This is a genomic window from Mycolicibacterium arabiense (assembly GCF_010731815.2).
GTDB classification, from domain to species: domain Bacteria; phylum Actinomycetota; class Actinomycetes; order Mycobacteriales; family Mycobacteriaceae; genus Mycobacterium; species Mycobacterium arabiense.
In genome coordinates this window covers 5212040-5269393 of the sequence record NZ_AP022593.1, presented here as the reverse complement: position 1 = coordinate 5269393, position 57354 = coordinate 5212040, and the positions used below count along the sequence as shown (strand labels likewise).

Genomic DNA, 57354 nt, shown 5'->3' with positions numbered 1-57354 from the left:
GCGGCCGGTCGACCAGTGACACCGTCGACGTGCGAGAGCCGAAGTCGTCCCCGTCGGCGAAGAACTGGGTGAGTCCCACGCCCGAGTCGGGGATGCCGCACTTGGTCAGCAGCGTGGCGATCACCTGCCGGCTCATCGCGGCCAGCTCGGTCAACGGCCGGTTGCGGTGGGTACGCACGCCGAGGTTCACCTGCGCGATGGCGTCGAGTCCCAGCCGGTCGTAGGCGTCGACGAGCAGGCCGATCTCCACGCCGTAGCCAGGCGCGAACGGCAGCGCCGTCAGCAGCTCACGCGTGCCTGCGTACTCACCGCCGAGGGGCTGCAGCAGGCAGGTGAGTTCGGGGCGCAGGGCAGCCAGCAGCGGACGGGCGACGAGTTCGGTGACGCGTCCGCCGCCGTTGGCGTCCTCGCTGCCGCTCACCTTCAGCGGCCTGCGGTAGAAGCCCTTGACCAGGTGCACGCCGTCGGTGGTCAGCAGCGGGCCGAGCAGCTTGGGCACGAACATGGGGTCGGGGTCGATCAGGTCGGAGTCGACGAACGCCACGATGTCACCGGTCGTCGCGGCCAGTGAGCGCCACAGCACCTCGCCCTTGCCCGGCTGCGGCGCGACCTCGGGAAGCGCCGTCTCGCGGCTGATCACGCGAGCACCGGCGGCGATCGCACGGATCTCGGTCTCGTCGGTGGACCCGGAGTCCAGCACGATCAGCTCGTCGACGAGGCCGCCCAGCAGGGGGCTGATGGTGTCGATCACCGAAGCGACCGTCTCCTCCTCGTTGAGCGCAGGAAGGACGACCGAAATCGTGCGACCGCGTTTGGCGGCCTCCAGCTCGCTCACCGTCCACGTAGGTCGGATGAAACTGTGATCGGACAGCCAGCGGTGACCCGCGACGGCATCGGTGAGTTCAGGTGTCAAGCTCATGCCAGTCCCCTTACGGTCCGCGCCGGTGTACGCACGCCTCGAATCGACGCCACCATCTCCAGTACGCGTCGAGTGGAACCGACCTCGTGAACCCGGAACATCGCGGCGCCCGCGTTCGCAGCGAGCGCAGTTGCCGCGAGGGTGCCCTCCAGGCGTTCGGTCAATCCCACGCCCAGAGTCTCCCCGACGAAATCCTTGTTGCTCAGCGCCATCAGGACAGGCCATCCAGTTTTTACAAGGTCTTCCACGTGCCGCAACAAAGTAAGACCGTGATGAGTGTTCTTGCCGAAATCATGGGTCGGATCGATGAGCACCGCGTCCCGCGCGACACCCGCTGCGACGGCCCGTTCGGCGGCCGCGGTCACCTCGGCGATGACGTCGTCGACCACCCCACGTTCGGTGATCCCGTACTCGACCCGGAACGGCCTGGTGCGCGGAACGGCTCCCCCGGTGTGAGAGCAGACCAGGCCTGCGCCGAACTCGGCGGCCACCTCGGCCAGGCCCGGGTCGACGCCGCCCCAGGTGTCGTTGATGATGTCGGCGCCCGCCGCGCAGGCCTGCTTGGCCACCGCAGCGCGCCAGGTGTCGACGCTGATCAGCTGATCGGGGTAGGCGCTACGCAGCCACTCGATGAACGGGACGACGCGGGCGACCTCGGCCTCGACGTCGACGGTCTCGCCCGGCCCGGCCTTGACGCCCCCGACGTCGATGACGTCGGCACCCTCGGCGATGACGCGGTGGACGGCGGCCATCGCTGCCTCGTCGGTGAAGTTGGCGCCGCGGTCGTAGAAGGAGTCGGGCGTCCGATTGACGATCGCCATGATCATCGCCCGGTCGCCCGCGACGGGGCGTCCCAGGAACGTGCCCGTCGAGGTGTACTGCACGCTCCCAGGCTAGCCACTGGCTGGTTGGGCAGGCCCTCGCTCGCCGTGGGGGGCTCCGCCTGGGGCCTCTGCGCCGAACTGGAGAGTCACGTCGCTGGCGTGGGCGATTCACGACGTGACTGTCCAGTTCGGCGCAAGAGACGACTAGTTCTTCGGGCGCTTCCCGTCGACGACTTCCTGGACGAAGTCGTCGTAGTACTCGACGTAGCCCTCCTCGCGGCCGGCCAGCACGTAGATCGGATCCTCGATCTCGCCGGCGTCCTCGTCGCCCTCACCGGAGTTGCCGCCGTAGCCCTCCTTGCGCAGGTCGACCTTCTGGCTCTTGAACGTCGAGGTGTGCGCGAGTTCGGAGACGACGCGGACGAACAGCGGGATGGCGTACCCGGGCAGGTGCTCGTAGGCGGCCTTGGCCAGGGCCTTGCCGTCGAAGTCCTCGCCGTCCTTCAGCTGGATCGCGACCATGCCCGCGCGGCCACCCGCACCGGGCACCTCGACGCCGAACACCGTGGCCTCCTCGATCTGCGGGTCGAGGGAGACGGCGGCCTCCACCTCGGTGGTCGCGACGTTCTCGCCCTTCCACCGGAAGGTGTCGCCGAGCCGGTCGGTGAACGCCGCGTGCCCGAAGCCTTGGGACCGCATGAGGTCGCCGGTGTTGAACCAGACGTCGCCGTCCTTGAACGCGTCGCGAATCAGCTTCTTCTCGGTCGCGTCCTTGTCGGTGTACCCGTCGAACGGCTGGAAGTTGCTGACCTTGGAGAGCAGCAGACCGGGCTGGCCGGACTTGACCTTCTTCACCCGCCCGTTGTCGTCGCGCAGCGGTTCGCCGGACTCGCCGTCGTACTCCACGAACGCGATCGGCGACGGGCAGATGCCGGTCGTCTTGTCGATGTTGAAGACGTTCAGGAATGCGGTGTTGCCCTCGCTGGCCGCATAGAACTCGCACACCCGCTTGATGCCGAAGCGCTTGGTGAAGTCGTCCCAGATGGCGGGGCGCAGACCGTTGCCCGCGATCACCCGGACGCGATGCTTGCGGTCGGTGGGCTTTGGCGGCTGGTTGAGCAGGTACGTGCAGATCTCGCCAATGTACACGAAAGCCGTTGCGTCGTAATGGATTACTTCGTCCCAGAACTTCGACGCAGAGAACGACTTGCCGAGCGCGAGCGTCGCACCGGCGTTCAGCACCGACGACGTCGCCACCGTCAGCGCGTTGTTGTGATAGAGCGGCAGGCAGCAGTAGAGCGTGTCGTCACTGGTGAGCCGCATGCCCAGGCCGCCGAAGCCGGCGAGCGCGCGCAGCCAGCGGTAGTGGGTCATCACGCTGGCCTTCGGCATGCCCGTGGTGCCGGAGGTGAAGATGTAGAACGCCTTGTCCTTGGCCTGCACGGCGGCCGTTGCGGCCGGGTTGGTCGTCGGCGCGGTGGAGGCGAGCTGCAACAGGTCGTCGACGGTCATCAGCCCGTTGGGCTCGGCGCCACACTCGGTGATGGGCTCGATGAGATCCGTCTCGGCGATGACGGCGCGGGCGTCGAGCAGTCCGAAGCTGTGCGCGAGGACCTTGCCGCGCTGGTGGTAGTTGAGCATCCCGGCGACGGCACCACACTTCACGGCGGCCAGCATGATCAGCACCGATTGCGGTGAGTTGCGCAGCATCACGCCGACGACGTCGCCGTGCCCGACGCCCCGGGACGCCAGCACCGCGGCGTAGCGGTTCACCGTCTCGTTGGCCTGGCGGTAGGTGATCGCCTCGTCGCCGAAGCGGATGAACACGTTGTCGCCGTACTTGGCGGCACGGTCCTGGAACACCTTGCCGATGGACGTCTTCGCCGACGGCCGTGCGAGGAAGCCGGTGACAGCGCCACGCACGATGGCCGGCGTATCCATCAGGAGCCCCGGGAGGCGGGGGGCGATGTCGAGCAGGCCGACGTTGCTGCGAGTCTTCGAGTTCTGGTCGCTCATGTGATCACCCTAGCGATCGGGGTGACGGTGATCACGCGGCCGGTGCGCACGCGGCCAGCGCTTCCTCGACGTCGTCGACCACGATGAGCCGATCCAGCGCGCGCGGACCCACGTAACCGGTGTCGGCGAGGCCCCGTAGCCACGCCAGCAGACCGTCGTAATGACCGAACGGATCGAGCATCACCAGCGGCTTGTCGTGCATGCCGAGATAGCCGGCCGTCCACGCCTCGAAGAACTCCTCGAGCGTGCCGATCCCGCCGGGCAGCACGATGAAGGCGTCGGCGCGGTCCTCCATCACCTGCTTGCGTTCCCGCATCGTGTCGGTGACGACGAGTTCGTCGGCGTTGACGTCGGCCACCTCGCGGTGGACGAGCGCCTTGGGGATGACGCCGATGGTGTGCCCGCCGTTGGCCCGCGCCGAGTCGGCCACCGCGCCCATCGCCGAGACGTTGCCGCCGCCGGACACCAGAGACCATCCTCGGGTCGCGATGCCGGTGCCGACACTGGTGGCGAGCGCCAGCAGTTCGGGATGTCGGGGTCCGGACGCGCAGTAGACGCAGACGGCCCAGGTCTTCGAGTGGTCGGCCACAAGAGCAACCTACCGGCCGCGCACACGGCCGGGGCAAGGGCGGTGAACGGCCACGGCGGGAAGCCGGGCGGTCCTACACTTCGGCCGTGGTCGATCGAATCGCCGCGGCATCCGACGCGTTGGACCGTGGCGATCTGGAGTCGGCCGAAGAACTCGGCCGCGCCGCCCTCACCGACGGAAACCCACTGTCCGCGCGGCTCGTTCTGGCTCAGGCGCTGGCATGGCAGGGCCGCGGACGCGACGCCGACGCCGTGCTCGCCGAGGTGGATCCGTCGACGCTGAACGAGACCGATCTGCTGTCGTGGGCCTTGCCGCGCGCGGCCAACCAGTTCTGGATGCTCGACGAGCCGGAGCGGGCAACGGCGTTCCTGCGCGCCACCCGCGCCCGTGTCGCGACGGCACCCGCCGGTGCGACGATCGACGCCCTGCTGGGCACGTTCGCGATGAACGCCGGCAGCCCAGCGCGGGCGATGGAGATCTCGGGTCGGGTGCTCGCCTCCCCCGACGCCGACGATCAGGCCGTCGGCTGGGCGGCCGCGGCGGCAGCCCTGTGCCACGCGCGGATGGGTTCGTTTGGCGACGTCGACGACCTGGCGATGCGCGCCGTCGCCGCCGGCCACCCCGGACTGCTGCGGTTCACGGGTGCGTTCGGGCAGACGACGGCGGCGGTCCTTGGCGGCGATCTGGGCAGGGCGCAGGAGTTGGCCGACGGACTGGTCCGCGCGGCCGATCCCGGGCCGAGTCGTGCGATCGGCGAAGTCCTGGTAGCCGACGTGTTGCTGTGGCGCGGCGATGCCGACGGTGCCGTGGGTCTGCTGGAGGGCGCTGCCGCGACGCTGGCCCCGACGGGCTACTCGTGGGGGCCGTTGGCCTGGATGTCGTTGGCGTACGGCCTCGGTCAGCTCGGCCGGACCGCCGACGCCGGCCGGATGCTCGCACGGGCCGAGGCGCGCCACGGCCTCAAGTCGATGCTCTTCGCGCCCGAACTGTCACTGGCGAAGGCCTGGACCGCCGCCGCGCGCCGGGACGTGCACGGCGCGATCGATGCCGCGCGCGAGGCAGCCCGTGCCGCCGAGCGGGGCGGACAGTCGGCCGTCGCGCTGCGGGCGCTGCTGGATGCGGTACGGCTGGGCGACGTTCGAGCCGGCGACGGCATCGCCCGCCTGGGTGTCGACTGCGTGGTGGGCCGGCTGGCGCTCGACTACGGCCGGGCGCTGACCGCCCGCGACGCGTCCGGGTTGTCGGCGGCCTCGGCGGCGTTCGCGGGTATCGGCATGCACGGCGTTGCGGCCGATGCGGCGAGGCAGGCGGAGGCGGCGGGTCAGCGGTAGTCGGTGTTCGGCCGGTCCGGCTCGACGTCGTCAGCCCACTCGGGTCTCGGCATCGGCGGCATTGCGCCCCTGGCTTGGTCGTAATGACTCGACCACTCGATCGTCGGGAAGCCCTTCGCGCGCGAGTTGCGGATGAACACGGTCGAGATGGCCACGACGGCTAAGACGATGAAGGCGATTAGCGCGATCCCAGCGACGGTCGACCACATGGATTGGAGACTAGTAGCGCGCAGAGTATTGGTGCATCGCTCGGCCGATTAGCGGCCTTAGGATTGCTTGCTGAGGAGTTCTCTGGGCCCCGGGGGGTGTGTGCGGTGGGTGTGCTCGACGGGTTTGATGCGACGTGGTCGAAGGCCCGTGAGACGTTCGGCGAGGGTGCCCCCGAGACGGGCGAGCGATTCGACCAAAGCAGTCAATTGCGAGCAATGCAGACGACGGTCGAGTCGGCAGCCCCAGGTTCCAAGTGGACCGGCAGCGCCGCGAGCGCTTACGACGCCAAGAACACCAAGCACGGGCAACGGTTCGGCGAGATGGCCGTGCTCGACCAGCGACTGAACGCCAAGATCACCGAATCGGCACAGATCGTCCAGACCGGTCGGCAGAACCTCGACACCGTCCGGCAATGGGTGTACGACGCCGCGGCGACCGTCCCGCAGGGCAAGACGCGCGAACAGATGCTGGTGCCCATCGTGAAGAACGGGCTCGGACAGGTGACGGAAATAGTGGCCAAGTCGAATGCAGATCTCGCGCGCATCGGTGGCGAGATCGGCGACATCAACAAGGGATGGCAAGCGCTCAAGGAGGGCCAGGAGCCGGGCGAGAAGGACGGCGAGGGAGACCCCCAGAAGGTTGACGGTGAAGGCAGCGAGGAACTCCAGCCGGAGGACATGGAGGAGCTAGCACGCAAGACACTCGAAGGAGACCAACAGGCAGCGGCCAAGGTCGATGAAATCCTGCAGGGCATCGATGATCAGCAACTGGGTCCCAACGCCAAGGATCACCCCCTCGATCCCGTGCAGGCGGAACTCGTCGGACAGATGCAGGCGCAGATGTCAGACATGTCTATGGCCGATGTGAATGCGGCGCGCGACCGGCTCGGTGATGAACGGGGCGTGCTCACCAATGCGATGCAGGTGATGAGCAATCCGAATGTCGAGTACCCAAGGCACGACAAGGGCGGCACCCAGGTCGTGCCGTCGACTCCCGGTGGCCCTCTTCCGAACGACGGGGTGCTGCCGGGCGACACCGGGGCGCTGCCTGATGGGGTGCAGCAAGTTCTCAATGAACGAGGTGACTTCAACGGGCCACCGAATCCTTCCGCCGGGTACCCGGGCACGCAGACGGACTACGAGGGAGCAGAACGTCAGCGCGCGGCCGACAACATGAAGAACCTTGCAGACATCGTCGGCGACGGCGACCAACGCTTCCAGCAGGGCACGGCGCTAGACCGCGAAATGATGTCGAACGCGAAGGAATGGCTCGCCGCGCAGGAGTCGCCAGACGGCACGAAGCAGGAGCACTGGGGTGACGAGGTCGTCGAGCGGGTCTTCGACACTGCGGGACGTGACACCGTGGTCAACCACGACATGCTTACGTCCGACAAGGGCTTCCTGCAGGACGTGATGACCCATGAGTGGCAGGACAACGGTGATTCTGCAAGCACGCTGACGGATTGGATCTCGCGCGACGCCTATTCGACGGATGCAGCCGTGAACGAGCGCGCCGGCCAAACCGCAAGCGCGATTGCGGATTACCTCGGCGACCCCGCCAACAAGGACACTTTCATGAATAACACCACCGGGTCACAGCCGAACATGTCTCTCGGACAGATGAATCCGGAGCTAACGCAGAGCCTCGCCAATGCCATGAGTCCGTATGTCGACGAGATGGCGGGTAGGCCGCTCGACACCAGCACAGGATGGACGGCCAAGGACGGCGAAGCCAACCTTGCCTACCCCCATGCTGCCCAGGTCTTGGGCGTATTGGGCACGGACTCCGCAGCCGCAGCGGTTTTGGATGCGCGGGCCGCGTCCGTGCAGGGGGCCTACATCAACGAGTTCGCCGGCTCGGTGGTCGACAGCAACGGACAGTCGTCGAATTCGTCTGCAATGGAGGCAGCTGGCCGATTAAAGGGTATCTGGGACGAAGGTGCCTACATGTCGGTTCGGGACACGGAGTCCGACGCCGCGACGGCGCGCCAAGAAGCCTACGAACGGATGAAGACCAATTACGACGCAGCATTTGGTTTGGCGGGTGGGATCCCGTACGCCGGGCCTGCGCTCGAACTGCAGTCGAAGTTGATGCAAGACGCCATCCTGGGCCCACAGCCCCAAGGCGTTGAGCCCACAAAGACTCCCATCGAGAGTTCACTTGGAATGCGCAGCGTCCTAGCCCAAACCTTCATTGACAACAACATCGGCGATCCCGCGAACATCGCCGCCTTGAGAGCGGAGTTCGACACGGATAAGGACGGGATACTCGATGTACCGTCCGACGACCTGTACGACCCGCAGCGCGATTTGTTCAGCAACTACGTGCAGAATTACTTCAACAACATGGGCGAAACCGTCACAGAACCACTCAACGAGTACGAACGGTCCTACCGTGATGTTCTCTCATAACCGCGGGGTGAGAACCGCAATCATCCTTCTGGCGCTTGCGCAGTTTGTGACTGTCGCATGCGGTGGAACCAAGGACAACGCGCCGCCACCCGAGTCGACTCCCGCATTGCCGCCCGCGGATTTTACGAACTACCCGCCGCAGGCCAACGACTTCCGGTACCACTGGTCTGCGGCTCCCGGCATCGCGCTCGAGACCGGCCCCGCCGTGGTCGTCAGGGCGTACCTCGAATCGATGCGTCTCGCCGCGTTCGCGGGCGGGGACTCTTCTGTCACCTACCCGGGTTTCATGCGTGCGACGCCGGAGAACATAGAACCGGGGACAAGCGAGGACGCCCCCTTTCAAGTCCGGTCCATCCGACCGAAGACACGCGCTCAATACGAAGCCAACGGGCTGAGGTACATCGACCGTCAAGTATTCGGCTACCAGCCGACGCACATCCTGGACCTCGCACCTCTTGGCAATGGCTATCGAGCCACGATTTGCCTAGGGGCCTACTCCGTGTACCGCAGTGACGACGCAGACCACAGCAAGTACTTCTCGACTGCTGCGGACGAGACAACCGGTCAAATGCTTCGCGACGACAGTGACATCCAGTTCTGGCGGGTCGAACTAAGCGAGGAGGATCCTCGTGTCGTCAACCCGCTCGCACCACAGGGCACCCCCCAGGCCGGGCCATTGCCTGCACCTCTGAACGATGTCTTCGGCAGGTGGTTTATCACCGGAAGTTCGCAGGGCTTATGGGGTCGGCCCGGCCGAGGGGAGAACATCGACACCCCAGAACTCCGCCAGCAATGCGAGGCCGCCATGCCCGACGACGCTGCGAACCGGCGCGCCATGGCTACGGGCTTCCACGACGCACCGCCACCACACGGGGATCCGATACCCGGATGGCCCGCAGCATCCGGCTAGGCGGAATTCGCGACCCACACTCCCACTGAACGCCCATAGAATCAGTAGCCAGCGACCACGACAGCACGGGGAGGATCACATGTCGGGCCAGTTCTACCTCGACGACACCGGTCTCTCGCCGCTCTCGGAGATCCACGCTCAGGTGGCCGGCGGGCTGTCGCAGCTGACGGGTGCGGGCGCGCCGCAGGCCGCCGAGGTCGCGCAGTCCTTCGGCAACATCGCGTTCAGCGTCAACAACGCCCTCGACGGAGTGTTGCAGAGCCGCACCGGAACGATCGGCGCGACCAAGAGTTCCAGCGAGACGATCGCCGACCTGCTCAAGCAGGCGCAGGCCTTGTACGTCAAGGGAGACATGGCCAGTGCCGACAAGCTCAAGGCCGCAGCCGAGACCATGGCAAGCCAGGGTGGCGGCGCGCCAGGTGGCGCTCCCGGCGGTGCGGCGGCCGGTGGTGCAGGTGGAGGTGCCGCGCGTGGCGCCGCTGCGGTCCCGGCTCCCGCTGGCGGCGGCGACATGGCCGGTCAGATGGTGAGCCAGATCGGTCAGCAGGTGGGCCAAGCCGCGTCGTCCGTCGGACAGGCCGTCACGGGTCTCGCCCAAGGCCTTTCCCAACTCCCTCAGCAGGTGATGCAGGGCGTGCAGGGCATCGTGCAATCGGCCACCGGCGCCGCTGGCGGCGTGGCCGGCGGTGTGGGTGGCGCCGCGGCCGGCGGTGCCGGACGGTCTGGCGACAAGCCGCCGACCGGCATCGTGCCCGAGAAGGACACGGACGACGACCGCGACGAACGGCGCGAGGACCGCGAAAAGGAGGGCGCCGCAGCGGGAAAGCCGCCCACCGGCGCGGTTCCGGATGCCAAGACGATCGGCGAGGGGGCAGGCCCGGGCCGCCCGCCCGTCGGTGCCGTCCCCGACCAGAAGGCGGAACCGGCTCAGACCCGGCCGCAGTAGTCACCGTCGCGGCGTGAGCCGTCCGTCGGCCAGTTCCAGGCGGCGGTCGATGCCGATTGCGTCGAGGAAGCGTTCGTCGTGGCTGACGACGATCATCGCGCCGCGGTAGGCGTTCAGCGCCGACTCGAGCTGCGCGACGCTGACGAGGTCCAGGTTGTTCGTCGGCTCGTCCAGCAGCAGCAGTTGCGGAGCGGGTTCGGCGTACAGCACGCAAAGCAGCGTGGCCCTCAGCCGCTCACCGCCCGAGAGCGCCGACACCGGCCGGTGGATGCGTCCGCCCCGGAACAAGAACTGCGCCAGCAGGTGCATGCGCCGGGTGTGCCCCAACGTGGGCGCGAACGCGGCCAGACTCTCGGCGACGGTCTGTTCCGGCTGCAACACGTCCAGTCGCTGCGATAGGTAGGCGACTCGACCGTCGGCCCGGTGCACCGCACCCCGCTCGGGTTCGAGATCGCCGTTGATGACGCGCATTAGCGTCGACTTGCCCGCACCGTTCGGTCCGGTCAGCGCGATGCGCTCCGGCCCACGCACGTCGAGGTCGACACCATTGTCGCCGAACACCTTTCGCCCGGACCTGGCGACGTCAACCCCGCGCACGGTGAGCAAGGTTCGGCCCGCTGGGACTTCGGTCTCCGGGAGGTCCAGAGCGAGGGCATCGTCGTCGCGGATCGCCCGCTCGGCGTCGTCGAGGCGCTGCCGGGCGTCGTCGACGCGCTTGGCGTGCACGTCGTCCGCGCGGGCTGCTGACTCCTGTGCGTCCCGCTTGAGCTTGCCCGCAACGATCTTCGGCAGGCCTGCGTCCTTGAGGTTGCGCGCCGCGGTGCCCGAACGGCGCGCTGCGCGTTCGCGGGCCTGTTGCATCTGCCGCTTCTCGCGTTTGAGTAGCTGTTCGGCATTGCGCACGTCCGCCTCTGCCGAGGACTGGGCGGCTTCGATCGCCTCGGCGTAGGCGGTGAAGTTCCCTCCATGGAAATGGATTTCGTTATCGCGGAGTTCGGCGATGCGGTCCATCCGGTCGAGCAGCACCCGGTCATGGCTCACGATGAGCAGGGTGCCACCGAATGCGTCGAGCGCGTCGTACAGTCGCTGCCGCGCCGCGTGATCGAGGTTGTTGGTCGGCTCGTCGAGCAGCAGCACGTCGGGGCGCGCCAACAGCCGGGCGGCCAGCCCCACCGAGATGACCTCGCCGCCACTGAGCGTCGACAGTCCGCGGTCCAGCGCGACGTGCCCGAGTCCGAGACGGGCGAGCTGCGCGCGTGAGCGCTCCTCGACGTCCCAGTCGTCGCCGATCGCGGTGAACACCGACTCCGAGGAGTCTCCGGCGGCCAGCGCGTCGAGCGCGTCGATGGCGGCCTGCACGCCGAGCACCTCCGCGACGGTGAGACGACCCTCGAACGGCAGGGTCTGCGGCAGATAGCCGAGCGTGCCATCGACGGTGATGGTGCCGCCGAGAGGGCGGTGCTCGCCGGCGATGAGGCGTAGCAGCGTGCTCTTGCCTGCGCCGTTGGGCGCGACGAGCCCGGTGCGGCCCTCGGGCACGGTGAACGACAGGCCGGAGAACACCACGGTGTCGTCGGGCCAGGAAAAGGACAGGTTGGATACGACGATGGGAGACAAGTCGGGGGTCTTTCGTGCGGCCCTTGGACAGGGCAGGGATCAGCGACGCATGACGTACTCCGGGATCACCCGGAGATGTCGTCTCCCAGCACGATTGCGGCCCACCTCTGACTCGACGGCGCTTACCCATACAGGGTAGCGATGTCACGCAAGCAAATATTTCCTCAGCATGTCGGTGGCCGCGGTGATCTGCGCGGTGTCGACGTTCTCGTCAGAGCGGTGCGCGAGGTTGGGGTCACCGGGCCCGTAGTTGACGGCCGGGATCCCGAGTGCGGCAAAGCGCGCCACGTCGGTCCATCCGTACTTGGCGCGCACCTGGCCACCGGCGGCCGCCACCAGGGCTGCGGCGGCCGGTTTGGTCAGCCCGGGGAGCGCACCCGCGGCCGAGTCGGTGAGTTCGAGTTCGACGTCGAGTCCGGCGAATACGTCGCGCACGTGACCGACCGCGTCGTCGACGGTGCGGTCGGGAGCGAAGCGGAAGTTGACGGTCAACGACGCTGCATCGGGGATGACGTTGCCTGCGATGCCACCATCGACGCGCACGGCGGACAGTCCCTCGCGGTAGGTGCAGCCGTCGATGTCGACGTTGCGGGCCTCATACGACGACAGCCTAACCATGACGTCGCCGAGTTTGTGAATCGCGTTGTCGCCCAACCACGATCGCGCGGAATGCGCCCGAGTACCCGACGCGCGGACGACGACGCGGATCGTCCCCTGGCAGCCTGCCTCGATGAAGCCGCCAGACGGCTCGCCGAGGATCGCCACGTCGGCCTGCAACCAGTCGGGCAGCTCGCGCTCGATGCGGCCCAGCCCGTTGGCCGAGGACTCGATCTCCTCGCAGTCGTACATGACCAGCGTGATGTCATGAGCGGGCTCGGCGATGGTCGCGGCGAGGTGCAGGAAGACGGCGTCGCCCGACTTCATGTCCGACGTGCCGCACCCGTACAGCAGATCGCCGTCGAGGCGGCTCGGCACGTTGTCGGCGGCAGGGACGGTGTCGGTGTGTCCCGCCAGCAGCACCCGCGAGGGCCGGCCGAGGTTGGTGCGGGCGAGCACGGCGTCGCCGTTGCGGATCACTTCGTAGCCCGGTGCCTGGTCGCGCAGCGCAGCCTCGATCTCGTCGGCGATGCGCTGCTCGTGCCGCGACTCGCTGGGGATGTCCACCAGCGCGGCGGTCAGTGCGATGGGATCGGCACGGAGTTCCAGGGCCACGGGATCCAAAGGTAGTCCGGCGGGCAGAAGCGAAGCGACTGGGGAATGTTTCCCGCGGGCAGGAGCGAAGCGACCGGGGAGTGTCTCACTCCAGTAGCCTCTGACAGCGTGACTAGCGCATCAGGCGTCGGCGTGGCGACCATCGCGGCCGACGGAACGGTTCTCGACACGTGGTTCCCCGCCCCGGAACTGTCCGACGACGAGGTGACGGGCACGTCGGGCCTGTCCGTGGCCGAGGTGCCCGAGGACCTGGCCGCGCTGGCCGGTCGCGACGAGGATCGTGACGTCGACGTCGTGCTCGTGCGCACCGCGATCGCGTCGCTCGACGACAAGCCGGTCGACGCCTACGACGCGTACCTGCGGCTGCACCTGCTCTCGCACCGGCTCGTCGCGCCGCACGGCGCCAACCTCGACGGCATCTTCGGCCTGCTCGCCAACGTCGTGTGGACCAGCCAGGGCCCCTGCTCGGTGGACGGGTTCGAGCTGACCCGCGCCCGGCTGCGCAAGCGCGGCACCGTCGCGGTGTACGGGGTCGACAAGTTCCCGCGCATGGTCGATTACGTGTTGCCCAAGGGCGTTCGGATCGCCGACGCCGATCGCGTCCGGCTCGGCGCACACCTCGCCGAGGGCACGACCGTCATGCACGAGGGCTTCGTGAACTACAACGCAGGAACGCTGGGCACGTCGATGGTGGAGGGTCGCATCTCCGCGGGCGTCGTAGTCGGCAACGGCTCCGACGTCGGCGGCGGCGCGTCGATCATGGGCACGCTGTCGGGCGGCGGCAAGGAAGTCATCAAGGTCGGCCAGCGTTGCCTGCTGGGCGCGAACTCCGGCCTCGGCATCTCGCTCGGCGACGACTGCGTCGTGGAGGCCGGCCTGTACGTGACCGGCGGCACCAAGGTGACGACCGCCGACGGCGAGACGGTCAAGGCCAACGAGCTGTCCGGCGCCAACAACCTGCTGTTCCGGCGCAACTCGTTGTCCGGGGCGGTCGAGGTCGTCAAGCGCGATGGCACCGGCATCACGCTCAACGAGGCCCTGCACGCCAACTGAGTCCGCGCGGGGCCCCTCCTATCGCGTCGAACGTGACGCTGGAGTCGCAGTGGCGTGCCGGGGTGACTCCAGCGTCACGGTCGACGACGCAATCGCCCGCAACGGCTTTACGTTCCATCCCACCAGGCTCCGACGTGCCACATACCGTGCGTTTGCCTAGCCTGGCAAACGGTTTGCCATGCCTGCACAATGTCTCAGTGCGACAAGCTGGGCGGTTGCTTCAATATTCGTACCATTGGCCTCATTTACCTGTTGAGACAGCATGAGGTCGACTCGGCCTTGCCGCCGATGACACGGCAGCCAACGCAAATATGTTGTCGAAGGAAACTTTCTGCGTTTGCCGAGCACACCAATTGTCCTTGCCGTAAGTTCTGCCTCACGCGGGCCACCTGCTCAGACCCGCCCGAGAGGCGGAACCGTCGTGCACGCTGCAGCCAAGAATCGAGCGGTCTCGACGAAGGCCCGCCACCGGGCCTCCGGCGGCCGCCATCGCGCCGACCGTCTGACGGTCGCCTACCCAGCTACCACGCCGGACCCGATGGCCGGCACGTACGCGCGGTACGTGGGCCGAATCGGCGCGCTCGCGGTCGCGCTTGGCATCGGTGCGGCCGTTGCGACGACGAGTGGCGCGGGTCTCGCACGCGCCGACGACGGGACATCCGACTCATCGGAGTCGGCGTCGCAGCCGTCGGCGTCGGACGCGTCGAGTGACGGTGCCCCGACGTCCACCGACCCGACCACCGCCGGTGACGCGCCGTCGTCGACTCCGTCAGAGTCGACGACCACCGACTCCGGGCAGCCCAACGTGCCGGACATGAACTTCAGCAACTCGGGCGGCGCGCACACCGCCGGTGCCGAGCCGGAATCCGACACCGAGGGCGACGAAGTCCTTGAGACCGAGCCGGCCACCGACGCCACCGAGCACTCGGAGCCAGACCCCGACGAGCGTCCGAAGAGCGATTCGAACCACTCCGCACCGACACCGACGACGCCCCACCAGGCCACGGCGCACGAGGCCGCACCCGTCGTCGATCACGACCCGGTACCCGCCATTGCGGAGCCAGCTGACGATACCCATGTCGCACAGCCGGTTTCGGCAACCATCAGCACGCCCGAGCCGGTCGCGGCGACCCAGCCCACTCCCCCCGTTGCCGATAAGCCCCCAGCGGTGGCGACGCTGCTCGCGGCGGCGATCGCCCCCTTCGTGCTACCGGGTCCGGCGACACCCGCCGCGTCGCCGTTGCTGTGGGCAGTGCTGGCGTGGACCCGCAGGGAAGCCGACGAGGCAACCAGCGCGGCGTCGCCCGGGGTGGTCAACGGAGCATGGAACGACCTCTACTCGACACTCGTCGACACCCCGGTCACGGGCAACATTCTCGCGAATGACACTGTGGTGGACGGCGATTCGCTCGTCATCGTGTCACATACCGAACCCACGCACGGTACGGTCCGACTCGACGACAACGGCGACTTCACCTATGCGCCGACCAGTGGATACGTCGGTTCCGACGAGTTCTCCTACACCGTTCGCGACCAGAGCGGGACCACCTATGAGACCTCGGTGAGCATCGCCGTGCTCGCGCCCAATCTGCCGCCGGTTGCCCTCGACGATGCCTACGTCGTGCCATCGAACGGGACCTTGCAGGAGTACGTCACCGCCAACGACGGCGACCCGGAAGACGAGGGGATTACCGTCGTCGACCACACACAGCCAGCGCACGGCACGCTGACCATGAACTCCTCGGGCGTCTTCTCGTACACACCGGCAGCCGGTTTTTCGGGAACGGACTCCTTCGACTACACCATCGTCGATCATCGCCAGCAGAGCGCGACGGCCACCGTCACGATCACGGTCACCAAGGCACCCCCCGTCGCGATCGACGACGTGAGGCAAACTCGACCCAACGTGCCAATCGCGATAGACGTGCTCGCCAACGATTCGGGCGCCGTCACCGACACACTGTCCGCGACCCTGGTCGCCGCTCCCAGTTCGGGCACCGTCGAATTGCTCAACGGCCGCACGTTCGTCTACACACCTGCGACGAACTTCGTTGGCAGCGTGACGTTTACCTACTCCATCACCGCCGCCGACGGCCAGACGGCCGTCGGCACCGTGACGGTGAACGTCGTCAACCAAGCCCCATACGCGATCGACGACGACTACGTCGTTCCGCAAGACTCGACACTGACGGTGACGCCCGACCGCGGACTGCTGGCGAACGACGGCGACCTCGACGGCGACGACATCGGCGTCGTGTCAGTCGGCCCCCCGCAGCACGGGACGGTCACGTTCACCGCGGACGGCGCCTTCGTCTACACCCCCGACGAGGGATACGTCGGGATCGACGAGTTCACGTACACCATCGCCGACGGACCACAGACCCAAGCCACCGGCACCATCACCGTCCAGGTGACCGCGGTAGCACCCTTGGTAGCCACGGACGACGTCTTCACCGGCGATCGCGATCAACCACTTCAGTTCGATCCGACGCTGAACGACTTCAACCCCGAGAACACCATCGCGGTCGTCGGGATCGTCACCAAGCCGGCGTCCGGCTCCGTCGTGGTCGGCGCGGACGGCGTCTTCACCTACACACCGTCCACGGGCTTCGTCGGGACCGACCAGTTCGTCTATCAGATAACGGACGGCACTCGCACCGCCAACGCCACCGTCACCATCACCATCGTCGTCGGCAACCAGGCACCGATTGCGCAGAACGACACCATCACGGTGCCGTGGGGCCAACAGGTCCTCATCGACGTACTCGCCAACGACGTCGATCCCGACGGCGACTACGTGTACGTCTCGGACTACGGCACACCGCGGAACGGAGACACCGGCGGAGCCCGCGGCGGCGCCATCGAATACACGCCCGACGCCGACTTCGTCGGCACCGACTCGTTCACGTACACCATCACCGACAGCGCGGGCAACGTCAGCACCGCGACCGTCACCGTGACGATCCTGCCGCCGAACCAGGCGCCGGTGGCAACCGACGACGCCGAAAGGACTCAGATCAACACACCAGTCACCATCGACGTTCTCGCCAACGACCGAGATCCCGACGGAGACCCACTGACGTTGGAGACATACGGCAGCCCCGACTACGGCACCGTGCGAGTCGAGAACGGCAAGCTCGTCTACACCCCCGCGCCCGGCTGGGTCGGCACGGATTACCTGAACTACGTCATCAGCGATCCGAGCGGCAGGCAAGCCTACGCAAGCGTCGCCATTACCGTGACGGCGCTGCCCGACGACGGCGGCACACCAAGCGAACTCGACAAGCAGTACACCGTCGGGAAGAACAAGACGATCACGGTGTCGGCCTCACTCGGCTTGCTCTCCAACACGCAGTACGCGGAGTACGGGAAGGCACGGCTGTACGTGAAGCCGAGCCACGGCACGGTTCGCATCAACCTGGACGGGTCGTTCACCTACACGCCCAAGCAAGGCTTCGTCGGCGAAGACAGCTTCGAGTTCTCCCTCGACGGCGGGGAATTCGGCGATGGCGCGACAGCCAGGATCGTCGTCACCCCGGACGGCCCGGGAACGGAGGCGAACTACGCGACCACGGTGGCCATGGACTCCGACAGCGCCTACGGAAGCTGCGGCAGCAGTTGGCTTCTCGGCCAGAGCGGGCCGGGCGACCTCTGGCCCACCTGCCTGTTCGTCGAGGGCGGACGTCGCTCGGACCTCTAGTCCTGCGCAGAGAGGATGCAGAACTCGTTGCCCTCGGGATCGGCCAGGACGACCCATGACTCGTCGCCCTGGCCGACGTCCACGTGACGGGCGCCGAGTCCGAGTACCCGGTCCACCTCCGCCTGCTGGTCGTCGGGCGTGAGGTCGAAGTGGATGCGGTTCTTGCCCGTCTTGTCCTCGGGCACCTCGAGGAACAGCCAGTCCGGCGCGCCCTCCGGGGACCGGAGCACGACGTCCCCGTCATCGGTGTCCTCGGCGGGCCAGCCCAGCACCGCCGCCCACCACGACGCGAGCGCTCGCACGTCGCGGGCGTCGATGCACACGTCGCTGAATCGAAGCGTCACGACAACTCCTTCTTGAGCACCTTGCCCATCGCGTTGCGCGGCAGACGATCGACGATGCGCACCTCGCGCGGCCGCTTGTGCACCGACAGTTCTGCCGCGACGAAGTCGATGAGCGCCTGCGGCTCGGCGGCACCGACCACGAACGCCACGATCCGCTGACCGAGGTCGTCGTCGGGCAGCCCCACCACGGCCGCCTCGGTCACGTCGGGATGGCCGAGCAGTACCGTCTCGATCTCGCCGGCACCGATGCGGTACCCGCCGGACTTGATCAGGTCGACCGATTCCCTGCCGACGATGCGGTGCATGCCACCGGCGTCGATCACGGCGACGTCACCGGTGCGGTACCAGCCGTCCGGGGTGAGCACCTCGGCGGTCGCGTCGGGACGGTTCAGGTAGCCGTCGAACAGTGTCGGGCCGGTGAGTTCGAGTCGCCCGATGCTCTCCCCGTCGTGTGGCACCTCGGCACCGTCGTCGTCGACCAGCCGGGTGGACACGCCGGCCAGCGGGGTACCGACCCAGCCCGGGCGGCGCTCGCCGTCGGCGCGCGTGCTCAACGTGATGAGGGCTTCGGTGGCGCCGTACCGCTCGACCGGCGCGTGACCGGTGAGGGCGACCAGGCCGTCGTACACCGGCACGGGGAGTGCGGCGCTACCCGAGACCAGCAGCCGCGCCGACGACAGGGCGCGGGCGGCATCGGGGTCGCCGACGATCCGCGACCACACCGTCGGAACCCCGAAGTACAACGTGCCGTTGGCCTCGGCGTACGCGGCGGGCGTCGGCTTCCCGGTGTGCACGAAGCGGTTGCCGACGCGCAACGAGCCGAGCAGGCCGAGGACGAGGCCGTGGACGTGGAACAGCGGCAGGCCGTGCACCAGGGTGTCGTCGGGCGTCCACTGCCAGGCCTCGGCCAGCGCGTCGACGTCCGCGGCGATGGCCCGTCTGCTGATCACCACGCCCTTGGGCAGACCCGTCGTGCCCGAGGTGTACATCACCATTGCGGGCGCCTCCGGTGGCGGTTCGGCGTACCGGTGCCACGACCGGGCGTGCAACCGGACCGGGATGTGCGGCAATCCCTCCGACTCCGCGGGCAGCTCGCCGAGCCATGCCTGGGCGCCGGAGTCGGCGAGGATGTGGCGGCGCTCGGCGGCCCCGACGTCGGCGGGCACTGGCACGAAGGGGACGCCGGCGATCAGGCATCCCGTGACGGCCAGCACCGTGGTCGCGGTGGGCGTGGCGAGGATGGCGACGCGCTGTGCGGCACCGACCTGGCTGGCGACGCGCTCGGCCACCGAGGTGGCGCCGCCGACGAGGTCGCTGCGGCTCAGCGTGGCGCCTCCGATGCGCACGGCGTCGTCGACGTCGGCCCCTCCGGCGACGGCCGCGGGGTTCAGCGAAGTGAGCAGCACGTGTGCAGGCTACGCCGGATCCGATGCCGGACGAGATACTGATCGGGTGGATCCCATCGAGTGCCTCGCCACGCGCGAGGTCTACCGCAATCCCTGGATGGTCGTGCGCGAGGACGACGTCCGCCGCCCCGACGGCTCCCCCGGCATCTACGGCGTGGTCGACAAGCCGACCTACGCCCTCGTCGTCGCCCGGGACGGAGACCGATTTCGCCTGGTCGAACAGTTTCGCTATCCGATCGGGTTGCGCCGGTGGGAGTTTCCGCAGGGCACCGCGCCGGGTTCGCTCGACGGGAACGAACCGGCCGCCGCGGACCTGGCCGCCGCGGAACTGCGGGAGGAGACCGGCTTGCGGGCCGACTCGATGGTCGTGCTCGGCCAGCTCGACGTCGCTCCGGGGATGAGCAGCCAGCGGGGCTGGGTGTGGCTCGCCACGGGCCTCACCGAAGGCGAGCACGAACGCGAACACGAGGAGCAGGACATGCGCAGCGCCTGGTTCACGACGGCGCAGATCGAGGCGATGATGCTGTCCGGGGAGATCACCGACGCTCAAACCCTCGCCGCGTGGACGCTGCTGCGGCTCGCGGAGCGAGACCGGGCGTGAACCGGCTCTGGCCCGCTGTGGCCGCGATCGCGGTGCTGGCGGGCTGCGCCAGCGCGACGGCCGATGCCGTGCGGCTGCCGCCGGAGACCGGGGCGTTCGACTACCAGCTCGGTGGCGCGTCCGACGTGCCGGGCTTGGCGGTGGTCGCGCGCGACGCCTCGCAGCGCCCCCAGCCGGATGCCTACGGCATCTGCTACGTCAACGGGTTTCAGACCCAGCCCGGCGACGGTGACGAGTGGCTGGCGCGACATGGCGACGCGGTGCTGCGGGACGCCTCCGGGTCACCGGTCGTCGACCCCGACTGGCCCGACGAGTACGTCCTGGACCCGTCGACACCGCAGCAGCGTGCGGCGATCCTCGACGTGCTGGGCCCGGTGGTGGAGGGTTGCGCCGCTTCGGGTTTCGACGCGGTCGAGATCGACAACCTGGACACGTTCACCCGGTTCGGTGGGGTCGACCGGTCCGGCGCGTTCGACCTCGCTCGCGCGTACGTCGCGCTGGCCCATCGGAACGGCCTGGCGATCGGCCAGAAGAACGCCGCCGAGTGGGCAGGCGCCGGGCGCCGGGAACTCGGCTTCGACTTCGCCGTCGTCGAGGAGTGCGCGGCGTACGACGAATGCGCCGCCTATGCCGACGCCTACGGCCCGCACGTCCTGCAGATCGAGTACGCCGACAACCTGCCCGAGTCGTTCGACGCCGTGTGCGATGCGCCGGACCGCGCCCCGCTGACCATCCTGCGGGACCGCGATCTGGTGCCTGCGGGCGCCGCGGGACACGTGTACGCGCAGTGCTCCTAGCGATGACTTCGGGCGGCCGCGGTGGTCTGCATGGGAGACGAGAGGAGCAGACATGAGCGCCGAGGCCGAAGTTCGCGCCGTGGTCACCGGCTGGGTCGACGCCGTCGCCCGGCGCGACCTCGACGGTGTCGTCGCGCACCACACCGAGGACGTCGTGATGTTCGACGTGCCGCCGCCGTATGGCGGCATCCGGGGCATCGCCGACTACCGCGACTGCTGGGGACCGTTCTTCGAGTGGCAGGCCACCGGGAACGGCACGTTCGAGTTGGTCGAACTCACGGTGACGGCGGGCTCCGACGTCGCCTTCGCCTACGGCCTGCTGCGGTGCGGTACTCCCGAGGACTTCGAGAGGAATCCCGACAACCGGTTACGGGTGACCATGGGGTTGCGACGGGTGGATGGCGAGTGGCTGATCGCGCACGAACACCACTCGTTCCCGATGCTGAGTTGACCTCGGTGGTCTGACAGCCGCGTCAGTCGACCAGTGCCCGTAGGAAGAACGTCAGGTTGGCGGGCCGCTCGGCCAGGCGGCGCACCAGGTAGCCGTACCACTCGCTGCCGAACGGCACGTACACCCGGACGTGGTTGCCTTCCTCGGCTAGCCTGCGCTGTTCGGAATCCCGGATGCCATAGAGCATCTGGTACTCGAAGTCGTCGACGCCGCGGCCGAACTCAGTGGTCATCGCCGGTACCGCCGCGACGATCTCCGGGTCGTGCGACGCGATCATCGGGTAGCCGTTGCCGGCCATCAGAACGCGCAGGCACCGCAGGTAGGAGTCGGTGACCTCGGCGCGGTCCCGGAACGCGACCGTCGCCGGTTCGTCGTATGCGCCCTTGCACAGCCGGATTCGCGCACCCGAGGCGGCGAACTCGCGGCAGTCGGCCTCGGTGCGCTTGAGGTAGGCCTGCAGGACGGTGCCGAGCCACTCGAAGTCCGTACGGAGGTCGCGGACGATCGACAGGGTCGAGTCGGTGGTGGTGTGGTCCTCGGCGTCGACGGTGACCCACGCCCCGACCTCGCGGGCCTTGGCGCAGACGACGTGGGCGTTCTCGTAGGCGATCTTCTCGCCGTCGCGCGGCAGCGCCTGACCCAGGGCCGACAGCTTCAGCGACACCTCCAGCGGCCGCGGACCGGTCCCCGCCTCGTCCCGCTTGCCGAACGCGTCGAGCAGCTCGAGGTAGGCCCGCACGGTGGCGTCGGCCGCCTCGGCATCGGTGACGTCCTCGCCCAGGTAGTCGACGCTGACCAGACGTCGTGAAGCACGCAGCGTCGCAACCGATTCGAGCACGTCCCCCGTCGACTCCCCGGGGACGAAGCGGTGCACGACGTCGCGCGTGACCGGCAGGCGCTCGGCCACTCGACGCAGCCCCGTTGAACGACTGGCCGCCAGAATCGCGGGCCTGGCCACCTTGCCGAATACGCCCGACATCACTTCACCGCCATGTGGGGGTAGACGTGGTCGGTGGCCGGGACGAACGTCTCCTTGATCGACCGCGCCGACGTCCAGCGCAGCAGGTTCTGCGGCGACCCGGCCTTGTCGTTGGTTCCCGACGACCGCGATCCGCCGAACGGCTGCTGCCCGACGACGGCACCGGTGGGCTTGTCGTTGACGTAGAAGTTGCCTGCCGCATAACGCAATCGGCTCTGCGCGTCGAGCACCGCAGCGCGGTCGTCGGCGATGACCGCACCCGTGAGCCCGTACGTCGACCCGCCGTCGACGAGGTCGAGCACGTCGTCCCATGCGTCGTCGTCGTACACGTGCACGGCCAGGATCGGCCCGAAGTACTCGCGGCTGAACGCGTCGTCGGTCGGGTCGTCGGACAGCAGGACGGTCGGCCGGACGAAGAAGCCCTCCGAGTCGTCGTAACCGCCGCCCGCGGCGATGGTGACGTGCGCGGTCTTCGCGCGCTCGATGGCTTCGACGTTCTTGTCGTAGGCCCGCCGGTCGATCAGCGCACCGCCGTAGTGGGAGAGATCGGTGACGTCGCCGTAGCTGAGTTGTTCGGTGGCGCCGAGGAAGTCGTCACCCATGCGTGCCCACACCGACCGTGGCACGAACGCCCGGGACGCGGCCGAGCACTTCTGCCCCTGGTAGTCGAACGCGCCGCGGATGAGGGCGGTGCGCAGGACGTCGGGCTGCGCGCTCGCGTGGGCCACGACGAAGTCCTTGCCGCCGGTCTCCCCGACCAGGCGGGGGTAGGTGCGGTAGCGGTCGACGTGGGTCCCCACCTCGCGCCACAGGTGCTGGAACGTCGCGGTCGAGCCGGTGAAGTGAATGCCCGCCAGCCGAGGGTCGGTGAGCACGACGTCGGACACCGCGTACCCGTCACCTGCGACGAGGTTGATCACACCAGGCGGCAGGCCCGCGGCCTCGAGCAGCTGCATGGTCTGGTAGGCCGAGAACGTCTGCGTGACAGACGGTTTCCACACCACGGTGTTGCCCATCAGGGCCGGTGCGGTCGGCAGGTTGCCTGCGATGGCCGTGAAGTTGAACGGGGTGATCGCGTAGACGAACCCCTCGAGCGGTCGGTAGTCGGTGCGGTTCCACACGCCGCTCGCGCTGATGGGCTGCTGCGCCAGGATCTGCCGGGCGAACCCCACGTTGAACCGCCAGAAGTCGACCAGCTCGCAGGAGGCGTCGATCTCCGCCTGGTAGGCCGACTTCGACTGGCCGAGCATGGTGGCGGCGGCGAGCTTCTCGCGCCAGGGCCCCGCCAGCAGGTCGGCGGCGCGCAGGAAGACAGCAGCGCGTTCGTCGAACGGCGTGGCCGCCCACGAGTCCTTCGCGGCGATGGCGGCGTCGACGGCGGCGGTGGCCTCCGCGTGGCCGGCGTTGGTCAGGGTGCCGAGGACCTTCGAGTGGCGGTGCGGCTGCACCACGTCGAAGCGTTCGCCATTGCTCATGACGTGGCGGCCGCCGATGACGTGGGGCAGGTCGATGGGGGCGGTGGCGAGGTCGGCGAGTGCTGCGGTGAGACGGTCCCGTTCGGGACTGCCGGGGGCGTAGTCGCGCACGGGCTCGTTGACCGGCATCGGGACGTCGGTGATGGCGGTGAATGTGGTCATGCTCACACCATCGCGCATCGTCGCCTTCGGATGATTGGCCGATCGGACAATGGTTGGCCGCTTCGCCGGTAGCATCGGACAACATGGTGAAGACCGGGGTCAGCCTGGGCCAGCTGGTGCTCGCGCTCGACGCCACGATGGTGACGCTGGTGGAGGCGCCGCGCGGTCTGGACCTGCCGGTGGCCTCCGCGGCGCTGATCGACTCCGACGACGTGCGCCTCGGTGTGGCCGCGGCGTCGGTGTCGGCCGACGTGTTCCTGCTGCTCGGCGTCGGGGACGACGAGGTGCTGGCCTGGTTGGTGCGGCAGGCCGCGCCCCGGGTGCCCGCCGCGATCTTCGTCAAGCAACCGTCGGACGCCGTGACCGCCCGCGCCATCGCCGCGGGGACGGCGGTGGTGGCCGTCGAGCCGCGAGCCCGCTGGGAACGGCTGTACCGGCTCGTCGACCACGTCTTCGAACACCACGGTGACCGCGCAGACCCGTTGCACGACAGCGGAACCGACCTGTTCGGCCTGGCGCAGTCGATCGCCGACCGCACCCACGGCATGGTGAGCATCGAGGACGAGGGCTCGCACGTGCTGGCGTACTCGGCGTCCAACGACGAGGCCGACGAACTACGCAGGCTGTCGATCCTCGGGCGGGCTGGACCACCGGATCACCTCGCCTGGCTGAGCCAGTGGGGCGTGTTCGACGCGGTGCGCGCCGGCGACGTGGTCCGTGTCGAGGCGCGCCCCGAGCTGGGGCTGCGGCCGCGCCGGGCGGTCGGCATCCACCGTCGAACCACCGACGACCGCGCGCCGAGGTTCGCGGGCACCATCTGGCTCCAGGAGGGCTCGCGGCCGCTCGCCGAGGACGTCGACGAGGTGCTGCGGGGTGCGGCCGTGCTGGCCGGGCGCATCGTGGCCCGGCTGGCCGCCGCGCCGTCGACCCATGCCGCGCTGGTGCAGGAGCTCCTCGGTCTGCGCAACGCGAACGGCGGCGTCGGCGACCTGGCGCGGAATCTCGGCATCGCCACCGACGGTCGGCCCGCGGTGATCGGCTTCGACGGCGCGCAACCCCAGGCGGCTCGTCTGGCGAACGCGTTGTCGCTGAGCGCCAGTGCATTTCGCCCCGACGCGCAGGTCGCGTCGGGCGGGTCGCGGGTGTACGTCCTGTTCCCGGACACCGGCCGGGCGTCGGTGCCTTCGTGGATCCGCGGCACGATCGGTGCGCTGCACGCAGAGCTGGGCATCGAACTGCGCGCCGTAATCGCCTCGCCGAGTGCTGGGCTGGCCGGAGTAGCGGCGGCCCGCGGCGAGGTCGACCGCGTGCTCGACAGCGCCGTCCGCCACCCCGGCACCCTCGGCCAGGTGACGACGCTCGACGAGGCGCGCACCACCGTCGTCCTCGACGAGATCGTCACGATGGTCGCAGCCGACGAGCGCCTGATCGATCCGCGCATCCGCGCGCTGCGCGACGACGACCCAGCGCTGGCGGAGACGCTGCGCGCCTATCTCGACGCCTTCGGCGACGTGGCGGCGGCCGCGCACTGGCTGCACGTTCACCCCAACACCGTGCGCTACCGCATCCGGCGCGTCGAGGAGAAGCTGGGCACGTCGCTCGCCGACCCCGATGTGCGCCTGGTGCTTTCGCTCAGCCTGCGGGCGACGGCTCGCTGAGGGTCTTCCGCCGAACTGGAGCGTCACGTCGTTCGCACGGCGAAATCGCGACGTGACTGTCCGGTTCGGCGCAGTCAGGCGGCGAGGCGAGCGACGGCAGCGTCGATGCGTTCGTCGGTCGCCGTGAGCGCGATGCGCACGTGGCGGCCGCCCCTCGGGCCGTAGAACTCGCCGGGCGCCACCAGGATGCCGCGGTCTGCGAACCAGGCCAGGGTCTCCCGGCATGGCTCGTCGCGTGTCGCCCACAGGTAGAGCCCGGCCTCGGAGTGGTCGACGGTGAAGCCCGCGTCGCGCACCGCGCGCAGCAGGCCGGTCCGACGGTGGGCGTAGCGCTTGCGCTGCTCGGCTTCGTGGTCGTCGTCGTCGAGCGCGGCGACCATCGCGGCCTGCACGGGGGTGGGCACCATCATCCCGGCGTGCTTGCGTACGGCCAGCAGTTCGGCGACGACGGCCGGGTCGCCCGCGACGAAGCCGGCGCGGTAGCCCGCCAGCGAGGACGTCTTGGACAGCGAGTGCACCGCCAGCAGACCCGTGTGGTCGCCGTCGCTCACCGACGGGTGCAATATCGACACCGGTTCGGCTTCCCAGCCCAGGCCGAGGTAGCACTCGTCGGAGGCCACCAGCACTCCGCGTTCGCGGGCCCAGCCGACCACCTTGCGGAGATGGTCGACGCCGAGCACGGCACCCGTCGGGTTGCTCGGCGAGTTGAGGAAGACCAGCGCGGGCGTCCGGGGGCCGATCTGGGTCAGCGAGTCCGCGCGCACGACCTGGGCGTTGGTCAACCGCGCGCCGACGTCGTAGGTCGGGTAGGCCAGCTCCGGCACCACGACCGTGTCATCGGGGCCCAGCCCGATCAGCGTGGGAAGCCACGCGATGAGTTCCTTGGTGCCGATCACCGGCAGCACGGCATCGTCGGCGAGATCCGTGATGCCGTACCGACGCTCGAGCGCCCTGGCCATCGCCGTCCGCAGCGCGGCCGTGCCGGCCGTCGTCGGGTAGCCGGGCGCCGAACTCGCCGCAGCCAGGGCATCCCGAATCACCGGGGCGACCGGGTCCACGGGGGTACCCACCGACAGATCGACGATGCCGTCGGGGTGTGCGCGTGCCACCGCCGTCACGTCGGCGAGCGTGTCCCACGGGAAGACCGGTAGGGACGCCGAGACGCGGCGGGGCATCGAGAACGCGGGCGTCAGCCCTCGCCCTGAGGAGCCAGTTCCTTCACGGCCGCCGGATCGTTGTCCGTCTGGCCGACCTTGGACGCACCACCCGGCGAGCCGAGTTCGCTGAAGAAGTCGGCGTTGTGCTGGGTGTAGGCACTCCACTGGTCGGGGACGTCGTCCTCGTAGTAGATCGCCTCGACCGGGCAGACCGGCTCGCAAGCGCCGCAGTCCACGCACTCGTCGGGGTGGATGTACAGCATCCGAGCACCCTCATAGATGCAGTCGACGGGGCACTCTTCGATACATGCCTTGTCTTTCACGTCGACACAGGGTTCGGCAATGGTGTACGTCACGGGTGTCTCTCCTGTCCAGTGGGCCGCTGGTCGGGGTTGTTCTCAGGGCTCCTGAGGAAGCCGGAGCAAGTATGCGTTGCCGATACTTGGACGCCTGTCTCAGTGTGCCCTAACTTCGCGCGCCGCCCCGAGGGGTGGCGCGCGGTTACTGATACTAGACGTTGCAGATAAAACCCGCCAAGTACTTCGCGGGGTGTCGCGGCGGCATTGCACAGCCCTCACGCGAGCCATCCCGCGAGCGTGCGTGTCTGCGGGCGACACGCCGCGCAAGAACCCGAGTTCACGCACGCTCGCGCAGCGGAGGTCAGGCCTGCTTGAGTGCCTCGATCTCGAGGGTGATGGTGATCTTGTCGCCCACCACCGCGCCGCCGGTCTCCAACGGCATGTCGATGTCGATGCCGAAGTCCTTGCGGTTGATCACGACTGACGCCTCGAAGCCGGCGACCTGACCGTGGCCCATGCCCGGGTTGACGCCGTTGTACTCGAGCTTCAGCTGGATCGGCTTGGTGACGCCCTTGAGCGTGAAGTCGCCGTCGAGCACGTAGTCGCTGCCGTCCTGGCGCACGCCCGTCGAGACGAACGTGGCGGTCGGGTGGTTCTCGACGTCGAAGAAGTCTGCGGCCTTGAGGTGCGCGTCGCGCTGCTCGTTGCCGGTGTTCACGGAGTCGACGGCGATCTCGGCCGTGACCGAGGGGGTGCCGTCCTCGGCGACCGTGATCGCGCCGGAGAAGTTCCCGAACGTGCCGCGCACCTTGCTCACGACGAGGTGGCGTACGGAGAAGCCGATGGACGAGTGGACGGGGTCGATGGCCCAGGTTCCGGCGGTCAGGTCGGCGGCAACTGCTGCGGTCATGTCAATCTCCTTGGACTGGGGCGCCGGACTCTCCGACACCGTCGTCGATTCAAACGGACCGCAGTCCGATTTCATTCCGCCGGCGCGTAACGATCTTGTCGACGGTTCCGATCTGTTCCCGGTGGCTCGTTCGGCCACCGTGTCAAACAAGGTCCTGGGGGGCTCGAATGAAGAAGACCGTCGTGTACGCCGCGTGCAGCGCACTGGCGATTCCACTCACCGCGCTGATCACGTCGCCAGTCGCAGGTGCGTACGGCAGCTGCGCCGAGGCGAGGGCGGCGGGGGCTGCGCCTTTGTACGCCGGACAGCCGGGCTACAGCCGCAAGCTCGACCGCGACGGCGACGGTGTGGCCTGCGAGAGCGGCGGCAGCGGCGGCGCGCCCGTCTACGCGCCGGCACCGTTCGTGCCTGCCGCGCCGTCCACCTCGACGACCGCCGCTCCCGTTGCGCCCACTCCCCTTGCGGGCGCCGGCAGCCTCGTCACGGTGGTCGACTGGACCGGTGCCGACTGCATCGACATCACGGTTCCGGTCGACTCCGATCCGACCACCACGCAGGTCACCAACCGCTGCGGCGGTCACGCCGAGTTTCCGCAGTCTGCCGGGGATCCCACGTGGTGGGTCGGGGCCGACCCGGCGATCGGCGCCGCCGCGACGTTGTCGTGCGAGATCCAGGCCGACGTGCTCGTCGACTCGGGCGTCGCCAATGACGGTCAGGACGTCAACTGCCTCGTCAAGGCCGAACAGCTGAGCTGACCGACCCCGCGCGAGCGTGCGTGAACTCGGGTTCGAACCCGGCGTGTCGCCCGCAGACACGCACGCTCGCCGAAAAAGTTGACCCACTTCAAGGGGCACCTCGAGAAGGCGGGGTGGGTCAGGCGGCGAGGGGGGTGTAGGTCGTCGTGCGCTGGCGGGCCGGACGGCCGATGCCCTCGGCGATCGCCGTGAGTTCGGCGACCGACTTGGCGGACCCGTTCTCCGAGCCGGCCATCCGCGAGATGGTCTCCTCCATCAGCGTGCCGCCGAGGTCGTTGGCACCACCGTTGAGCATCACCTGGGTGCGCTCGACGCCCAGCTTCACCCAGCTGGTCTGGATGTTGTCGATCCTGCCGTGCAGCATGATCCGGCCCAGTGCGTGCACGGCCCGGTTGTCGCGGTGCGTCGGCCCGGGGCGCGCTCCGCCTGCCAGGTACAGCGGCGAGGACTGGTGCACGAACGGCAGCGGCACGAACTCGGTGAATCCACCTGTGCGGTCCTGGATGTCGCGCAGCACGTTGAGGTGCCCGACCCAGTGCCGCGGCTGATCGACGTGGCCGTACATCATCGTCGACGACGACTTCAGCCCGACCTCGTGCGCCGTGGTGACGACCTCGATCCACATCGACGTCGGCAGCTTGCCCTTGGTGAGCACCCACCGCACCTCGTCGTCGAGGATCTCCGCGGCCGTACCCGGAATCGAGTCCAGACCGGCCTCGCGCAAGCTCGTCAACCACTCCCGGATCGACGTGCCGCCGCGGGTCACGCCGTTGGCGATCTCCATGGGCGAGAACGCATGTACGTGCATCGACGGCACCCGCGCCTTGACCGCGCGGACGATGTCGGCGTAGCCGGTGACGGGCAGCTCGGGGTCGATGCCCCCCTGCATGCAGACCTCCGTGGCGCCCGCGACGTGCGCCTCCCACGCGCGGTTGGCGACCTCGTCGGTCGACAGCGAGAACGCGTCCGCGTCACCCTTGCGTTGGGCGAACGCGCAGAACCGGCAGCCCGTGTAGCAGATGTTGGTGAAGTTGATGTTCCGGTTCACGACGTAGGTCACGTCGTCACCCACCACGTCGCGGCGCAACGAATCCGCAAGCGCGGCAACGGCGTCCATCGCCGGGCCCTCCGCGGTCGCCAGCGCCAGGTACTCGTCGTCGCTGCACCCGGCCGGGTTACGCTCGGCCGACCGCAACGCGGCCAGCACGTCGGTGTCGATGCGTTCCGGCGCGCGGGCGGCGAGTTCTTCGACCTTGGCCCTGATCGACTCCCAGTCGCCGAACGCGCTGCCCAGGTCGCTGCGGGTCTCGGTGCGGCGGCCCTCGGAGTCGATCGCGGTGTTCAGGTCGGTGCGGCCGAGCGACTCGGCGGCCTCGTCCGGTTCCTGCCACGGCCTGCCCACCGGGTTGACGTCGCGCGCGAGCCCGGTCTCGGGGTCGGCCAGCGCAGCGACGTGACCCTGCACGCGCGGGTCGATCCAGGCGGCGCCGGCCTGCACGTACTGCGGCTGGGCGGTGAGGCGCTGCACCAGGTCGTAACCGGCTTCGGCGGTCACCGCGGCCAGCTCGTCGAGTGCGGGCCACGGCCGCTCCGGGTTGACATGATCCGGGGTCAGCGGCGACACGCCACCCCAGTCGTCGACGCCGGCACCGATCAGCGCGAGGCACTCCTCGCGCGACACCAGGTTGGGCGGCGCCTGAATGCGCATCTTCGGCCCCATCACCAGACGGGTGACGGCCACCGTCGCGATGAAGTCGTCGATCCCGGTGTCCGGAACCCCCGCCATCACGGTGTGCTCCTTGGCGCGGAAGTTCTGCACGATCACTTCCTGCACGTGACCGAACTCCTTGTGCGAGCGACGAATCGCGTGCACGGTCTCGGCCCGCTCGGTCAGCGTCTCCCCGATGCCCACCAGCAGACCGGTGGTGAACGGAACCGACAGCCGACCCGCGTCGTCGAGGGTGCGCAGCCGCACCGTGGGGTCCTTGTCGGGGCTGCCGTAGTGCGCGAGCCCCTTCGTCTCGAACAGCCGCCGCGACGTGGTCTCGAGCATCATGCCCATCGACGGCGCGACCGGCTTGAGCCGCGACAGCTCCGACCAGCTCATCACACCCGGGTTGAGGTGCGGCAGCAGCCCGGTCTCCTCGAGCACCCTGATGGCCATGGCGCGCACGTAGTCGAGCGTCGAGTCGTAACCGCGCTCGTCGAGCCACTGGCGGGCTTCGTCCCAGCGGGTCTCGGGCCGATCGCCCAGGGTGAACAGCGCTTCCTTGCAGCCCAATTCCGCGCCGCGACGCGCGACGTCGAGGATCTCGTCGGGCTCCATGAACATGCCCTTGCCCTCGGCGCGCAGCTTGCCGGGCACCGTCACGAACGTGCAGTAGTGGCACTTGTCGCGGCACAGATGCGTCACCGGGATGAACACCTTGCGCGAATAGCTCACCGGCAGCTTGCCCGTCGCTCCGCGCAGGCCTGCCGCCTCGAGTCCGGCGTCCCTGACCCGGGCGGCACTGGCGCACAGATCGGCAAGGTCGTCGCCGCGGGCGGTCATCGCGATCGCGGCTTCGTCGACGTTCAGCGCGACGCCGTCACGGGCTCGGCGCAGGACGCGTCTCATGGCGGCGGCACTCGGCTGAAGAGTCGAATCGCCCTGCTCCGGCCCCGCGAGGGGCTTCGGCGGGACCACCGGGCTGGGCAGGGATGTGCCATGCTGGGGGTTCAGAGCCACTCCCGTGTAACCCCGCAGTCGGCGAGTTTCATCCACGGCGTCTCACCATACGAAAACACTGGCCCCGGCATACCGGCCACAGTAGCCGCAGCGGCGCGAGACGGTGGCGGGCCATCTGGTCGAGAACCGCCTGCACAGGGCCGACGACCGCGTAAGTTCTGCATCGTCGCACCACTTGGCGAGAGGCCTTGTTCATGATCGGTGATCTGCGTTCTCAACTGGCGGCGGGCATGGCCGCTCTCGCGGTGTCGGCGGTGGCCCTGTCGACAGTGGCCGTACCGGTCCGAGACACGGGCCCGGACGCGGTGACGCGCAGCGTCGACCTGGCCTCGTCGGTCCGGCCGATCGTCCTCGAGCCGCTGCGCCCCGATCGGGTCGCGGTCGCACGCGACGCCATCGAACGGCTGGACCCCGAGGCCGCCGCGCTGATACCCGCGCCACCGGCCGATCCGGTGCCGCTCAATGCGGCGTCCGACGGCATCAATGCGGCCTACCAGTGGCTGCAGGGCTGGGTGAACTACGGCGTCGAACTCACGCAGTACGTGCTGCAGTTCATCCCGTACGGCTACCTCATCGGCGATCAGGTGGGGATCGTCTACTACGACCTCGTCGTTCCGATCGCCGACAGCGTGGTCTACGACCTCATCGACCCGGTGGTCAACGATCCGTTGAACATCTGGTCGTACGTCAACGGCATCGGGGCCGTGGCCGCGACGACCGTGGCGTCGTTCATCAATCTCGGCATCGCGGAGTTGAACTACTTCCTCGGCTGGCTGATCCCGCCGATACCGCCCATCCCGTTCGCGACGACGGAGACGACCGAGGTGGCCGAGATGTCGCTGACCACCGCGGCCGAGGAGCCCGCCGAGTCGCTGGAACCGGTCGACGCGCCCGCCGAGGAGCCCGCCGCCCCGGCCGTCAGCCCGGCCGCCGAGACGGAGCCCGAAACCACCACGGAGCCCGAGACCAACACCGACTCCACCACCGGGACCGACATCGAGCCCGCCGTCGAGGACGCACCCACGACGACGACGTCCGGCACGGTGCAGGCCCAGGGCGAGGTCCGCGGCAGCGTCACGGACCCAACGGACCCGAAGGATCCGACGTCCTCGACGGATACCGACGCCACCACCACCGGCGACGAGAACACCGGCGATGAGACCACCGATCCCGGTGACGAGCAGGCGGGGCAACCCGCCGCGCCCGATGCCGCAGCACCGGACGCGCCTGACGCGAAGGACGCGCCTGACGCCGCGAACGACGCCGACGACTAGCCGCGCTCGCCAGCGAGCGCGCTCGCGAGGAATTCGAGCAGACCGGCCGGGGCGCGGTCGTCGAAGAAGAAGCCGTGGTTGCGGTGCGACTCGGCGGCAGCCTGCTCGGCGCGCGTGAACATCGGTTCCTCGTAGGCGACCAGCGCCGCCTCGACGTCTCCGGGTCGAGCGGCGATCGCGAGTCCCAGCTCGGACCCGTCGAACATCGCCAGGTTCGCGCCCTCACCGGCGAACGGTGACATCAGGTGCGCGGCGTCGCCGACCAGCGTCACGCCCCGCACGCGGTCCCAGCGCAGCCCCACCGGCAGCTTGAAGACCGTCCGGGGCGTCGGGGGTGTGTCGCCGTCGGTGATCAACGCGGTCAGTTCGGGTGCCCACTCCTCGAATTCGGCCGCCACCCGCGCGGTCGCGGCGGCGGGGTCGTCGAAGTCGATGTCGGCGATCCACTCCACGGGACGGTTCAGCGCGACGTAGCCGTGCAGGACACCGTTCGGTTCGCGGTGCGCGAGGATGCCCCTGCCCGGTGCGAGCGCGTGCATCGCCCCGTCCCCGACCGCCGCGGCCGCGGCGGGATGCCGCCGATCGGCGTCGAACAGGTACGTCTCGACGAACGACGTGCCGACGTACTCGGGCCGTGCATCGGAGAGCAGCGGCCGGACCCTTGACCAGGCGCCGTCCGCGCCGACGAGGAGGTCGGTCGGAACGACCGACCCGTCGGCGAACGTCAACTCGTGCCGACCCGCGCCGAGTGCCGACACCCCGGTCAGCTTGCGGCCCCACTGGACGGTTCCCGCCGGCAGCGAGTCGAGCAGGAGTCGGCGCAGGTCGCCGCGGAGCACCTCCGGCCGGCCGCCGGTGCCATCGTCGGGTTCGTCGAGGAGCACGGTCGCGTGCCGGTCGAGCACGCGCGCCGCCTGCCCGCCGTGGTGGATGAGGCCGAGGAACTCGTCGAACAGTCCAGCGGCGCGCAGCGCGAGCTGACCGTTGTACTCGTGGATGTCGAGCTGACCGCCCTGCGTGCGGGCGTCCGCCGAGGCCTCGGCCTCGTAGATGGTCGACTCGATTCCGTGGACGTGCAGTACCCGTGCGAGCGTCAGGCCGCCCAGCCCCGCACCGATGATCGTGATCGTCAGACCGCTCCGTCCATGAAAATGGAACACCGTTCCAGTGGTGTGTCCATCGTGGAACGCCGTTCCAGTCGTGTCAAGATGTCCCCGTGCCCCCGAAACCCCGACGGACCGAGCGACGGTCGGACGCCCTCTCGAAGGAGCGGATCATCGCCGCGGCGATCGACGTCCTCGACACCGACGGCGAGGGCGCCCTCACCTTCCGCGCGTTGGCGACGCGGCTCACGACCGGCAGCGGAGCGATCTACTGGCACGTCGCGAACAAGGACGACCTCCTCGCGGCGACCACCGACCACGTCATCGCCCAGGCGATGACCGGCGCGCGCGTCGATGCGGCACCGGACGACGCGATCCGTGCGATAGCCCTCGCCGTGTTCGACGCGATCCACGCCCGACCCTGGGTGGGCACCCAGATCTCGCGCGAGCCTTGGCAATCGGGAACGAGGCGCATCTTCGAGGGACTCGGCCAACAGTTGCAGGCACTCGGCGTGCCAGAGCGAGCGCAGTTCGATTCCGCGTCGGCATTGGTGAGCTACATGCTGGGACTCGCGGCGCAATACGCCGCAGGCGCCCGCCTCGTCGCACGGAAGACGAGCCGGACGGGCTTCCTCACCGACGTCGTCGCGCGCTGGACCCAGGACGAACCCGATCAGTACCCGTTCGTCCAGCAGATCGCCGACGAACTGCGAGAGCACGACGACAGGGAGCAGTTCCGCGCAGGCATCGACCTGATCCTGGCCGGCATCGCGGCCATCCGGTGACCAGCCGAACTAGACGGGTAGCTGCGTTCGGCGGAACACGAACCAGACCGGCGGTGCAGCGCCGAGGACCAGCAGGACGATCGGGCCCAGCTGCATGATGCCGGTGCCGCCGAACACGATGTCCTTCCCCGGACCGGCGAAGGCCAGCACGAGTACCGTCGCGAGCCACGTCCACACCGGGAGCGCCGCCAACCGGGGCGTCGTCGTCCACTGCGATGCCGCCCACACCAGGGCGAGATTCACCAGACCGCTGAGCAGCCCGCTGATCGGGAACGGCACGCTCCCGAGGTAGATCGGAAGGAAGAACGCACCGACGAGAGCCGAGAGGACACCGTCGAACGCGAGCACACCGAGCAGGACTGGCCGCTGCCAGTCGGGGGCGTCGGCAGTCAGGTCGGGATGCTGTCGAGCAACGCGATCAGCGAACCCTCCACCCATTGAAGACTGTCCAGGCGGTCCTGCCAGTGCTGCAGGTTGGGATCCAGATCCGGGTCCATCGCCATCCCTCCATCGGGCCGGTGGTTCGATCGGAGCTTACCCCCTCGCGCCCCGGCTATCCCAGGTTCAGCCCGGACAGCAAATCCGTTTCCCAGCCGCGGTCGTCGCGCTCGCCCGACGCGCCGGCGACCAGCACGAAGTGCTCGGTGTGCAGCAGTGGCAGCACGATGTCGTTGGACAGCGCGAACGCCTCGCCTCCTGGCGTGACGCTCACCTGCGTGGCGTGGGCCCGCATCGCCGCGACCTTCGCTTGCCGGCTCTCGGGCGCGTCGACCACGGCATCGATCTGGTCGTCGTCGTAGCAGAACGGCAAGTCCGACAACGGGATCGACGTCCAGTGCGGCGGCAACTCCACGCCGGCCAGCCCGCCCAAGGCCGCGTCGACGGCCGAGCGCGCCAACACCGTCCAGTAGACCTTCGGCACCTGCCACGTCGGTGCGGCGGCGGCCACGGCGGCCATCGTCACCTCGTGGGCCCGGATGTGGTCGGGATGGCCGTATCCGCCGTTCGGGTCGTAGGTGACCACGACGTGCGGCCGCACCTCGTGGATCACGTCGACGAGCGCGGCGACCGGTTCGTCGAGTCCGGCGTCGGTGAAGCGGTGCCGGTCCAGCCCCGGCGTCTCCGCCATCCCCGAGTCGCGCCACCTCCCCGCACCGCCGAGGAACCACGGTTGCGCCACGCCGAGATGGTGCAGCGCGCGAGTGAGTTCGCCGATCCGGTAGCCGCCGAGCTGGTCGGCGTGGTCGACCGCAAGCCGGGCCCACCGGTCGCCGATCACCTCGCCCTCCTCACCGAGCGTGCAGGTCACCACGTGCACCTGGGCGCCCTGGCTCGCGTAGTGCGCAATCGTGGCGCCGGTGGTCAGCGTCTCGTCGTCGGGATGTGCGTGCACGAACAGAAACCGTGGAACGTCCATCCCGACAAGATAGATTCAGCCGGTGTCTCGGCGCACCGCGGAGTATTCGTGCGCCATCGTGATCGTCGGCCTCCTCGCCGGTGCTGCGGGCGCGGCCACCACTCTGCTGCTGCACGCCGTCGAGCACCTGACCTACCACTACTCGTTCGGCAGCCTGCTGACCGGCGTCGGCGACAGCAGCCCGGTCCGCCGCGCAGTCGGGCCCATGGTCGGTGGCGCGCTGGCGGGCCTCGGCTGGTGGGCGCTGCGGCGCGGCGGCGACGTGCCCAGCCTGTCGGCGACGATCAGCGACCATCGCCCGATCTCGCGGTGGCGGATGTCGATCGACGCGGTACTGCAGGTGCTGTTGGTCGGCTCGGGCGCCTCACTCGGGCGCGAGGGCGCGCCTCGTCAGATCTCCGCGGCGTTCGGCGATCTCGGCATGTCGCGGCTGTCCCTGACGCCGAGGGATCGGGAGATCCTGCTGGCGTGCGCCGCGGGCGCGGGTCTCGGCGCCGTGTACGGCGTCCCGCTCGGCGGCGCACTGTTCGCCACCCGAATCATGTTGCGCACTTGGCATCCTCGGGCACTCGGTACCGCACTCATCACCTCGAGCCTGGCCGTGGCCGTCGCCGCGCCCGTGACCCACCTCGAGCACTCGCTGGTGTGGCCCGACGTGCAGTCGTCCTACCTGCTGCTGTTTCTGGGGCTGGCGATCGCCCCGTTGTCGGTGGCCGTGGGCCTGGCGTTCGACCGGGTGATGACGGCTGCGCGACCGCGGCCTCAGATGCGTTCGTGGACATTGATTCCCGCGATCGCCGCTGCCGGTCTCGTGATGGGCGTCTGTTCCATCTGGTGGCCGGAACTGCCCGGCAACGGACGCAGCATCCTCACCGTCAGCGTGGACGCGGGCCTGACCATCGGCGGCGCCGCGGTGCTCCTCATCCTCAAACCCGCATCGACGGCGCTGTTCCTGCGGGCGGGGGCGGTCGGCGGAATGATCACACCTGCGCTGGCGACCGGCGCGGCGGCGGGCTCGCTGGTGACGTTGGCGCTCAACCAGTGGGCAGGCACCGATCTGCACGTCGCGGCGGTCTCGTTGACGTGCGCGGCAGGCGTGCTGGCGATCACGCAGCGCGCCCCGCTGTGGGCTGCGCTGTTCGTGTGGGAACTCGCGCGGCCGCCGCTGTGGCTGTTCGCCGTGTTCGCGGTCGCCGCCTACACCGCCCATCTGATCGAGAATGCCAGACTGCGCAACCAGATTCGCGCTACTGCGGCGTCTTGATCCAGCGTCCGGCGTCACCGACGATGCCCACCGGCACCGCGCCCGTCAGGCTCACGTTCCGCACGCTGGGGCCGGCGGCGACGATCGTGGTGTCCTGCAGGATCGGCATCACCGTCGACATGTTCCACAACCGCGGTTCGACGGCGGTGAGGACCTCGGCGATGTTCTCGCTGCCGTCGAGTGCGGCCTCAATCCTGGGCTGGATGCTGCGATCGCAGATCCCGGTCAGGTTGCTCGGCGCCTGGATCAGTTGATCGCCACCGGGAGCGGGTGCCGAGTTCGTGCCCGTCGTGGTCGCGGTCGGCGTGGTGGTCGTCATCGTGGTGGTGGGCGGCTTGCTCGAAGGCGGGGCATCGCGCGCCGGTGACGTGGTGGTCACTGGTGTCGATGGCAGGCCGCTCGGCGGAGCCGTCGGCACCGCGGTCGCCTCCAGCGCCGGACAGCCGTAGCGCGACGCGAGCGCGGTCGCGAGATCGCCACCCGCCTGATGCCACCCGATGATCGCGTCGACGCGGTCGTCGGCGAGCGCGTCGCCGTAGAGGACGGGCGGGTCGAGCGCGATCACCGACGCCGCGATGCCCACGCTGCGCAGTTGATCGGCCGCGGTGTTGGCGACCGCGACCGACGTCGGGTCGTTGGACGCCACGCCGAGGGCCAACGCCAGCGGCTGACCGTCCTTGGTGATCCTGCCGCGGTCGTCGGCGGGCGCGGGCGTCCCCGGCGTCGACGGCGGCGCGGGCTGGATCGGCTGCACCTGGTAACCCGCCCCGCCCAGCAGCGCGAGCGCGGCCTCCCGCGTCATCGCCGGCGGCGCCGTCGGCACGTAGCCCGGATCCGACGGCGACCGCACCTGCGCCTGGGCGAGGGTGACGGTGTTGTCGCTGCCCGCGCCGACGGCGGCGAGCAGGTCGACGTCGATCAACCCGAGTATCGCCTTGCGCACCTGGGGATCGGTCAGCATCGGCTGCTGCGCCCGCAGCGTCAGCTGCATGACCCGCGGGGTGACGATGCGGGCCGTCCGGACGTCGGGGATGGCGCTGAGTTGTGCGAACGCCGCCTGTCCCCCGTGCACCTGCGCGACCTGAGTGTCGCCGTTGCGGATCGAGTCGGCCAGCGCGGCAGGCGCACCGCCGCGGCGGAACAGGACGAGGTCCGGCTTGGCGGGCTCGGCCCAGTACCGGTCGTTGCGCGCCAGCAGGATCTCGTCGCGCTGCGGGTCGATGCTCTCGACGCGGAACTGCCCGCCGGTCACCGGCATCGCACGGGCGAGGCCGGCCGAGAACCCGCCGGGCACGTCCTTGACGATGTGCGCGGGCAGGATGTCGTTGAACAGCTCGCGCCACGCCGGATACGGCTGGGAGAACGTGACGACCGCGGTCTTGCCGCCCTCCACCGACTGCACGCCGGTGATCAGGTCGTAGCCGGCGGGGTCGACGACGCCGGGCTCGCCCACCATCTGCCGCCACAGGTACCAGTAGTCGTCGGCCGCGATCGGGGCGTTGTCCGTCCACGACGCCTCCGGGCGGATCCGGTAGGTGACGGTGAACGGGTTCTCGCCGGTGACCTCAGCCGATTCCAGCAGGGAGGTGTCGAGTTCCCACCGCGACCCGGTCGGCGTCGCCGGGTCCGCGATGGGCCGGAACGAGCTGGGCAGCACCAGTGACGAGATCGCGGCGTTGACCGGCGACTGGTCCGACATCAGGTGCGGATTGAACCCCGCGCCGATCGAGTCGATCGCCACGATGATCTGCGACGCCTTCATCGGCGGCGGTGGCGTCGACTGCGAGGTGTCGGTGCTCTGCGGCGCCGGGGGCGGGCTGACCGTGCAGCCCGCGACCACCAGTGCGCACACGATGGCGGTGAACGATGAGCCGACGACGCGACGGAATCGTGGCAGGGGCGTCGGCACGTTGTTCAGGTTAACGAAGTGCAACCCGTGCGCTCAGCCGCGTCAGCCGCGCGCCTTCGCACGGGACTTGGCGCGCGCACGCAGCGACGCGTTGAGCTCCACCTTGCGCACGCGCACCACCTCGGGGGTCACCTCGACGCACTCGTCCTCGGCGCAGAACTCCATGGCCTGCTCCAGACCCAGCTCCATCGGACGGGCAAGCGTCTCGAAGACGTCGGCGGTCGAGGAGCGCATGTTGGTGAGCTTCTTCTCGCGCGTGACGTTGACGTCGAGGTCCTCGGCGCGCGGGTTGATGCCCACGACCTGGCCTTCATAGGTGTCGTCGCCCGGCTCGACGAAGAACTGCCCGCGGTCGGACAGCTGCGTCATCGCGAACGGCGTGATCTTGCCGGTGCGGTCGGACACCAGCGACCCGGTGTGGCGGGCGCGGATCTCGCCGGCCCACGGGCGGTACCCCTCGAACACCGCGTTGGCGATGCCGGTGCCACGGGTCAGGGTCAGGAAGTCGGTGCGGAAGCCGATGAGCCCGCGCGAGGGCACGATGAAGTCCATCCGCACCCAGCCCGCGGCGTGGTTGGCCATCTCCTCCATGCGGCCCTTGCGGCCGGCCATCAGCTGCGTGACCGCGCCGACGAACTCCTCGGGACAGTCGATGGTCATCGCCTCGTAGGGCTCGTGCAGCTTGCCGTCGACGGTCCGAGTGACCACCTGCGGCTTGCCCACGGTGAGTTCGAACCCTTCGCGGCGCATCTGCTCGACGAGGATGGCCAGCGCCAACTCGCCTCGGCCCTGCACCTCCCATGCATCCGGGCGGTCGATGTCGACGACCTTGATGGACACGTTGCCGACGAGTTCGGAATCCAGGCGCGCCTTCACCATGCGGGCGGTCAGCTTGTGTCCGGAGACCTTGCCCGCCAGCGGCGAGGTGTTGGTGCCGATGGTGACCGAGATGGCGGGCTCGTCGACCGTGATGCGCGGCAGCGCATGGGCGTGTTCGGTGTCGGCGAGGGTGTCGCCGATCATGATCTCCGGCATGCCTGCGACGGCGACGATGTCACCGGCGACGGCCTCGTCGGTGCTGGTCCGCTCGACGCCCTCGGTGGCGAGGAGTTCGGTGATCTTCGCGTTGGTGATGACGGGGTGTCCGTCGACCTCGCGCATCCAGGCGACCTGCTGGCCCTTGCGCAGCTTGCCCTTGTAGATGCGGACCAGCGCGAGCCTGCCGAGGAACGCCGACGCGTCGAGGTTCGTCACCAGCGCCTGCAGCGGGGCCTCGGGGTCACCCTGCGGCGGCGGGATGTGCTCCATCAGGACGTCGAACAGCGGATCGAGGTTCTCGCCGTCGGGGTTCTCGCCGTTGGCGGGTTCGGTCGTGCTGGCGATGCCCGCGCGGCCCGAGGCGTACAGCGTCGGCAGGCCGAGCGCGAACTCCGCCGCCTTCTGCGCTTCCTCGTCGAGGTCGGAGGCGACGTCGAGCAGCAGGTCGTGGCTCTCGGAGACCACCTCTGCGATGCGGGCATCGGGGCGGTCGGTCTTGTTGACGCACACGATCACCGGCAGGTGCGCAGTCAGCGCCTTGCGCAGCACGAAGCGAGTCTGGGGCAGGGGGCCCTCCGACGCATCGACCAGCAGCAGGACGCCGTCGACCATCGAGAGACCGCGCTCGACCTCGCCGCCGAAGTCGGCGTGGCCCGGGGTGTCGATGACGTTGATCACGGTCATGGTGCCGTCGGCGTTGTGCCGGTGCACGGCCGTGTTCTTGGCCAGGATGGTGATGCCCTTTTCCTTCTCCAGGTCACCGGAGTCCATCAGGCGTTCGATGGCGTCGTCGCCGCGGTGGCTGAGTGCGCCGGATTGCCGCAACATCGCGTCCACGAGGGTCGTCTTGCCATGATCCACGTGCGCGACGATGGCTACGTTACGAAAGTCTTGGGGCAAATCCACGTCCCCGATTGTCGCAGCGCAGGGACCAAACACGAAAACGACGAACATCGACGGAAGGCCACGTGAAGCACACGGAGTTCGCCCAGGCGAAGGCCAAGAAGAAGTGTTGCCGTTCCAAGCCCCGCTGCAAGCGGTGTCCGCTGGTGCTGCACAAGGTGCACAAGGCGGAGCTGGCCGGCGTCCGCGGCAAGGACCTGGAGAAGGTGTTCAAACGCGCCAGAAAAGCCTGACTACCTCGCCTTATGTCGGCGTACCGTGGAGGTGTCCGTCGCTGGTTGGAGGTAACGACTATGACGGTTTTCGAAGCGGCGACCATCGCGCTGGTGGTCGTGCTCGCAGGCGCCGCGACCGCGGCCATCTACCTCGGCATGCTCAACTGGATGGGCGGGTTCTACGTCGTGCGGTGTGCCGCATGTCACCACCTGACCAGTTCGTCGGTGAACCAGGCACCGGCCTCGTGCCCACATTGTCGCCACCCCGCGCTGCTGCACCCGATGTACGCGGCGCGCCACCACGGCGACCCGTCACGGGTACGCGTGGTGGGCGACCGACTGCGGTACTGACCGCCCCTCGCGAGGCCCGGTGCGCCACAGCGCGACGGCACGTAAGCCGTTGCGGCGGAAGCCGTTTGCCCGAACTAGCGGGAGCCGAGCGCGGCAGCGAGGTCGGGCACCCAGCCGCGGTCGGCGGGCACCCATGCCACATCGCCGAGTTGGTCTGCGGTCACCCAGCGCAACGCGCGGTGATCGCGCGCTCGAATCGTGCCGCTCACGTGCTCGACGAGATACGCGCGCAGCGTCATTCCGCCACCCAGTGCCACGTCGGCGCCCAGCCGCGCGCCGACGGTCACCACCGCGCCGAGCTCCTCGTCGAGTTCGCGTGCGAGTGCCTCGGCGTCGCTCTCCCCCGCCGCCACCTTGCCGCCGGGCAGCTCCCACAATCCGGCCAGTTCCGCCGGTCGCTCGCGCTGGGCCACCAGCAGCGTCGCTCCGTCGATCAGTGCGCCCGCGACGACGATCTGGTTCGGCACGCATCGACGGTATACCGTCGATTCATGGCCGTGCTGACCGATGATCAGGTGGATGCCGCACTAGCCGATCTCGACGGATGGGAACGCGCCGACGGGGCGCTGCGCCGCTCGATCGAGTTCGGCGCCTTCCTCGACGGCATCGACGCCGTCCGTCGCGTCGGGGAGCACGCAGAGGCCAAGGATCACCATCCGGACATCGACATCCGTTGGCGGACAGTGACGTTCGCGCTCGTCACGCACTCCGAGGGTGGGATCACCGCCAAGGACGTCGACATGGCGCGCGACATCAACGGGATCGTCGGCCGGTAGCCGCGATCCATCCGAGCGTCGCCAGCGTGGCGACGATGTAGATCAGGCCGGCCCAGGCGAGATACCAGGGTCTGCCGATCTCCCAGATGGTCGGCTGGGCGAAGCTCAGCAACCACGGCACGCCGATCAGGATCAGGATCAGCCAGCCCCAGCCGAGCACCCGGGCGCCGCGCCGCTCCCGCTTCGGCCCGTGCAGCAGCCACACGATCAGCGGGACGAGCCACACCCAGTGGTGTGTCCACGAGATCGGCGAGAGCAGTAGCCCGAACAGCTGCACGACGAGGATGCCGCCGAGGCGGTCGGATCGTGCATCGACGGCCCGCCACGCCAGCACGGCGAGGACGGCGGTGACGACGAGTGCGGCGACCACCACCGGGCCGTAGCCGGCGTCGTGGCCGAGGATGCGGGAGATGCCGCCGCGCCAGGATTGATTGAACGACGTGCCGATGGGGCCGATCCGGTCGGCGTCGCCGAGCAGGTCGGTGAAGTAGAACCGGGCCTGATCGCCGAGCACCAGCAGCGACACGCCGATGGTGCCGAAGAAGACGACGCCCGAGAACAGTGCGGCCCCCCAGCGCCTGACCCCGACGAAGTACAGCCCGGACACTGCGGGCGTGAGCTTGATGCCCGCGGCCAGCCCGACCAGCAGGCCCGACAGCCACCATCTCGAGCTGAGCACGGCGAACAGCACCGCCAGTACCAGGATGACGTTGACCTGCCCGTAGTCGAACGTGCTGCGCAGCGGTTCGGTCCAGATGCCGACGGCGGTCCACAGCATGGCCAGCCGGTGTTCGGCGCGGCCGAGCAGTCGCAGCGTTACCCACACCACGCCGTAGAGCGCGGCGATGATGCCGAACTGCCACGCAAACGACAACACGCCGAACGGCACCAGGTGCAGCGGCTGAAACAGCACTGCGGCGAACGGCGGATAGGTGAAGGGCAGCGGGAAGTCCGGCGTCTGCTCGGCGTAGACGAAGTCGTACAGCGAGCGCCCGGTGCCGATGGTCGCCGCGCCGCCGACGTAGACGTGCAGGTCGACGAAGTTCGCGCCGTTGGGCACCAGGTAGGTCCACGCGAGCCGGGCGGCCACGCTGAGCGCGAGCAGCCACGGCGCCAACCGAGCCAGGCGGGCCGGTGCCGTCGTCGCTACCGGCGGGGCCGGGGAGTGCTCGTCTATCCGCACGACTCTAGCGATCGGTCACCATGTGCCGTCGTATGCGTAACGGTTGCATAAATGCCACACGTGTCACTTGAGTAACTCCAGTAACTCCGTAGCTTCGGTGACAGACCTGCCGCCAACGGATTGGAAGATTCATGCATTTCGCCAGAAAACTCTTCGCTACCAGCATGATTGCTGCAGCGAGCACGATCGGTGCCGCGCTGGCCTTCAGCGCGCCGGCCGTCGCCGAGCCCGCACCCGCCCCGGCTCCCGCGCCCGCCATGCCTGCGATCCCGGGACTGCAGAACTTCCTCAACCCGGCCAACGCGCCGATGATGCTGCAGGGCCTCGCCTCGGCACTGTCCGGCGGTGGAGCCGCCCCCGCAGCGGCAGCAGCTGCCCCGGCAGCACCCGCCGCCGCGACGGCGTCGGTCAGCCTCCCCGCAGGTCAGGGACCGCTGAACCTGCCCGCCACCGCTGCCGCAGCACCCGCGGCCGCCGCCGCTGCACCCGCACAGGGCCTGCTGCCGTCGGCAGAGGTCAACCTGCCGCAACTGCCCGGCGGTACGACGCCCCTGCCGCAGCAGGTCGCGTTCCCCGGTGACCTGGCGTCGCTGATGCCGGCGGGCACCCCCCTGGCGAACCTCCTGCCGAAGTCGCCGGCTCCGGTCGCAACTGCGCCCGCAGCGGCCGCTCCCGCCGCGGCTGCTGCTCCGGCTGCGGCCGCTCCGGCTGCCGCCGGTCCGGTCCAGAGCCTGGAAGGCCTTGCGCCACTGGTCTTCCCGACTTCCGCGTTGCCCTGATCGACCGCTGACTAGCCGCTTACCGCTATCTATCCCGGGAGAGTCATGACATCGATGAGGACGCTGTTCGTCGCGCTGGGCGCGTCGGCCGCACTGACGTTGGGAGGCCAAGCCATCGCTGCGCCCGCCCACGCCGAACCCGTGCAGCCGGTGCCCGCGCCGATCAACGGCCTGCAGGCACCGGGCCTGCCGGCGATGGAGAGTCTGGGGCCCGCCATTCAGCAGGCGGCCGCCGACCCGACCAACGCCGCATCGATGCTCATGGCCGCCGCGGCGGCGTTCGCGGGCAATTCCGCGGCGCCGACCGACTCGAAGAACGTGGCGGCGGCGGTCAACCAGTTCGTGGCCGATCCCGCGGCAGCCCCGGTGGCACACGCGCCGGCGGCGCAGGCGGCGCCGACTGCCGACGTGCACCTGCCCGCAGGCGTCAACCCGGAACACGTCGTCGGACCGATCCCGGTCCCCGAGGGCGCACCTGCGCCGGAGGCCGCGGCGGTAGCGGCACCCGCAGCCGCGCCAGCACCGGCTCCCGCGCCCGACGCCCCGCCCGTCCCGGCGCCGCCCGCACCCGAGGCGGCACCGCTGGCCGCGCCCGCACCTGCACCTGCACCCGAGGCCGCTGCTCCGGCACCCGCCCCCGCCGCCACCCCCGCTCCGGCACCCGCGCCGGCCGCCACCCCCGCTCCGGCGCCCGCGCCGGGCGCCAACCCGGCCTTCGGCCCCGACGCCCCCGTCACGCAGGACTTCATGTACCCGTCGATCAGCAACGGGTGCACCAAGGACGGCGGAAACGTTCTCGCGACGGCCATCTCGGTCGCGGGCCCGGCGAAGATCCCCGCCCCGGGACCGGCCGCGGGTCAGACCGCGTACGTCTTCACCGCGGTCGGCACACCCGGCCCGGCGGCCGAGCAGAAGCTGCCGCTGAACGTCACCTGGGTCAACCTGACCACGGGCGAATCGGGGTCGGCGACGCTCAAGCCGCAGGCCGACATCAACCCCGAGGGCCCCACCACGTTGACGGCGATCGCCAACACCGGCTCCGGCAGCATCATGTCCACGATCTTCGGTCAGGTCACGACGACCGAGAAGCAGTGCCAGTTCATGCCGACCATTGGCTCGACGGTGGTGCCCTGAACGCCACCGTCCCAATCCGCGAGCGTGCGCGCCCACCCCTGACGCCGGCCTGATTCACCGGCGGGACGCGCACGCTCGCGGCTCTTGGTTCGGTTCTGGGTCTCGACTAGTAGGCCATGAACAGGATCATCTCCCGGTCGTACTCGCGACCGGGATGTGCTTCTGCAAGGTGCGTTTGCGCCTTCTCCACCAGATCGTTCTCGTCCGAGCCGGTGATCGCCTCGCCGCACGGGCAGTTCAAGTGTGTCTTCGCCATGCATTCACGATCCCACGAGCGGCCCTACCCCCGCCGCCGAGACTGCGGACGGATCGCGAAATCAGCTGCATACGCTATCTCCCAGCAGGCTCGGCGCGTACGGGTCAGGCCTTGGCGGCCTTCGCTGCGGCCTTGGTTGCCTTCTTGAACGCCCGCACCTTGTCCAGCGACCCCGCATCGACGACGTCGGCCACCGACATGTGCGTGCCCTGCTTGCCGTAGTCACCCGCGGCCTCGCGCCAGCCCGCGGGCGTCACGCCGTACTGCTTGCCGAGCAGGGCAAGGAAGATGCGGGCCTTCTGGTCGCCGAAGCCTGGCAGCGCCTTGAGCCTGCGCAGCACCTCGGGGCCGTCGGGGTCACCGGCGGTCCACAGCGCGGCGGCATTGCCGTCATAGTCGTCGACGATGACCCGGGCGAGGTCCTGCACCCGCTTGCCCATCGACCCCGGAAAGCGGTGCACGGCAGGTCGTTCGGAGACCAGGGCGATGAACTTCTCCGGGTCGTAGTCGGCGATCTCCCTGGCGTCCAGGTCACCCATGCGGTCGGCGATCTTGCGCGGGCCGGCGAACGCCACTTCCATCGGGATCTGCTGATCGAGCAGCATGCCGACCAGCAACGCGAACGGGTTCGACTCCAGCAGCGCATCGGCGGCCGGATCTTGCACGAGCTGCAGCTTGGGCATCCGCACAGTTTAGGACGAGCCCGACGAAACCGATCGGGTCCGTTCCGGTCTCTTCTTCGCTGGGATGTGCAATCGTTGAGCCGACAACTGGTGGATACGCCCCGAGGAGGCGGACATGAGACGGGTGATCGCACCCCTCGTCGCAGCGGTCGGGACCGCGATTGCCCTGGCCAGCGCGGCCCACGCGGTGCCAGACCAGGGCACGCCGGCATTCAACGAGTACATGCAAGGCCTGGAACGCAATGGCTACCACCTGAATCCAGACACAGCGTGGCGCGTTGCTCACCAGGCGTGTGTCGGCGGCATACCGGGATACATCGGCTTGGAGATGGCCGCTCAAGGGGTCATCGGCCCGGGAGCGCAGGAGCGCGTGATGGACGTGGCCAGGAAGTACGCCTGCCCCGTTCAGTAGGGATCAACGCGCATCGCACCAGCCGCACGCTGGGAGTCGGCCACGCCGCCAGTCTAAGGTGAGCCCCGGTCACCCTGACCAGCCCAGACACGACCGTGCGAGGTGACATGCCTGGCGAGATCGCGTCGGCGCTCGCAGCAGCGCTGATCCTGGCCACCGTGGTCGCGGCCGTCGTCGTCGTGCGGACCCGACGGGTGGTGGCCACGCCGACCGAACGCGCGACCCACGAGGCCCTGCACACCGCGTCGCTGGCCGCCCACGCGCTGCGCGACGGCCTGAACGCCGACTCGGCCCAGCGTGCGGCACCCTTCCTGCGGCGGCTCACCGGTGCCGACGCCGTCGTCGTCGCCGACGAGGCGGGCCAGCGGCTCGCCCACGACCCGCCGGACACCGACGCCTGGCCACCCGACGCGCTCGCCGCCGCCGACACCGCCGCGGCAGGCGCGCTGTCCGGGCAGCGCAGGACGATGGCGACGCATCGGGCGGGCGCCATGATCGCCCAGCCGCTGGTGACCGATGGCGGCGACACGCTCGGCGTCCTGGTGGTCGTGACCGCCCGGGAACCCGGCCCCGGCACGCTCGGCGCGATCGGCGAGGTGGCCCGCTACGCCGCGAGCCAACTCGAACTCGCCGACCTCGATGCATCGCGGGCGCGCCTCGACCGCGCCGAGGTGCTCGCGCTGCGCGCCCAGATCAGCCCGCACTTCATCTACAACGCGCTGAACACGATCGCGTCGTTCGTGCGCACCGACCCCGCCCGCGCGCGCGAGCTGATCCTCGAATTCGCCGACTTCACCCGCTACTCGTTCCGCGCCGCCGGGCAGTACACCACGCTGTCCGACGAGCTGCGCAACATCGACCGATACCTGACCCTGGAACGCGCCAGGTTCGGCGAGGCGCTCACGGTCAGGCTTCGGGTGGCCCCCGAGATGCTCAACGTCGTGGTGCCGTTCCTGGCCCTGCAACCGTTGGTGGAGAACGCCGTTCGCCACGGGTTGGCCGGCCGCGGGGGTGGGACGGTGGAGATCGTCGCACTCGACGAGGGCACCGACTGCGTCGTGACCGTGGAGGACGACGGCGCGGGCATGGACCCCGAGGCCCTGCGGTCCGGGCCCGCCGACGCCCTGGCCGACGGTGCTGACGCCTCCGCTGGGCATTCGGCACACGTCGGGCTGACCAATGTGGACCATCGCCTGCGCGCGGCGTTCGGAAACGACTACGGTCTGGTGGTCGAGACGGCCATGGGGGCGGGCACGAAGGTCATCATGCGGGTGCCGAAGTTCCGTTCGGGCGTCCGAGCCGGCGGAGGTGCATGACGTGAAGAGCCATCTCGCCGTGCTGGCCGTCGACGACGAGGCACCCGCCCTCGACGAACTGGCCTACCTGCTCGGCGAACACCCGTGCATCGACGAGGTGGTCACGGCCGCCGACGCCACCTCGGCACTGCGCGAACTCAACGCCCGACCGTTCGACGCGGTGTTCCTCGACATCAACATGCCCGGCCTCAGCGGCTTGGAACTGGCAGGCGTGCTGGCCAACTTCTCCGACCGGCCCGCGGTCGTGTTCGTCACCGCGCACGACGACAAGGCGGTCGAGGCGTTCGACGTGGGCGCGGTCGACTACCTGCTCAAGCCGATCCGGCAGAGCCGCCTCGACGAGGCGGTGCGACGCGTGCAGACCGCGGCGACGGAGGCGCGGCGCGACACCGGCGACGGCGAACCGCCCGCCGACCTGGCGGAGGCCGACGCCGACGTCATCCCCGCCGAACTGGGCGGCATCACGCACCTCGTGCCGCGGGACAGCATCGGCTGGGTGGAGGCCGAGGGCGACTACGCGCGACTGCACTCGGCGTCAGGCGCACACCTGGTCCGGATCCCGCTCAGCACGCTTGAATCTCGTTGGCGGGAGCGGGGTTTCCAGCGCATCCACCGCTCGTACCTGGTGGCACTGCGGCAGGTCACCGGTCTGCGCAGCACGGAGGGTTCGGTGCTGGTCCGGTTGCGCGCCAACGGTGCATCGCCTGCGGTGGAGCTACCGGTGAGCCGCAGGCAGGCCAAGGAACTGCGGGACCGGTTGGTCCGCGACCCGATGCGCAACCTGCGGCCTGGCGAGGACTCGTGACCAGACCGCACCGCGAGCGGGTCGTGTTGTCGCAGCGGCGCGGCGCGCGGGTGATCAGGACACGCGTGGAGGTGCAGGAGCAGACCCAGGTCGGCGACGCGCTGGTGCGCGGGCTGGTACGCGCCCAACTCGGCCTGGCACTGCGCCTGGCGACCGTCGTCGTGTTCACGGTCGCCGCCGTGCCGCTGCTGATCGGGGCGTTCCCGGAACTCTCCGAGGTCCGGGTCGGCGGCATCCGGCTCAACTGGCTCGTCCTCGCCGTACTGGTCTACCCGGTCCTCTACGGGGTGGGCCGCCTGTACGTGCGACTGGCCGAACAGGGTGAGCGCGACTTCGTCCGCGTCGTCGACGGCGAACCGTGACCGGCCCACGATGATTGCAGCGCCACTGACGGCCGCCGCGCTCTCGATCTCGGCGCTGGCCACCATCGTCATCGGCTTCTACGGAATCAGGCTGTCCCGCACGACGTCCGACTTCCTCGTCGCGTCGCGCAGCATCGGCCCGCAGTGGAACGCCGCCGCGGTGTCGGGTGAGTACCTCTCCGCCGCATCGTTTCTCGGGGTCGCTGGCCTGATCGCGAAGTACGGCGCCGACGCGCTGTGGTACCCGGTCGGGTTCACCGCGGGATACCTGGGCCTGCTGCTCTTCGTGGCCGCGCCGCTGCGGCGCTCGGGGGCCTACACGGTGCCCGACTTCGCGGAGTTCCGCCTCGGCTCGCCGCGGCTGCGCAAGGTCGCGATGCTCGTCGTCGTCGTGGTGTGCGTGTTCTACCTGGTCCCCCAGTACCAGGGCGCAGGCCTGGCGCTCAAGACGCTGCTCGGACTGCCGGTCTGGGTGGGGCCGGTGGCCGTGGGCGCCATCGTGATCGTCAACGTCGTCGGCGGCGGTATGCGCTCGATCACGTTCGTGCAGGCCTTCCAGTACTGGCTCAAGCTGACCGCCATCGCCGTCCCGGCGCTGGCGCTGCTGACGCTGGTCATGCGGGACGGCACCGATCTCGGTGGGGCCCTGCCGCCGCTGATCGGCGAGCAGACCACCGTCACCGTCGAGACCGACGTCGTGGTCCAGGTGGCTGCGCCGCAAGGCATCTCGGTGACCGGAACGGTGAACGGCGCACCGGTCGCCGACGCGCCGTTCACCGCGCCGGGCGAGTACACCCTGCGAGCGGGCACCACGTTGACGCTGGCGGCCGGTTCGGCGACACCGGTGGTCGCCGGGGCGCCCGGCGCCGGGGACGACTGGATGGCCTCGGGCGGGGGCCTCGGCGGCAGCCACCCGACGTATCAGGTGCTGTCGATCATCGTCGCGACGTTCCTGGGCACCATGGGCCTGCCGCACGTGCTGGTGCGGTTCTATACGAACCCCGACGGCAGGGCGGCCCGGCGCACGGCACTGGCCGTCATCGCGCTGCTGTCGCTGTTCTATCTGTTCCCCACGCTGCTCGGGGTGTTCGCGCGCCAGTTCGTGCCGCAGCTACTCATCACCGGCACGGCCGACGCCGCGGTGCTGCTGCTCCCCAGCGCCGCGGTGGGTGGGGTGGCAGGCGCCGTCCTGGCCGCACTGGTCGCCGCCGGGGCCATCGCCGCGTTCCTCGCCACGTCGTCGGGCCTGCTGGTCAGCATCGCGGGCGCGCTGTCGACCGACGTCCTGCGCGGGCGGGTCCGCGACTTCCGCATCGCGGCCCTGGTCGGCGGCGTCATCCCCATTCCCCTTGCGCTGCTGGCGTCTTCCCTCGAGCTGTCGCGCAGCGTCGGGCTGGCGTTCGCCGTCGCCGCGTCGACACTCTGCCCGCTGCTGGTCCTCGGGATCTGGTGGCGCGGGCTGACGGCCGCGGGCGCAGCCGTCGGACTGGTGGTCGGCGGCATCGCCTCGGGCCTGGCGACGACGCTCGCGGTCACCGGTGGGCTCGACGAGGACCTACTCGGCGGCTGGCCGGCAGCGATCGTCGGCTATCCGGCCGCAGTGACCGTGCCGCTGGCGTTCCTCACGATGGTGGTGGTCAGCAGGCTCACCGCGTCGACACGCCCACCCGAGGTCGCCCGGATCTTCGCGCGCATGCATCTGCCCGAGCGCCTGGGCATGGGCGTCGAGCGCCTCCCCCGCGGCTGACCGCTCATCGCCGGGCAGGCACCGCTCGGCGCACGTCCACCCGGTTTCGGCGTCGACCCGGGGGAAAGCCACCACATGTGACGTGAGTCTCAATAGGCTCAGTCCTCAGTTCGGAATCACACACGTCGTCAGGAGTCATGCGGTGCCCGAGACCATCCCTTCCGATCCCGCGGCCGCGATCAGCGGCGAGCGGTATCTGGAAGTGCAAGCCAGCCCCGAATTCCAAGAACTGCGAAGCAGACTGCGCCGCTTCGTGTTCCCGATGACCGCGTTCTTCCTGATCTGGTACGGCCTGTACGTGCTGCTGGGCGCCTTCGCCCACGACTTCATGGCCACCCAGGTGTTCGGCAACGTCAACGTCGGACTGCTGATCGGCCTCGGTCAGTTCCTCACGACGTTCATCATCACCGGCATCTACGTCCGCTTCGCCAACCGCAACCTCGATCCACGGGCCTCGGCCATCCGCGGTGACCTCGAGGCCGAGCTGGAAGGACGGGTCAAGTGACCTACCTCGCCGCCGAGACCGTCGGCAACCCCGTAGCCAACATCGGCATCTTCTCGCTGTTCGTGGTCGTCACGATGATCGTGGTGATCCGGGCCAGCAAGAAGAACGCCACCGCCGACGAGTTCTTCACCGGCGGGCGCGGCTTCTCCGGACCGCAGAACGGCATCGCCATCGCGGGCGACTACCTGTCGGCCGCCAGCTTCCTCGGCATCGCGGGCGCCATCGCCGTGTACGGCTACGACGGCTTTCTGTACTCGATCGGGTTCCTCGTCGCGTGGCTCGTCGCGCTGCTGCTGGTGGCCGAATTGCTGCGCAACACCGGCAAGTTCACCATGGCCGACGTCCTGAGCTTCCGGCTCAAGCAGCGTCCGGTCCGGATGGCCGCCGCCACCACGACGCTGATGGTGTCGCTGTTCTACCTGCTGGCCCAGATGGCCGGTGCGGGTGGCCTGGTCGCCCTGCTGCTCGACATCACCAGCAAGTCCGGCCAGGCGGTCGTGATCGCCGTCGTCGGCGTGCTGATGATCGTGTACGTGCTCGTCGGCGGCATGAAGGGCACCACCTGGGTGCAGATCATCAAGGCGGTACTGCTGATCACCGGCGCCGCGGTCATGACGATCATGGTGCTGGCGAAGTTCGGCCTGAACTTCTCCGAGATCCTCGGTTCCGCACAGGCCGCGATCTCCAGCGCCACCACCGAAGGCGTCGCCAACCGCGACGTGCTGGCGCCCGGTGCTCAGTACGGCGGATCGCTGACCTCGCAGATCAACTTCATCTCCCTGGCGCTGGCGCTGGTGCTGGGCACCGCGGGCCTCCCGCACGTCCTGATGCGCTTCTACACCGTGCCCACGGCCAAGGAAGCCCGTCGCTCGGTGGTGTGGGCGATCGCGCTGATCGGCGCGTTCTACCTGTTCACCCTCGCGCTCGGCTACGGCGCCGCCGCAATCGTCGGGCCCGACCGCATCCTCGGCGCACCGGGCGGGGTCAACTCCGCGGCACCGCTGCTCGCGTTCGAACTCGGCGGGGTCATCCTGCTCGGCATCATCTCCGCGGTCGCGTTCGCGACCATCCTCGCGGTGGTGGCCGGGCTGACCATCACGGCGTCGGCGTCGTTCGCCCACGACGTGTACGCCAGCGTGATCAAGCGTGGCCAGGTGACCGAGGACGAGCAGGTGCGCGTCTCCCGGATCACCGCGGTGGTGCTCGGCATCCTGGCGATCGGCCTCGGCATCCTCGCCAACGGCCAGAACATCGCGTTCCTGGTGGCGCTGGCGTTCGCCGTCGCCGCGGCGGCCAACCTGCCGACGATCATCTACTCGCTGTACTGGCGGCGGTTCAACACCCGCGGTGCGCTGTGGAGCATGTACGGCGGCCTGATCTCGACGATCGTGCTCATCGTCTTCTCCCCGGCCGTGACCGGATCGAAGACCGCGATGATCCCCGGCGTCGACATCGCCTGGTTCCCGCTGGCCAACCCCGGCATCGTGTCGATCCCGCTGGCGTTCATCCTCGGCATCGTCGGCACGCTGACCTCCCCGGACAACGAGGACCCCAAGGTGGCGGCCGAGATGGAGGTCCGCTCGCTGACCGGCATCGGCGCGGAGAAGGCCATCTCGCACTAGCGGTCGCATCGAGATAGCGCTGACGGCCACTGCCACTCGCAGTTCACCGCCGTCAGCGCTATCTCGGCGTCTGGGGGCTGCCGGATGACCCGGGAAGGCCACGCCCCCGGCCAGCGTTGTGTGGGTTCGTGCTCGACACTCGACGTGTGACGTCTCCGACCGCTACCCGGCGCTACGGGTTGGCGCTGCTGGCCTACCTGTTCGCCGCCGCAATGATGGGCACCACGCTGCCCACGCCGATCTATGCGCTGTACGCCGAGCGCATGCACTTCGACGTGCTGACCACGACGGTGATCTTCTCGACCTACGCGGTCGGCGTGCTCACCGCTCTGTTGGTGTTCGGCAGGTGGTCCGATGCGATCGGCCGGCGCCCGATGCTGCTGGCGGCCGTCGGCTTCGCCGTCGCCAGCGCGGTGGTGTTCCTGTTCGCCGACACCGTCCCGGTGCTGCTGATTGGGCGGCTGCTTTCGGGGTTCTCCGCGGGCATCGCCACAGGGACCGCGACCGCCGCGATCGTCGAAGCCGCCCCGGAGTCCCGCCGCGAGTTCGCGGCCGTCGTGGCCACCATCGCGAACATCGGCGGGCTGAGCCTCGGCCCGGTGGTCGCGGGACTACTCGTCCAGTACGCACCGCACCCCCTGATCCTCCCGTTCGTCGTGCACATCGCCGCGATGCTCGTGGCGGCTGTCGCAGTGCTGCTGGTGCCGGAGACGGCGCCCCGCTCGGGCCGAATCGGCCTGCAGCGCCTGTCGATTCCCCCGGTGGTGCGCCCGGTGTTCATCACCGCGGCCACGGCTGCCTTCGCGGGTTTCACGGTGACGGGACTGTTCATGGCCGTCGCGCCGTCGTTCCTGTCGACCGTGATCGGAATCGGCAACCACGCCGTCGCCGGACTGGTGGCCAGCACGATCTTCGTCGCCTCGGCGATCGCCCAGATCTGCGCGCGACGGACCAACGCCCAGCGTGCAGTCGCCGTCGGGTGCGGCATCCTCGTGCTCGGCATGGCGACGTTGGCTCTCGCGCTGCACTTCTCGTCGCTGCCCACGCTGATCGCGGCGGCCGTGATCGCGGGCGTCGGGCAAGGCATCAGCTTCAGTCGCGGGCTGGCCGCCGTCGTGGAGGGCACTCCTGCCGAGCGCCGCGCCGAGGTCAGCTCGACGTACTTCGTGGTGGCCTACGTGGCGATCTCGCTGCCCGTCGTCGGCGCGGGCGTCGCCGCGGAGCACTGGGGGCTGCGCACCGCGGGCATCACGTTCGCGATCGCGGTCGCGGTGCTCTCGGCACTCTGCCTGGCCGCGATCCTGTGGCAGGAACGAGCGGGCAGGCGGGTCCCCGCCGCGAATTGAGTGGTTCTACCTAGGCCCGAGAACCCCTCGGCCGCCTGTGCATCGCCTCGGCGGCAAGGCGTCGGTGCGGGCCTCGGTTCGCTAGCCGCTCTTGCGGCGGAACTCGCGTCGACTCTCGGCGGGGCCGTGCGAACGTGGTTGCTTGTTCCCACCCGCGGTGGGCGTCGACCCGTTCCCGGAGTTGGCCTTCTTGCGCTCGAGCGCCTCGCGGAACTTGCGCTTGTTGTCGTCCTCGGGTTCATCGGCCATGGACGAACAGTAGCCTGCCGGACGCTACGTCGGCGCGACCTTTTCCCGAGCGGCCGGTCAGCGGATCCCGGGCGGCAGTCCGTAGAGGTGCGCGACCGGCAGCGTGAGCACCACTCGCCGGTCGTCGACCATGGCCCGCCGGTAGTCGTCCCAGTCGGGGTGTTCGCCGGAGATGTTGCGGTACAACGCGATCAGCGCCTCGACGGTGTCGTCGTCGGGTGCCGCAGCGGGGGGTGTCAGCGTGGCATCACCCTCCGCGACCGCGTAGGACCAGCCGTCGTCGGAGGCCACGTGGATCGACGCCCGCGGGTCGCGGCGGAGATTGCGCGTCTTGGCCCGCGGCTCGGTGACCGACACCTTGATGGCCACCTCGCGCGAATCGAAGTGGTAGGACACGTTCGACAACTGGGGCCGACCGTCGCGCTTGATGGTCGCGAGCACTCCCAGCGAGTTGTTGGCGATCACTGCCAGGAGCTTGTCGTCGATCACGTGACGGGTCATGACGCCAGCCTACGACCGCATGCAACGGAGCCGACCTCGTTTTCGCGACGGTACCTACGATGACTGGCATGAGCGCGATCGACGGCAACGGCTTGGAGGGCGTGTCGGCAACCACCCTGTGGACCCTGCACAACCGCGCCTCCGAGGCCAAGCGGTCCGACGGCGTGATCCGCGACCCGTGGGCGGTGACGCTGTTCGACACGATCTCCTACGACTACCTCAAGTTCGGTAAGCCCAACCAGTCGCACGGCCTGCGCGCCGTTGCGTTCGACGCCGCAGCACGCGACTACCTGACCACCCATCCCAAGGCAGCCGTCGTCGCACTGGCCGAGGGACTACAGACCAGCTTCTGGCGCCTCGACCGGGAGGGCGTCCTTGGCGAATCACGCTGGTACTCCATCGATCTGCCACCGGTGATGGAGCTGCGCAGGCGTCTGCTCCCCCGCGACGACAGGATCGTCGAGCTCGCACAGTCCGCGCTGGACACCTCGTGGATGGACCGGGTCGACTCGACGCACGGGGCCTTCATCACCGCCGAGGGTCTGCTGATGTACCTCGACCCCGACGGTGCGATCGGACTGATCCGCGAGTGCGCGGCCAGGTTCCCGGGCGGTCGGATGATGTTCGACTCGATTCCGCGCTGGTTCAGCAGGCGGACGCTCAAGGGCTTCAAGCTCTCCGACCGCTACGTCACACCCCCGATGCCGCTCGGTCAGAGCGCCGACGAGGCCCTAGGACTGGCGGGCCGCATCCCCGGGGTGGCAGCCGCTCGCGACGTCGCCTACCCGTCGGGACGCGGGCTGTTCAAGGCGTGGCCTGGGCTCGACCACGTCGGACCGATACGCCGGGCGCGGCCCAGCATCACGCTGCTCGAGTTCCGCTGACGAACCGGACCGTTTCCCGGCCTTCGGTACATTCGCGAAGGTGACTTCGACACCCCGCCCGGAATCCAAGGTCGACGCCGTCCTGTCCGGCGTTTCGGAGACCGCGCTGCTGACGTTGCAGGTCCGCGCCAGCGAGGCCCGCAGGCCCGACGCGATCATCGACGATCCGATGGCAGTCACGCTCGTCGACAAGATCGACTACGACTTCGCGAAGTTCGGGTACGCCCGCCGCCAGGACATGGCTATTCGAGCGCTCGCATTCGACGACGCGACCCGCACGTATCTGCGCGACCACCCGGCGGCCACCGTCGTGGCGCTGGCCGAGGGTCTGCAGACGAGTTTCTGGCGGCTTTCGACCCACGCCGGCGGGAAGTTCCGCTGGCTCACCGTCGACCTGCCGCCCATCGTCGAACTGCGCAACAAGCTGCTGCCACAGTCCGATCGCGTCGAGGTCGCCGCCCAGTCGGCGCTCGACTACGGCTGGATGGACCGCGTCGACCCGACCGACGGCGTGTTCATCACGGCGGAGGGCCTGCTGATGTACCTGCAGCCGACCGAGGCGATGGCGCTGATCACCGAATGCGCGAAGCGCTTCCCCGGCGGTGCCATGATGTTCGACCTGCCGCCGTCGTGGTTCGCCTGGATCGCTCGCCGCGGCATGCGGACGTCGATGCGCTACAAGGTGCCCCCGATGCCGTTCAGCATGTCGGCGTCCGAGGCCGCCAAACTCGTCGACGTGGTACCCGGCGTCCGGGCCGTGCACGACGTGGCGCTGCCTGCGGGCCGCGGCCGGGTGTTCAACGCAGCACTGTGGGCGATCCAGCGGATACCGCTGTTCGACCCCGTGCGGCCGGCGTTCACCCTGCTCGAATTCGGCTAACCGAACGCCGCTTCGACGTACTTGAGCGCCGCGGCCTTGTCCACGCCGAGGGAGCGGGCGGCGGCCGCGTAGGCGTGAGCTGCGCTCGCCATCGCCGAGTCGGCGGGATCGGCCCTGGCCACGAACGTGCCGAACCTCCCCCTGGTCTCGACGATGCCTGCGGACTCCAGCTCCCGGTAGGCCCGCGCGACGGTG

Annotated in this window: 54 protein-coding genes and 2 pseudogenes (2 of these 56 only partly in view); 29 read left to right on the top strand and 27 right to left on the bottom strand. The window is 69.3% G+C overall.

Features of this window, described 5'->3' with window-relative positions; translation table 11 throughout:
- From G6N61_RS27105 to G6N61_RS27090, 4 genes are all read right to left on the bottom strand, one after another.
- Positions 1 to 919, bottom strand: partial view of a glucosyl-3-phosphoglycerate synthase gene (locus tag G6N61_RS27105; protein ID WP_163923746.1) — the 5' portion only. The gene continues 23 nt to the left of window position 1, outside the view; 919 of the gene's 942 nt are visible here — the first part of the coding sequence; the start codon lies at positions 917 to 919; the stop codon falls past the left edge of the window.
- Complete coding sequence (gene folP, locus G6N61_RS27100) at positions 916 to 1746, bottom strand: dihydropteroate synthase (RefSeq protein ID WP_179973722.1); 831 nt, start codon at positions 1744 to 1746, stop codon at positions 916 to 918. Before folP ends, G6N61_RS27105 begins: the two co-directional genes overlap by 4 nt.
- 201 nt (positions 1747 to 1947) lie before the next feature.
- A complete protein-coding gene (gene fadD6, locus G6N61_RS27095) occupies positions 1948 to 3759 on the bottom strand; it encodes a long-chain-acyl-CoA synthetase FadD6 (protein WP_163923742.1) in 1812 nt (603 codons plus the stop codon).
- A 31-nt stretch (positions 3760 to 3790) separates the two neighbouring features.
- Positions 3791 to 4348, bottom strand: a complete 558-nt coding sequence (locus G6N61_RS27090) for a cytokinin riboside 5'-monophosphate phosphoribohydrolase (protein ID WP_163923739.1) — start codon at positions 4346 to 4348, stop codon at positions 3791 to 3793.
- Between the two features lie 101 nt (positions 4349 to 4449).
- On the opposite strand from G6N61_RS27090, the pseudogene G6N61_RS27085 reads away from it, so the two are divergent.
- Positions 4450 to 5679: pseudogene (locus G6N61_RS27085) on the top strand (AAA family ATPase); the annotation flags it as partial.
- Here G6N61_RS27085 and G6N61_RS27080 read toward each other — a convergent pair.
- Positions 5670 to 5888: a hypothetical protein gene (locus G6N61_RS27080; RefSeq protein WP_163923733.1), complete on the bottom strand. Its 219-nt coding sequence runs from the start codon at positions 5886 to 5888 to the stop codon at positions 5670 to 5672. The pseudogene G6N61_RS27085 and the gene G6N61_RS27080 overlap by 10 nt on opposite strands.
- A 105-nt stretch (positions 5889 to 5993) precedes the next feature.
- Here G6N61_RS27080 and G6N61_RS27075 point away from each other — a divergent pair, with 105 nt between their 5' ends.
- The 3 genes from G6N61_RS27075 (at position 5994) to G6N61_RS27065 (ending at position 10156) form a co-directional block, all read left to right on the top strand.
- Positions 5994 to 8300 carry a TPR repeat domain-containing protein gene (locus tag G6N61_RS27075; RefSeq protein ID WP_163923730.1) on the top strand — a complete coding sequence of 769 codons (2307 nt, stop codon included), beginning with the start codon at positions 5994 to 5996 and terminating at the stop codon, positions 8298 to 8300.
- A 7-nt stretch (positions 8301 to 8307) separates the two neighbouring features.
- Positions 8308 to 9210, top strand: coding sequence for a hypothetical protein (locus G6N61_RS27070; protein WP_163923728.1), 903 nt, complete (start codon positions 8308 to 8310; stop codon positions 9208 to 9210).
- 79 nt (positions 9211 to 9289) lie between these two features.
- On the top strand, positions 9290 to 10156 hold the full coding sequence (locus G6N61_RS27065; RefSeq protein ID WP_163923712.1) for a type VII secretion target: 867 nt from the start codon (positions 9290 to 9292) through the stop codon (positions 10154 to 10156).
- On the opposite strand, the gene G6N61_RS27060 is transcribed toward G6N61_RS27065, so the two are convergent.
- Positions 10157 to 11773, bottom strand: coding sequence for an ABC-F family ATP-binding cassette domain-containing protein (locus G6N61_RS27060; RefSeq protein WP_163923708.1), 1617 nt, complete (start codon positions 11771 to 11773; stop codon positions 10157 to 10159).
- A gap of 144 nt (positions 11774 to 11917) precedes the next feature.
- The gene (gene dapE / locus G6N61_RS27055; RefSeq protein WP_163923705.1) at positions 11918 to 12985 is read right to left on the bottom strand and encodes a succinyl-diaminopimelate desuccinylase; all 1068 of its coding nucleotides are present in this window, start codon (positions 12983 to 12985) and stop codon (positions 11918 to 11920) included.
- A 108-nt stretch (positions 12986 to 13093) separates the two neighbouring features.
- On the opposite strand from dapE, the gene dapD reads away from it, so the two are divergent.
- A complete protein-coding gene (dapD, locus tag G6N61_RS27050; protein WP_163923702.1) occupies positions 13094 to 14038 on the top strand; it encodes a 2,3,4,5-tetrahydropyridine-2,6-dicarboxylate N-succinyltransferase in 945 nt (314 codons plus the stop codon).
- A 421-nt stretch (positions 14039 to 14459) separates the two neighbouring features.
- Positions 14460 to 17738 carry an Ig-like domain-containing protein gene (locus tag G6N61_RS27045; RefSeq protein WP_163923699.1) on the top strand — a complete coding sequence of 1093 codons (3279 nt, stop codon included), beginning with the start codon at positions 14460 to 14462 and terminating at the stop codon, positions 17736 to 17738.
- On the opposite strand, the gene G6N61_RS27040 is transcribed toward G6N61_RS27045, so the two are convergent.
- The gene (locus tag G6N61_RS27040; protein ID WP_163923696.1) at positions 17735 to 18082 is read right to left on the bottom strand and encodes a VOC family protein; all 348 of its coding nucleotides are present in this window, start codon (positions 18080 to 18082) and stop codon (positions 17735 to 17737) included. The two genes, G6N61_RS27045 and G6N61_RS27040, sit on opposite strands and share 4 nt — an antisense overlap.
- The gene (locus tag G6N61_RS27035) at positions 18079 to 19488 is read right to left on the bottom strand and encodes an acyl-CoA synthetase (RefSeq protein WP_163923694.1); all 1410 of its coding nucleotides are present in this window, start codon (positions 19486 to 19488) and stop codon (positions 18079 to 18081) included. Before G6N61_RS27035 ends, G6N61_RS27040 begins: the two co-directional genes overlap by 4 nt.
- 46 nt (positions 19489 to 19534) lie before the next feature.
- On the opposite strand from G6N61_RS27035, the gene G6N61_RS27030 reads away from it, so the two are divergent.
- Genes G6N61_RS27030 through G6N61_RS27020 form a run of 3 tightly spaced genes read left to right on the top strand, consistent with a single transcriptional unit; the run spans position 19535 to position 21337 of the window.
- Positions 19535 to 20089 (top strand): NUDIX domain-containing protein, encoded by a 555-nt coding sequence (locus G6N61_RS27030; RefSeq protein ID WP_163923691.1) that lies wholly within the window; start codon positions 19535 to 19537, stop codon positions 20087 to 20089.
- Positions 20086 to 20886, top strand: coding sequence for an endo alpha-1,4 polygalactosaminidase (locus G6N61_RS27025; protein ID WP_198339317.1), 801 nt, complete (start codon positions 20086 to 20088; stop codon positions 20884 to 20886). Before G6N61_RS27030 ends, G6N61_RS27025 begins: the two co-directional genes overlap by 4 nt.
- Before the next feature lie 52 nt (positions 20887 to 20938).
- Entirely contained in the window at positions 20939 to 21337 is a 399-nt protein-coding gene (locus G6N61_RS27020; RefSeq protein ID WP_163923688.1) for a YybH family protein, read from the top strand.
- Between the two features lie 22 nt (positions 21338 to 21359).
- On the opposite strand, the gene G6N61_RS27015 is transcribed toward G6N61_RS27020, so the two are convergent.
- Both G6N61_RS27015 and pruA read right to left on the bottom strand, forming a co-directional pair.
- Positions 21360 to 22316, bottom strand: coding sequence for a proline dehydrogenase family protein (locus tag G6N61_RS27015; protein WP_163923670.1), 957 nt, complete (start codon positions 22314 to 22316; stop codon positions 21360 to 21362).
- Entirely contained in the window at positions 22316 to 23953 is a 1638-nt protein-coding gene (pruA, locus tag G6N61_RS27010) for an L-glutamate gamma-semialdehyde dehydrogenase (RefSeq protein ID WP_163923667.1), read from the bottom strand. The genes G6N61_RS27015 and pruA overlap by 1 nt, the downstream gene beginning before the upstream one ends.
- Before the next feature lie 83 nt (positions 23954 to 24036).
- On the opposite strand from pruA, the gene G6N61_RS27005 reads away from it, so the two are divergent.
- Positions 24037 to 25611, top strand: coding sequence for a PucR family transcriptional regulator (locus G6N61_RS27005; RefSeq protein WP_163923664.1), 1575 nt, complete (start codon positions 24037 to 24039; stop codon positions 25609 to 25611).
- 74 nt (positions 25612 to 25685) lie between these two features.
- Here the strand turns inward: G6N61_RS27005 and dapC are convergent, their stop codons facing one another.
- The 3 genes from dapC to G6N61_RS26990 all read right to left on the bottom strand — a co-directional run bounded on the left by dapC (position 25686) and on the right by G6N61_RS26990 (position 27977).
- On the bottom strand, positions 25686 to 26786 hold the full coding sequence (gene dapC, locus G6N61_RS27000) for a succinyldiaminopimelate transaminase (RefSeq protein ID WP_163923661.1): 1101 nt from the start codon (positions 26784 to 26786) through the stop codon (positions 25686 to 25688).
- A 14-nt stretch (positions 26787 to 26800) separates the two neighbouring features.
- Complete coding sequence (gene fdxA / locus G6N61_RS26995) at positions 26801 to 27124, bottom strand: ferredoxin (protein ID WP_163923658.1); 324 nt, start codon at positions 27122 to 27124, stop codon at positions 26801 to 26803.
- 304 nt (positions 27125 to 27428) lie between these two features.
- Complete coding sequence (locus G6N61_RS26990) at positions 27429 to 27977, bottom strand: YceI family protein (RefSeq protein ID WP_163923656.1); 549 nt, start codon at positions 27975 to 27977, stop codon at positions 27429 to 27431.
- A gap of 251 nt (positions 27978 to 28228) precedes the next feature.
- Between G6N61_RS26990 and G6N61_RS31365 the strand changes: the two are divergent.
- Positions 28229 to 28336 (top strand): annotated as a pseudogene (locus G6N61_RS31365) (excalibur calcium-binding domain-containing protein); the annotation flags it as partial.
- A gap of 514 nt (positions 28337 to 28850) precedes the next feature.
- Here G6N61_RS31365 and G6N61_RS26980 read toward each other — a convergent pair.
- On the bottom strand, positions 28851 to 31460 hold the full coding sequence (locus G6N61_RS26980) for a bifunctional FO biosynthesis protein CofGH (protein WP_163923653.1): 2610 nt from the start codon (positions 31458 to 31460) through the stop codon (positions 28851 to 28853).
- A gap of 194 nt (positions 31461 to 31654) precedes the next feature.
- Here G6N61_RS26980 and G6N61_RS26975 point away from each other — a divergent pair, with 194 nt between their 5' ends.
- Complete coding sequence (locus tag G6N61_RS26975; RefSeq protein WP_163923651.1) at positions 31655 to 32734, top strand: hypothetical protein; 1080 nt, start codon at positions 31655 to 31657, stop codon at positions 32732 to 32734.
- Here the strand turns inward: G6N61_RS26975 and G6N61_RS26970 are convergent.
- Positions 32731 to 33894: an FAD-dependent oxidoreductase gene (locus G6N61_RS26970; RefSeq protein ID WP_235887321.1), complete on the bottom strand. Its 1164-nt coding sequence runs from the start codon at positions 33892 to 33894 to the stop codon at positions 32731 to 32733. The genes G6N61_RS26975 and G6N61_RS26970 overlap by 4 nt on opposite strands.
- Positions 33895 to 33950: 56 nt before the next feature.
- Between G6N61_RS26970 and G6N61_RS26965 the strand changes: the two genes are divergently transcribed.
- On the top strand, positions 33951 to 34622 hold the full coding sequence (locus tag G6N61_RS26965) for a TetR/AcrR family transcriptional regulator (RefSeq protein WP_163923647.1): 672 nt from the start codon (positions 33951 to 33953) through the stop codon (positions 34620 to 34622).
- Positions 34623 to 34631: 9 nt separating this feature from the next.
- Here G6N61_RS26965 and G6N61_RS26960 read toward each other — a convergent pair whose 3' ends face one another.
- Positions 34632 to 35060, bottom strand: coding sequence for a hypothetical protein (locus G6N61_RS26960; RefSeq protein WP_163923644.1), 429 nt, complete (start codon positions 35058 to 35060; stop codon positions 34632 to 34634).
- Between the two features lie 115 nt (positions 35061 to 35175).
- The gene (gene mshB, locus G6N61_RS26955) at positions 35176 to 36039 is read right to left on the bottom strand and encodes an N-acetyl-1-D-myo-inositol-2-amino-2-deoxy-alpha-D-glucopyranoside deacetylase (RefSeq protein WP_163923641.1); all 864 of its coding nucleotides are present in this window, start codon (positions 36037 to 36039) and stop codon (positions 35176 to 35178) included.
- Positions 36040 to 36061: 22 nt separating this feature from the next.
- Between mshB and G6N61_RS26950 the strand changes: the two genes are divergently transcribed.
- A complete protein-coding gene (locus tag G6N61_RS26950; protein WP_163923628.1) occupies positions 36062 to 37303 on the top strand; it encodes a chloride channel protein in 1242 nt (413 codons plus the stop codon).
- Here the strand turns inward: G6N61_RS26950 and G6N61_RS26945 are convergent.
- The gene (locus G6N61_RS26945; RefSeq protein WP_163923620.1) at positions 37287 to 39212 is read right to left on the bottom strand and encodes an ABC transporter family substrate-binding protein; all 1926 of its coding nucleotides are present in this window, start codon (positions 39210 to 39212) and stop codon (positions 37287 to 37289) included. The two genes, G6N61_RS26950 and G6N61_RS26945, sit on opposite strands and share 17 nt — an antisense overlap.
- A 42-nt stretch (positions 39213 to 39254) precedes the next feature.
- On the bottom strand, positions 39255 to 41150 hold the full coding sequence (gene typA / locus G6N61_RS26940; protein WP_179973721.1) for a translational GTPase TypA: 1896 nt from the start codon (positions 41148 to 41150) through the stop codon (positions 39255 to 39257).
- Positions 41151 to 41218: 68 nt separating this feature from the next.
- On the opposite strand from typA, the gene G6N61_RS26935 reads away from it, so the two are divergent.
- Positions 41219 to 41386: a hypothetical protein gene (locus G6N61_RS26935; RefSeq protein WP_170314494.1), complete on the top strand. Its 168-nt coding sequence runs from the start codon at positions 41219 to 41221 to the stop codon at positions 41384 to 41386.
- 60 nt (positions 41387 to 41446) lie between these two features.
- On the top strand, positions 41447 to 41719 hold the full coding sequence (locus G6N61_RS26930) for a hypothetical protein (RefSeq protein WP_163923614.1): 273 nt from the start codon (positions 41447 to 41449) through the stop codon (positions 41717 to 41719).
- Between the two features lie 74 nt (positions 41720 to 41793).
- Here the strand turns inward: G6N61_RS26930 and G6N61_RS26925 are convergent, their stop codons facing one another.
- The gene (locus G6N61_RS26925; RefSeq protein WP_163923611.1) at positions 41794 to 42186 is read right to left on the bottom strand and encodes a (deoxy)nucleoside triphosphate pyrophosphohydrolase; all 393 of its coding nucleotides are present in this window, start codon (positions 42184 to 42186) and stop codon (positions 41794 to 41796) included.
- A 24-nt stretch (positions 42187 to 42210) separates the two neighbouring features.
- Between G6N61_RS26925 and G6N61_RS26920 the strand changes: the two genes are divergently transcribed.
- On the top strand, positions 42211 to 42495 hold the full coding sequence (locus tag G6N61_RS26920) for a 4a-hydroxytetrahydrobiopterin dehydratase (RefSeq protein WP_163923608.1): 285 nt from the start codon (positions 42211 to 42213) through the stop codon (positions 42493 to 42495).
- Here G6N61_RS26920 and G6N61_RS26915 read toward each other — a convergent pair.
- Positions 42473 to 43678: a mannosyltransferase gene (locus tag G6N61_RS26915; protein ID WP_235887320.1), complete on the bottom strand. Its 1206-nt coding sequence runs from the start codon at positions 43676 to 43678 to the stop codon at positions 42473 to 42475. The genes G6N61_RS26920 and G6N61_RS26915 overlap by 23 nt on opposite strands.
- A gap of 164 nt (positions 43679 to 43842) precedes the next feature.
- Here G6N61_RS26915 and G6N61_RS26910 point away from each other — a divergent pair, with 164 nt between their 5' ends.
- Entirely contained in the window at positions 43843 to 44457 is a 615-nt protein-coding gene (locus tag G6N61_RS26910; RefSeq protein WP_235887319.1) for a hypothetical protein, read from the top strand.
- A gap of 45 nt (positions 44458 to 44502) precedes the next feature.
- Positions 44503 to 45591, top strand: coding sequence for an Rv1157c family protein (locus tag G6N61_RS26905; RefSeq protein WP_163923602.1), 1089 nt, complete (start codon positions 44503 to 44505; stop codon positions 45589 to 45591).
- A gap of 106 nt (positions 45592 to 45697) precedes the next feature.
- Here G6N61_RS26905 and G6N61_RS26900 read toward each other — a convergent pair whose 3' ends face one another.
- Positions 45698 to 45847, bottom strand: a complete 150-nt coding sequence (locus G6N61_RS26900) for a DUF1059 domain-containing protein (protein WP_163923599.1) — start codon at positions 45845 to 45847, stop codon at positions 45698 to 45700.
- A 104-nt stretch (positions 45848 to 45951) separates the two neighbouring features.
- A complete protein-coding gene (locus tag G6N61_RS26895) occupies positions 45952 to 46530 on the bottom strand; it encodes an HhH-GPD-type base excision DNA repair protein (RefSeq protein ID WP_163923596.1) in 579 nt (192 codons plus the stop codon).
- Between the two features lie 115 nt (positions 46531 to 46645).
- Here G6N61_RS26895 and G6N61_RS26890 point away from each other — a divergent pair, with 115 nt between their 5' ends.
- The 8 genes from G6N61_RS26890 to G6N61_RS26855 all read left to right on the top strand — a co-directional run bounded on the left by G6N61_RS26890 (position 46646) and on the right by G6N61_RS26855 (position 54645).
- Positions 46646 to 46942 (top strand): DUF732 domain-containing protein, encoded by a 297-nt coding sequence (locus G6N61_RS26890; protein ID WP_163923593.1) that lies wholly within the window; start codon positions 46646 to 46648, stop codon positions 46940 to 46942.
- Between the two features lie 107 nt (positions 46943 to 47049).
- Positions 47050 to 48258 (top strand): sensor histidine kinase, encoded by a 1209-nt coding sequence (locus G6N61_RS26885; RefSeq protein WP_163923589.1) that lies wholly within the window; start codon positions 47050 to 47052, stop codon positions 48256 to 48258.
- A gap of 1 nt (position 48259) precedes the next feature.
- Positions 48260 to 49063, top strand: a complete 804-nt coding sequence (locus tag G6N61_RS26880) for a LytR/AlgR family response regulator transcription factor (protein WP_163923586.1) — start codon at positions 48260 to 48262, stop codon at positions 49061 to 49063.
- Positions 49060 to 49425, top strand: coding sequence for a hypothetical protein (locus tag G6N61_RS26875; protein WP_163923583.1), 366 nt, complete (start codon positions 49060 to 49062; stop codon positions 49423 to 49425). The genes G6N61_RS26880 and G6N61_RS26875 overlap by 4 nt, the downstream gene beginning before the upstream one ends.
- 10 nt (positions 49426 to 49435) lie before the next feature.
- Positions 49436 to 51172: a sodium/solute symporter gene (locus G6N61_RS26870; protein WP_163923580.1), complete on the top strand. Its 1737-nt coding sequence runs from the start codon at positions 49436 to 49438 to the stop codon at positions 51170 to 51172.
- Between the two features lie 142 nt (positions 51173 to 51314).
- A complete protein-coding gene (locus G6N61_RS26865) occupies positions 51315 to 51677 on the top strand; it encodes a DUF485 domain-containing protein (protein WP_235887318.1) in 363 nt (120 codons plus the stop codon).
- Positions 51674 to 53299, top strand: a complete 1626-nt coding sequence (locus G6N61_RS26860) for a monocarboxylic acid transporter (protein WP_163923577.1) — start codon at positions 51674 to 51676, stop codon at positions 53297 to 53299. The genes G6N61_RS26865 and G6N61_RS26860 overlap by 4 nt, the downstream gene beginning before the upstream one ends.
- 146 nt (positions 53300 to 53445) lie before the next feature.
- Positions 53446 to 54645 (top strand): MFS transporter, encoded by a 1200-nt coding sequence (locus tag G6N61_RS26855; RefSeq protein WP_264076867.1) that lies wholly within the window; start codon positions 53446 to 53448, stop codon positions 54643 to 54645.
- A gap of 81 nt (positions 54646 to 54726) precedes the next feature.
- On the opposite strand, the gene G6N61_RS26850 is transcribed toward G6N61_RS26855, so the two are convergent.
- Complete coding sequence (locus tag G6N61_RS26850) at positions 54727 to 54894, bottom strand: DUF5302 domain-containing protein (RefSeq protein WP_163923574.1); 168 nt, start codon at positions 54892 to 54894, stop codon at positions 54727 to 54729.
- A gap of 57 nt (positions 54895 to 54951) precedes the next feature.
- Positions 54952 to 55395, bottom strand: a complete 444-nt coding sequence (locus G6N61_RS26845; RefSeq protein WP_163923571.1) for a PPOX class F420-dependent oxidoreductase — start codon at positions 55393 to 55395, stop codon at positions 54952 to 54954.
- A gap of 59 nt (positions 55396 to 55454) precedes the next feature.
- Between G6N61_RS26845 and G6N61_RS26840 the strand changes: the two genes are divergently transcribed.
- Both G6N61_RS26840 and G6N61_RS26835 read left to right on the top strand, forming a co-directional pair.
- Entirely contained in the window at positions 55455 to 56279 is an 825-nt protein-coding gene (locus G6N61_RS26840; RefSeq protein WP_235887317.1) for a class I SAM-dependent methyltransferase, read from the top strand.
- Between the two features lie 40 nt (positions 56280 to 56319).
- Complete coding sequence (locus G6N61_RS26835) at positions 56320 to 57159, top strand: class I SAM-dependent methyltransferase (protein WP_163923564.1); 840 nt, start codon at positions 56320 to 56322, stop codon at positions 57157 to 57159.
- On the opposite strand, the gene G6N61_RS26830 is transcribed toward G6N61_RS26835, so the two are convergent.
- Positions 57156 to 57354 carry the 3' portion of an Rv1152 family transcriptional regulator gene (locus G6N61_RS26830; RefSeq protein ID WP_163923561.1) on the bottom strand. It continues 167 nt past the right edge of the window, so only the last 199 of its 366 coding nucleotides appear in the window; its start codon lies beyond the right edge, outside the window; its stop codon occupies positions 57156 to 57158. The genes G6N61_RS26835 and G6N61_RS26830 overlap by 4 nt on opposite strands.

What these genes read in the sequence shown, in the direction of transcription:
- G6N61_RS26990 (WP_163923656.1), bottom strand. Translation starts at nt 27,977, where the DNA reads ATGACCGCAGCAGTTGCCGCCGACCTGACCGCCGGAACCTGGGCCATC.
- mshB (WP_163923641.1), bottom strand. Translation starts at nt 36,039, where the DNA reads ATGGACGTTCCACGGTTTCTGTTCGTGCACGCACATCCCGACGACGAG.
- G6N61_RS26910 (WP_235887319.1), top strand. Translation starts at nt 43,843, where the DNA reads ATGATTGCTGCAGCGAGCACGATCGGTGCCGCGCTGGCCTTCAGCGCG.
- G6N61_RS26845 (WP_163923571.1), bottom strand. Translation starts at nt 55,395, where the DNA reads ATGACCCGTCACGTGATCGACGACAAGCTCCTGGCAGTGATCGCCAAC.
- G6N61_RS26885 (WP_163923589.1), top strand. Translation starts at nt 47,050, where the DNA reads ATGCCTGGCGAGATCGCGTCGGCGCTCGCAGCAGCGCTGATCCTGGCC.
- G6N61_RS26905 (WP_163923602.1), top strand. Translation starts at nt 44,503, where the DNA reads ATGACATCGATGAGGACGCTGTTCGTCGCGCTGGGCGCGTCGGCCGCA.
- G6N61_RS26850 (WP_163923574.1), bottom strand. Translation starts at nt 54,894, where the DNA reads ATGGCCGATGAACCCGAGGACGACAACAAGCGCAAGTTCCGCGAGGCG.
- G6N61_RS26960 (WP_163923644.1), bottom strand. Translation starts at nt 35,060, where the DNA reads ATGGGTGGAGGGTTCGCTGATCGCGTTGCTCGACAGCATCCCGACCTG.
- G6N61_RS27080 (WP_163923733.1), bottom strand. Translation starts at nt 5,888, where the DNA reads ATGTGGTCGACCGTCGCTGGGATCGCGCTAATCGCCTTCATCGTCTTA.
- G6N61_RS27015 (WP_163923670.1), bottom strand. Translation starts at nt 22,316, where the DNA reads ATGTCGGGCGTATTCGGCAAGGTGGCCAGGCCCGCGATTCTGGCGGCC.
- dapC (WP_163923661.1), bottom strand. Translation starts at nt 26,786, where the DNA reads ATGCCCCGCCGCGTCTCGGCGTCCCTACCGGTCTTCCCGTGGGACACG.
- G6N61_RS26975 (WP_163923651.1), top strand. Translation starts at nt 31,655, where the DNA reads ATGATCGGTGATCTGCGTTCTCAACTGGCGGCGGGCATGGCCGCTCTC.
- G6N61_RS27020 (WP_163923688.1), top strand. Translation starts at nt 20,939, where the DNA reads ATGAGCGCCGAGGCCGAAGTTCGCGCCGTGGTCACCGGCTGGGTCGAC.
- fadD6 (WP_163923742.1), bottom strand. Translation starts at nt 3,759, where the DNA reads ATGAGCGACCAGAACTCGAAGACTCGCAGCAACGTCGGCCTGCTCGAC.
- G6N61_RS26930 (WP_163923614.1), top strand. Translation starts at nt 41,447, where the DNA reads ATGACGGTTTTCGAAGCGGCGACCATCGCGCTGGTGGTCGTGCTCGCA.
- G6N61_RS27065 (WP_163923712.1), top strand. Translation starts at nt 9,290, where the DNA reads ATGTCGGGCCAGTTCTACCTCGACGACACCGGTCTCTCGCCGCTCTCG.
- G6N61_RS27005 (WP_163923664.1), top strand. Translation starts at nt 24,037, where the DNA reads ATGGTGAAGACCGGGGTCAGCCTGGGCCAGCTGGTGCTCGCGCTCGAC.
- G6N61_RS26870 (WP_163923580.1), top strand. Translation starts at nt 49,436, where the DNA reads ATGATTGCAGCGCCACTGACGGCCGCCGCGCTCTCGATCTCGGCGCTG.
- G6N61_RS26890 (WP_163923593.1), top strand. Translation starts at nt 46,646, where the DNA reads ATGAGACGGGTGATCGCACCCCTCGTCGCAGCGGTCGGGACCGCGATT.
- G6N61_RS26840 (WP_235887317.1), top strand. Translation starts at nt 55,455, where the DNA reads ATGACTGGCATGAGCGCGATCGACGGCAACGGCTTGGAGGGCGTGTCG.
- folP (WP_179973722.1), bottom strand. Translation starts at nt 1,746, where the DNA reads ATGATCATGGCGATCGTCAATCGGACGCCCGACTCCTTCTACGACCGC.
- pruA (WP_163923667.1), bottom strand. Translation starts at nt 23,953, where the DNA reads ATGACCACATTCACCGCCATCACCGACGTCCCGATGCCGGTCAACGAG.
- G6N61_RS26895 (WP_163923596.1), bottom strand. Translation starts at nt 46,530, where the DNA reads ATGCCCAAGCTGCAGCTCGTGCAAGATCCGGCCGCCGATGCGCTGCTG.
- G6N61_RS26920 (WP_163923608.1), top strand. Translation starts at nt 42,211, where the DNA reads ATGGCCGTGCTGACCGATGATCAGGTGGATGCCGCACTAGCCGATCTC.
- G6N61_RS26900 (WP_163923599.1), bottom strand. Translation starts at nt 45,847, where the DNA reads ATGGCGAAGACACACTTGAACTGCCCGTGCGGCGAGGCGATCACCGGC.